Below are 54,068 nucleotides of genomic sequence, written 5' to 3'. Positions count from 1 at the left end.
AGCCGGAGCGACTGCGCCTGGCCATGAACACTGCGCTGGAACCTGCTGCGGCGGCCGTCTCCGCCCGCGCGCGTGACGTCGCCTGACGGACGTCAGTCGGCCAAATCAGACCACGACCTCGTCTCCGGACCGCTCTTCGTCTTCCTCGTCATAGCCGACAAGGCGCAAGGCTCTCGCCTTAACCCCCTTCAGCTCCGCCCAGCGCAGCAGGCCCTCCTCACGGCCGTGGGTGATCCAGATTTCTTCCGGCGCCAGTTCCTCGAAGGTCTGGATCAGTTCAGGCCAATCCGCATGGTCCGAAATGACCAGCGGCAGTTCCACACCGCGTTGGCGCGCTCGCGCCCTCACCCCCATCCAACCGGAAGCGAAGGCGGCCACAGGATCGGCGAACCGGCGCGCCCAGCGATCCTGAATGGCCGAAGGCGGCGCGATCACCACCTCTCCGCCCAAAGCGCCGGCCTTCAGCCCCGTGGCGGGCGCCAAGGATCCGAGATCGACCCCTTCGTGCTGATAGAGCCGGTTCAGACGCTCCAACGCGCCGTGCACATGAATGGTCCGATCCCACCCCGCCTCGCGCAGCAGCCGGATCACCCGCTGCGCCTTGCCCAGCGCATAGGCGCCGACCAGATGAGCGCGTTCGGGAAACTGAGTCAGCGACTGGATCAGGCGCGCGATCTCCTCTTCATCCGGCGGATGGACGAAGACCGGCAGGCCGAACGTGGCCTCCGAAATAAAGACATGACATGGGACGGGCTCGAACGGCAGGCAGGTCGGGTCTCGACGCCGCTTGTAGTCGCCTGACGCCACCATGGTCAGGCCGCCGCGCTCAACCACAGCCTGGGCCGAGCCCAGCACGTGCCCGGCAGGCGCGAACCGCACGCCCACGCCACCGATCTGCGTCGTCTCGCCATAGGCGGCGGCCTGAGTGCGTCCCGCAAAGTCAGGGCCGTAGCGCTCGGCCATGATGGCCAGAGTCTGGGCGGTCGCCAGCACCGCGCCGTGGCCCGACCGCGCATGGTCCGAATGGCCGTGGGTAATCACCGCCCGATCTACCGGCCGCACAGGGTCCACATAGAAGTCGCCGATCGGGCAATAGAGGCCCGCCGGCGCGGGTCGCAGAAGATCTTGAGGTCGGATCATCAAATCATCCGCCCGCTGGACAAGAGCGCCCCCGACGGGCGACCAAGGCGGGACAAGACACAGGACGCCTTGATGACGGATTCGTTCCTAGACACCCTATTGCCTCAGCTGGCCTCGGGCGCCGCCCATACCCATGCTCTCGGCTTCGCCTTCGCAGGACTGGACGGAGACCGCGTGCGGATACGCGTTCCCTATCGTGAGGACCTGGTCGGCGACCCTGAGACCGGCGTTCTGGCCGGCGGCCTTGTCACGACCCTGCTGGACCACGTCGGCGGTCTGGCCGTCTGGGTCGGGCTGGGCGCATTCCGCCCGGTGGCGACGCTCGACCTTCGCGTCGACTATATGCGCGCGGCGGCGCCGGGACGCGATCTCTTGGCCGAAGCCCGATGCTATCGCCTGACGCGCAATCTCGCCTTCGTCCGCGCCTGGGCTTTCGAGGACGACCCGACCGACCCCGTCGCCGCCGCCCAATCGGCCTATATGGTCAGCGCGGAAGGCGAACATCGGACCGGCGCCAATCTGAAACCGAAGACCGCCGCATGACCGCTTCCCTGCTCGACAGCCTGCCGTATGCGCGCTTCCTGAACCTCAGGACCCAGGCGAATGGCGACGAAGTGACCGTCGTCATGCCCTTCACCGACAAATTGATCGGCAATCCCATGCTGCCCGCCCTGCATGGCGGCTCGACCGCGGCCTTGTTGGAGATGACGGCCATGGCCCAGGTCTCCCTCACCTATCCGCGCCTTCGTCTGCCTCGCCCGATCAACGTCACGGTGGCCTATCTCCGTTCGGGCCGCCCGGTTGACGTCTACGCCCGCGCACGAATCAACAAGGCCGGGCGCCGCGTCGCCCATGTGGTCGCAGAAGCCTGGCAAGACGCACGACATGAGCCCATCGCCTCGCTTACCGCTCACTTCCTGCTTGACCCGGAAACCGCCGGGACGTGACCACCAGGCGAAAGCGCAACTGTAAACTTTGTAAAGAAATCTCTACCCAAAACAGTTAACATGCATTAACTCTTTCCCATCGTTCTTTTAGCGAGGGGTAAAGCCATGGATCGCAACGAAGTCATCGCTGGCGTCGCCGGTGAACTGCACGCCACTGAAAAAGCGCTGGATGACGCCATCACCCACGCCACGACCCTGGTTCAGGCCATGATCGGCGCTCGTACGGCCCTTTCCCTCTCCGCCGTCGCCGCGTCGGGTTCCCAGACCAAGGCCATGGAGGCGATCGCCGCTCTCAGCACCGCTCGCGAGGCCGTCATCGCGTGCCACGCTGAACTTGAGAAGGACCACCGTCGGTTGGGCTATGGCACCTATGCCCTTGGCCCGGTCAACAAGCCCGATGAATGGGACAGCCGCCCGATGGGCAGCCAGGAACGCCACCTGCGCGTGGCGTGAATTCTGCGTAACGATTGGAGTCGGCACTCCGATTTCCAATCGGCATGATGTAGCTTGGCCCCCATTGTCGCGAGACAAATGGGGGCTTTTCATTGCTGGAAACCATCGCCGCACTGATCGGAGCGGGCTTTATCGTCCTGGTCAGTCTTTTCGCCCTGACCAAAGGAGGGCGTCCTGAGCGCATCGGCGCTGCAACCGTCCTGGGAGGATGGTTTCTTTCAGTGTTGGCTCAAACCTACATCGGCTATGCCTCTGTTCAGTGGCCCACGCTGATCATTGACGTCATCGCCTTAGCGATCTTTATCGCGCTCGTATGGAAGTCTCCTCGCACCTGGCCCGTGTGGGCCAGCGCCTTTCAACTCTTGGCGGTCGCCAGCCATTTCATGGTTTTGATGAAGTTGCGCCCGGAGATTTCAGCCTTCTACACCGTAATCAATATGTCGGGTTACGGCATCATCATCGCGCTGGGCGTGGGAACCTTCTTCGCATGGCAGGAACGACGCGCGGTCGGCATCGCGGACGAATAGGTAGATATTCCTAATCAATTCGGATAGCCTCAGGCGCATATTTCCTCAGAATTTGCGCCCTTGCCCCTGTCCCACTCCCAGCTTTGGAAAGCGATCGACGCCTTGGCGCGACGTGAGGGCCTCTCAGCGTCGGGATTGGCGCGTCGAGCCGGGCTGGACGCGACCAGCTTCAATCCATCGAAACGACTGGGACCAGGCGACCCGCCGCGCCCGCGCTGGCCTTCGACAGAAAGCTTGATGCAGGTGCTGGCGACGAGCGGCCTGAGTCTGGGGGAGTTCGCCGGCCTCGCCGATGATTCCTCATCCCAGCCACGCCCCATTCCGCTTCTGGGCCTCGCACGCGCAGGGGATGAAGGTTTCTTCGATGACGCCGGTCTGCCCATGGCCGACGGCTGGGACCAGACCGAACTGCCGGCTCACAAGGATAGCCTTTTCAGCCTGACCATTGACGGCGACTCGATGGAGCCCGTCTATCGTCCCGGCGACCGGGTGATCGTTGATCTGGACGCGACCGAGGTCCGACGCGGCGACCGCGTGGTCGTCCGCACGATCGACGGCGAGACGCTGGCCAAGGAAATCTCCGCCCTGAACAGCCGCGAGGTGACCCTGAGTTCGACCAATCCGCTTTATGACCCACGCACCCTGCCCCGCCGTCAGCTTCTCTGGATGGCCCGCATCCTATGGGTCAGCCAATAGCGAAGGGCCGCCCCTTTCGGGAACGGCCCTTGCCTTGATCAACGTGGGGGAGAAAGCCGTCGATCAGTTCGGCGCGACATAGCGGGCGTTGACCCACCCGCCGCCGGCGATCTGCACCCACTCGCCTTGCGACCCCACGGCGGTGAAGGGCTGCCCGGCGGACAGGCTGCCTGCCTGACGATACTGGGTGCCGGGACCCGACCGGATACGCAGGTTGGACGTGGCGCGATACATGTTGGCGTTGGCCTGGGCCGCAGCGCGCGTGCGCTGCTGGTTACAGCCGATGTAGGAGCCCGCCGCAGCACCGGCCCCCGCGCCGACCACGGCGCCCAGGGCGCGCTCGTTCTTGGACACCTGGCTGCCCGCCAGACCGCCCAGCACGGCGCCGATGGCGGCGCCCGCCTGCTGACGACCGCCGGGCGCATCACAGTTGGTGACGCCGTTGGCCTGGGGCATGGCGGCGGCGGTCATGGGCACGGCGGCGGAACCCAGAGCGGCGAAAAGGGCGGTGGCGGCCAGACCCGCCTTGAAGGTCTTCGACATAAGTCTCTCCTGTCATCGAGTTGTCGATGAAGTGAGAATGCCTCGGCCAAGCTGAAGGCTCCCCGAGCCTGATCGTTATATGCCGTTCATCTTCCTTGCCGAACGCAGCGGGTCCGATGATTCGTGCGCCCAAGTGCATATGAAAAAACAGATATTGTTCATTTCCTCCCCCATTCGGGGGATGGGCAAGACCTGCAATATCGGGCGCTATGACCCTCATGGGCGCACTTGGAAAAGCAGACGTAGCGCTGGATGTGCTGTGGCGCAGCCTTTACGGCCAGCCGCTGCCGCTCTCCGGCTCTCCCGAGCTCGCCTTGCAGATCATTATGGAATGCGAGAGAAAATCATGGTCCCCAGCACAAGAACCCGACGCCATCGAAGATCGATCTGGCTGCCGTCCCCGTTTGAGGGTCTGCTCCTGACCTTGGCTGTCGTTTCACTGGCCGGCGCTGTCCTCGCCGCCTGACAGCCCGGACGAAGACGGGCCGCCGAGAACGTCGACGGCCCGAATACCCTCAGCCTTCGGCCAAGCCGCCGGCGGCGCCTTTTTTGATCAGTTCAATCGTCTGCGGCAGGCCGTAGATGGCGGCGAACGATCCGAAGCGCGGCCCCTGCGACGCGCCCAGCAACACCTCATACAAGGCGCCGAACCAGGCCCGCAGCGGGTCGAACGCGTGCTCCTTGCCCACGGCATAAACTTCGGACTGAATAGCCTCGCCGTCGGTCGTGTCGGCCGGCAAGCCCTTCAGACGTTCCGCCAGATCCAGCAGCGCCGCCTTCTCCTTGTCGTCCGGCAGGCGATAGGTCTTCGAGGGCTTCACGAAGTCCTCGTAGTAGTTCAGCGCATAGCCCATCAGCCGATCCAGAACCGGCTGGTTGTCGGGCGTGGCGTCCGGCAGATATTTGGCGAAATAGGCCCACAGCTGGTCCTTGGTCGAGGCGTTGGCCACGCCGACCAGGTTCAGCAACAAGGCGAACGACACCGGCGAGGCGCTCTCAGGCGGGTTCCCCGAGTGGATGTGCCAGACGGCGTTGTCCATCCGCTTGGCCGGTTCCTGCGTCTTGTACTGCTCGATGAAGGACAGATAGTCGTCCGTCGCGCGCGGAATGACGTTGAAGTGCAGGCTCTTGGCCGACTTCGGCGATTGGAACATGTACCAGCTCAGGCTCTCGGGCGTGCCGTAGCGCAGCCAGTCCTCCATGGTCAGGCCGTTGCCCTTGGACTTGGAGATCTTCTTCCCTTCGATGTCGAGGAAGAGCTCGTAGTTGAAGCCCTCAGGCGGGACGCCGCCGATGGCGCGGCACAGCTTGGACGACTCGCGCACGCTCTCGATCAGGTCCTTGCCCGACATCTCATAGTCGACGTCCAGCGCTGTCCAGCGCATGGCCCAGTCGGGCTTCCACTGCAGCTTCACATGACCGCCGGTGACAGGGACCTCGGTGCGACCGCCAGCCGGGTCGTCGAAGACGATCGTGCCCTTCTCGACGTTGCGCTCCAGCGTCGGCACCTGCAGCACGTGACCGGTGATCGGGCTGATCGGCAGGAAGGGCGAATAGGTGGCGCGGCGCTCCTCGCCCAGGGTCGGCAGCATGATGCCCATGACCTTGTCGAAGCGCTCCAGCATGGTCAGCAGGGCCGCGTCGAACCGACCCGACCGATAGGTCTCGGTCGAGGACATGAACTCATACTCAAAGCCGAAGCTGTCGAGGAAGGCGCGCAGGCGGGCGTTGTTGTGCGCGCCAAAGCTGTCGTGGGTGCCGAAGGGATCGCGCACCTTGGTCAGCGGCAAGTGCAGGTCTTCGCGCAGCATCTCCGGGTTGGGGATGCCCTCGGGCACCTTGCGCAGGCCGTCCATGTCGTCGCTGAAGGCGATCAGGCGCGTGGCCCAGTGATCGCCGGTCAGGGCGCGGAACGCGTTGCGCACCATGGTCGTGCGCGCCACCTCGCCGAAGGTGCCCATGTGCGGCAGGCCCGACGGGCCATAACCCGTCTCCAGGATCACCGGCTTGTTCAGCGCCTCGAAGGTGGCCAGGGCCTCGTCCGTCTTGCCCGCGTCGATCAGCAGTTTTGCGGCGTCGCGCTCCGCGTCAGACAGCCGTTTTTTGAGCACGTGGGCCAGCAGGTTGCGCGCTTGCTCAAACGGCCACGAACGGGCCTCACGGGACAGGGTTTCGAGGTTCTGTAGCATGCACCGGGCTTTGAAGCCTTGGAGGCCCGGGGTCAACAGCCGCGGCGTTTTACAGCCGCGCTTCGGCGTTCCTCGGGAGTTGCATCTGGTTCTCGAAGCTCATGGCCAGATCGCCGTCCTGATTGGTGACGGTCGTCTTGGTGCGGACGACGCCGCGGTCGGGCTGGCTCTTGGACGGGCGGATCTCGATGATCTCGCGGCGCACCGTCAGGGTGTCGCCGGGACGCACGGGCCGCACCCACCACAGGGCGTCGACATTCATGCCCAGCAGCGGCGTCTGGCCGAAATAGGCCTCATCCACGAACTGCCGCATGACGCGCGAGCAGACGTGCCAGCCGCTGGCGATCAGACCGCCGAACCGTCCCGCCTCGGCCGCCGTCTTGTCGATGTGCATGGGTTGCGGGTCGAACTCCGTCGCAAAGGCGATGATCTCGGCCTCTGTCATGGTGAAGGGTTCGCTGTCCCAGCTTTCACCGACGGTCAGGTCGTCCAGATAGCGGTCGGTCATGCACTCAAACTCCCATTGGCTGCGTCTGACATAGCGGCTGGAGCGGTTTTCGCCAGTCGACTTTCCGCCGGGCCTCGCTTGACCGCAAAGGCCGGGCATGAGCATTCCCCGCCTCATGCGGACATCCGATTTCGACTTCGACCTGCCCGAGGCGTGCATCGCCCTGCGCCCCGCCGACCCGCGTGACTCGGCGCGCCTGCTGATCGTAAAGGGCGGCGAGCTTCAGGACCGGATCATCCGCGACCTGCCGGATTTCCTGCAGCCCGGCGACGCCTTGGTCTTCAACGACACTCGCGTGATCCCCGCCCGTCTGTCGGGCGTGCGCCACCGCACCGGGCCGGAGGGCGAGCTGCTGTCGGTGCCGGTCGAGGCGACCCTGCACCACCGCGACGCGCCCGACGTCTGGAGCGCCTTCATGAAGCCCGGCAAGCGGCTGAAGGTCGGCGACCGAGTGCGTTTCGGGCGCGAGGAGGACAACGCCTGTTTCCTGGGCCAGGTCGACGCCGAGATCACCGCCAAGGGCGAGGACGGCCTCGTCACCCTGCGTTTCGATCTGGCCGGTCCTGTGCTGGACGACGCCATCCGCGAGGTCGGGGTCATGCCTTTGCCCCCCTATATCGCAGCAAAACGGGCCGAGGATGATCAGGACCTAAAGGACTATCAGACGGTCTTCGCCGAGCATGACGGCTCGGTCGCGGCGCCGACGGCGGGTCTGCACTTCACCCCTGCTCTGCTGGACGCCATCCGCGCGCGCGGCGTTACGACCCACGCCGTGACCCTGCACGTCGGGGCGGGCACCTTCCTGCCGGTCAAGGCGGACGACACGGCCGATCACAAGATGCACTCCGAGTGGGGCGAGGTCTCGGCTGAGACCGCCGCCGCCCTGAACGCCGTGCGCGCGACGGGCGGGCGTATCGTTTGCGTCGGCACCACGAGCCTGCGCCTATTGGAAAGCGCCACCGGCGAGGGTGGCGTGGTTCAGCCCTTCCACGGCGACACGGCCATCTTCATCACGCCGGGCTATCGCTTCCGCGCCTGCGACGTGCTGATGACCAACTTCCACCTGCCGAAATCCACGCTCTTCATGCTGGTCAGCGCCTTCGCCGGGCTGGAGACGATGCGGGCCGCCTACGCCCACGCCATCGACAGCGGCTACCGCTTCTATTCTTATGGCGACGGAAGCCTGCTGTTTCGGGAAGACGCCCAATGAGCCACATCGACGATCTCCCCGAAAACCTGGCCGCGACCTTCGACATCCTCGCCTCGGCGGCCAGCGAGTTGCAGGACCCCTGGTGGGTGTTCGGGGGCGCTGGCATGGCGCTGTCGGGCCTGTCGGAATGGCACGTGCCCGATGTCGACGTGATGACCAGTCCTCGCGACGCCCGGCGCCTGATCGAGGCCCTGCACGGCGAAACCGTGGAAGACCCCGGCGAGGGCCTGTTCCGATCGCAGGTCTTCGGCCAGATCCTGACCACGCCGGTCCCGGTCGAGGTCATGGCGATGATGGACGTTCGCGCGGGCGCCGACTGGACGCCGGTCATCTTCACCACCCGTCAGGCGATCGAACTGGACGGGGGAACGCTCTACATCCCCAGCGTCGCCGAGCAGATCGAGAAATGCCGCCTGTTCGGCCGTCCCAAGGACCTGCAACGCGCGGAGCGTCTCGAGACGCTCCTGCGCTGATCTCGGCTCAATACCGGAAGCGCAGCCCCACGGTATAAAGGCTCTCTTCGTAACGCACGTCGCGCGGATAGACGCCCTCGCCATAGTCGAAGAACGATCGGAACGGCTGCCCCAGGATATTGGTGGCGTCGAAGGTCACGGTGATCCGCTCGGTCGGCGACCAGCCCGCCGAGAAGTCCAGCCGCGCCACGTCGTCCACATGCTCGCCGATGACGCCGTTGCCGAACTTGGTCCGCAGATTATAGGCCAACCGCGCCGTCCACGGCCCGTTCTCATACATGCCGGTCAGGTTGTAGGAATATTTCGACACATAGGGCAGCGCCCCGTCGATATAGGTGGCGTTGGCCTGCACCCCGAACGACCGCGCCCATTCCGGCACGAACTCATAGTCGAAGAAGGTCGTGAAGGACGTCTCCACGCCCTGCAGCACGGCGTCGTTCAGGTTGACGGGCCGCGTGACGCGCAGGACGCCATAGACAGGATCGTCGATGTCCATCGTCTGATCGGCGATGAAGCCTGAAATCTCGCGTCGGAACAGCGCCAGCGTCGCCGCGCCCGCATCACCGAAGTAGCGTTCCAACGTCAGGTCATAGTTGGTCGATTCGATCGGCTTCAGGTCAGGGTTGCCGCCCGAGGCCGTCTGCCGTCCCGAGGTGTCGGCCGAGGGGCTGATGAACAGGCTGGGGTTCAACTGGCCGAACGCCGGGCGCGTCCGCGTCTGGTTCGCCGCCATGCGCAGGATCAGGTCTTCATCCAGCATGAAGCGCACGCCCAGGCTGGGCAGCAGGTCCGTGTAGCGCCCGCCCTGATCGACCGGCGTGAACACCTCTTCCTCGCCCTCAATCGAACGGCTGGTTCCGCGCACGCTGAAATCGGTGGCGACGATCCGCAGACCCAGTTCGCCTTCGATCGGAATGCGGGTATTGATGGCGAAGTCCGCCTGACCATAGGCGGTGTAGGCCCTCTCCGACGCCTCATAGGTTTGAACCGGGTTGATGGGCGGACGACCCGGCTCGAACCCGGCCAGGGCGCGCAGGGCGTCCATGTTCTGACGCAGGCCGCCATAGGTCGGCGACACCCAGGCGCGCATGTCCTGAAGATCGCTGCCGTTGAACCCGGCCGGGATCAGGTCCAGTTCGACGGGGATAGCGGTCAGCGGCAGGCCCAGGTCTTCCTGGTTCTGATACCGCTCGCCGTTCTGATAAGAGCCGTTGCGGTCGACGTAGCGCACGCCGAACTTCAACTGCGGGATCAAGCTGTTTCCCGTGTCATAGGTCAGATCGATCTTCGCCTGCCAGTCGTCGCCCGCGCCGATGAAGTGTCGGTCGAACAGGCCGCGATAGACATAATTGTTCGGGTCCGTGACGTCGAAGTCGCGGAACTCGAAGGTCGCCCCGCCGTCCTCGCGCGGCGTATCGAAGTCGATCAGCGTCACCGGCGCATGGGTGAAGGCCGTGTCGAAGCTGTAGTTCGAGAACTCATAGGTACTGTCAGTGCGCGCCAGATCAAAGGCGATCTGAAGCGGCCCGGCGTTGTAGCTGCCGCCCACGGCCGCTTGCCAGGTGTTCGTCTTGCCGGTCGAGGCGCCCTGCCAATGCTCCGGACGACGGCCGGCGATCTGGGTCAGGCTCTGGATTTCATTGCGGCCGTCGCGCAGCGTCACGTCGTCAAAACGTGTCGTCTCATGGTTCAGCGGCACGATGAACTGACGGTCCGAAATCTTGGCCCGATAGCCCTGGTAAAGGGCGTCGACATAGAATTCCCACTGGTCGTTCGGCCGCCACTGCAGCGCCAGATTGGCCGACGGACGCCAGCGGTCGCCGGTCCCGTAGAAGATGCCGACGGCGTCAGGATAACGCGCGCCCTGAACCGCCGGATCGGCCGACTGCCCGTCCACGGCGACGATGCCGCCGCTGTCCCAGCGCACGGAGTCGAGATAGCGCAGGCTGGTGTATGATAGGTTCAGTAAGGCTCCGACCTCGCCCGCGCCTGTGTTCCAGCGGTTGCTGATCAGGATGTCGCCGTTCGGATCATAGCTTTCCGACTGGGTGGCGTAGGAGCCCTTCGCCGAAGCCGACAACTCGAAACCGTCGAAGTCGAACGGCCGCCGCGATCGTACATTGATCAGACCGGCGATGCCCGATTCCAGCCGCCAGGCGGAACTGGACTTGTAGACCTCCAGCGCAGCAATGGCCGCCGCCGGGAAGTCCTGCATGGCGACCGAACGCCCCTGGTCCGTGAAGATGTCGCGGCCGTTATAGGTGGTGGCCACATCGGGCAGTCCGCGCACGATCACGCGCGACGCTTCCCCGCCGCCTCGCTCGACCTGGATGCCGGTGACCCGCGCCAGGGATTCCGAGGCGTTCACGTCCGGCAGCTTGCCGATGTCTTCGGCGACGACAGCGTCCATCACCTCGTCAGCGTTGCGTTTCAACGCCTGGGCCGAGCGCAGGCTTCCGCGTAGTCCGGTCACCACCACATCCTGCACCTGAACAGGACCGCCGGCGGCGGTCGAGGGCGGCGTGACTACAATAGAATCCTGGGACCAGGCAGGGTGAGCGACGGCGAGCGCAAGCAGGGAAACGGAACCCAGGGTTCCAGAACGGAGCAACATTAATCGGGCGACTTTCACGGTTTCGTGCGCTGCCCTAACAGCCGCGTGATCGTTCGGTTTCAAACTAACCGTCGCTATTCAAACAAAGGCGTGTGCGCCGGATTACGGCCACAGAACCGCCTTGAGACAGGAACCGGCCTAGGGCTGGCGGCCTTTCGCCGTTCGGCCTAAGACGCGCGTCCCTGCAAGGAACGCCCATGCCTTTCCCGTTTGAGATTTCCGCCGTCGAAGGCCGCGCCCGCACCGGCGTGCTGAAAACCACGCGCGGCGACATTCGCACCCCCGCCTTCATGCCCGTCGGCACCGCCGCCACGGTCAAGGCGATGACGGTGGATCAGGTCAGACAGACCGGCGCGGACATCATTCTGGGCAACACCTATCACCTGATGCTGCGGCCCGGTCCCGAGCGGATGGAGCGCCTGGGCGGCCTCCATAACTTCATGCGCTGGGACAAGCCGATCCTGACGGACTCCGGCGGCTTCCAGGTCATGAGCCTGTCGGGAATCTCCAAGCTCACCGAGGAGGCCGTTACCTTCTCCAGCCACATCGACGGGTCCAAGCACGTCCTGACGCCGGAGCGCTCGATCCAGATTCAGGCCGACCGCCTGGGCTCCGACATCATCATGCAGTTGGACGAATGCGTCGCCTGGCCCGCCGAGGAAAAGCGCGCGCGCGAAGGCATGGAGCTGTCCGCGCGCTGGGCCCAGCGCTCGAAGAACGCCTTCGGCGCGCGCGACGCGCAGGCCCTATTCGGCATCCAGCAGGGCTCGACCTATGAAAACCTGCGCCGCGTGTCCTCAGAACGCCTGCAGGAGATCGGATTCGACGGCTACGCCATCGGCGGCCTGGCCGTCGGCGAGGGCCATGAGGCCATGTGCGAGGTGCTGGACTATGCGCCCGAGTTCCTGCCGAAGGACCGCCCCCGCTATCTTATGGGCGTCGGCAAGCCGATCGATCTGGTCGAAGCGGTTTATCGCGGCGTCGACATGTTCGATTGCGTCCTGCCGACCCGCGCGGGACGCCACGGCCAGGCCTGGACCTGGGACGGCCCGCTGAATCTCAAGAACGCCCGCTTCGCCGAGGATCAGGACCCGTTGGATATGGAAGTCCCCTGCCCGGCCTCGCGGGACTATTCAAAGGCTTACCTGCACCACCTGATCCGCGCCGATGAGATTCTCGGCAAGATCCTGCTCAGCTGGCACAACATCGCCTTCTTCCAGGCGCTGACGGCCGCCATGCGCGCCGCCATCGCCGAAGGTCGGTTCGAACAGTTCCGCCGCGACTTCCGCGCGCGGCATCTCAAGGCCTAGCCGCGGCGCGGCACGAAGCCGGCCGGCGCCGCCGGCGGCGCGCAGTTGCGCTGCATCCCCACGCCTTTCAGGAAGGACCGGCGGCGCAGCCCCGCCTGAATGGCCGACTGGACATGCTTGCTGTGCGCGTCGGCGCCGGTCAGGCGGCGCACCCAGCTGCGGGCGGGAATGAAATCCGTCACGGTGCCGCGCACGGCGTCCAACGTCGCCCCAGCCGCAGCATCGGCGGCCCGCTCGCTCGCCAGCGTGCCGTCATCCGTAGGCGCGGCGTCCGTATCTGGCCCCAGCGCCTCATCCAACCGAGCTATTTCAGCGGCGATGACGGAGCAACGGGTCATGTTCCGCACGTCATAGGGATTGGATTCCGCCTGTAACAGAACGGTCGGAATTTCCTGACGCTTGAGGTTGAGATCCTCGAGCGGTGCGGTCACGGCGTCGCCCAACCCCGTTCCCACCTGATCCACCCCGTCCCGAGCGGAGGCGCCGGCGTTGCAGCCGGCAAGCAACAGGGACACGGCGATGGCGGACAAGGAAATCTGGCGCATGAGCGCGTTTAATCATGCCCGGCTCCCCAAAGCCAAGCCTGCCTCCCTCGACACCAGGTTCGAAGCCCGCCTAGGCTGGCGTCATGCGCACGCTGAACGCCCCGCTCTATAATCTGACGTGGCTGGATTTCGTGATCACCGCAATCGTACTGGCGGCGTTGCTCGCGGCCGCCTGGCGGCTCCACGGCCCCTTGAGGCGGCGTGGGATTGGAACCTCATATGTCAGTTGGCTGGACGAACGCCTGACAAAACTCGAACGCGCAGTCCGCAACAAGAACCAGCGGCCCTAGACGCGTTTTGGATTTTTAAGGGAGTGGTACGCCCCCTCGGGCTCGAACCGAGGACCCTCTGATTAAAAGTCAGGTTGGTTTTCTTTTATTTTCAACTACATAATCAAAATGTACTGTATGTATATCGACGGCGATGACATACGAGCACTCCGCCCATCCAACCGCTCAGCCAGTTTCGGCGGCACTCGCAGCCGAGCTCCTCATGGGTCTGGACACCCACGTTCGACCATCGTGTGATGGCGTGCTCGTAGATTCGGGATAAAGCCGATGCACATAAAGACTTGGTTGATCGCTGCAGCCGCTGGCGCCGCCGGAGCGCTATTAACGCTTGCTAGCCAGAACGTCCGCCTCGCGGTGATCCCCATCGGGATGTCATTTTCCGAGTGGGCTGGTTTGCTTCTCACTTCGGTTGCAATCTTGGTCACTGCCCTCGGCGTTCTGATCGCGATTGCAGCGGTCTGGGGATTTAGCGGCATCAAAGCTGGTGCGGAGGACGCTGCCGTCGAGCATGTCACGCAACAGCTGGAGAATGGCGGCGTGCTGGCGCCGCAGCTTCGCAAATCATTCGAGAATTTTCTCGAGAGACAACTCAGGGATGACCGGCTCCGGCGCTATATGGAGGAGCGAGTGAATGTCGTGATTTACCGTGGTGCCGAGTCTCGGGCCGAAGCTGCAGACGACGATAATGATGCCGAGTATGTCGACCCGGACGACCAAGGGGAAACGACCGATAATGACGCCGCAAGATGAGTAAGCTGTCGCCCAACGGAGGTGTCTGAAATGATGAGCCGCGAGTGGACCCATCTCCCCCCTGGCGATCGAGATTTGATCCTGCGCCATCAGGGTGCCGCACCCGTCAAGATTGGGGCGATTGTAAAAGACTTCAACCTGCGCCTTTTGGCGTCTACTTTACCGGCAGGCATCTCCGGAGAGATACGCCCGGACGACGCGTCGCCCGCTGGGTTCACCATTAAGGTCAACCGCCACGACTCCCATGCTCGTCAACGCTTTACAGTGGCGCATGAGCTTTCCCATTACCTCTTACATCGAGACCAAATTGGAAGAGGGATTGTGGACGATGTCTTGTATCGCTCGACGCTGACTGATCGACGAGAAGCTGAGGCAAACCGTCTCGCTGCGGACCTATTGATGCCGGATAGTTTGATTGAAGCATGGCTGGACCGCGCGTCAGCGCTGGGCGTCCAAGATATTCCCCTCTACCTTGCTGAAAGATTCGAGGTATCTGAAGCTGCTATGAGGATTCGACTCGGATTGGCTTGAAGGGGGCGACATGGCGTTGCGTGATTTCACTACCGTGGGCTATCTGCCCATGCTGACCGTAAGCAACGCAGAGATGCGCGGCCTGCAAGAATTGCCCAACGCTGATAAGGACCTGCTGCTCCCCTACTTCCAGCTTCGTCCCTGGGGTGTTTCCAACGAGCTCAGAAGCACCATAAACCGTATAACCGAAGCTTATGGGGAAAGGCCGTTCATCGCGGACATATGCGCCCCAGCACCGCCTGGAGGCCCTACCAGACCAGTCCACGATGAACTGCAGCGCTTGCGAGAACCTCACAACGGCTACGCAGCTTGGTGCGATTATTTGGAATCGCATGCCTTCATGATCCCAACTCTCCAGCTGAGAGACATTAGCCAGCTAGCCCCCCAAATCGACCGCTTGTACGGCCTTGGTCGAGGTCTGGCGGTATACCTTCCTCAAGGCGTTCATGGCCAACTCCAGAATCTCATGGAGCTGATATCCGCCGGTACGCGCCAGGGCCAGGACGTGGTCGCGATAATCGACCTTGGGCAGAGAGGCCAAGAATTGTTGCTTACTCAAGCCATCACAACCGGGCTTGTAAGAACTATAACCAATGCTGCACCGCAGATCGCGGTGGCGATATCGGCGTCGTCTTTTCCCCAAGACTTCGTTGATCGATCTTCCCAAGAGATTTTTGAACGTCGTCATTATCAAGGCGTACGCGGACAATTCCCTGGAAGCCCCCTTATTTACAGCGATCGCGGCAGTGCTCGTGCGGAGCGTCAAATGGGAGGCGGCGGCGCGCCAGCACCACGCGTAGACCTCGCCAAAGGCGAGTCATGGTCCTTCTTTAGAGATGGCTCCGGCGGGCCAAGACCTTCCGGATATGTGACCCAGTCATCAGCAGCAATGGCTTCTGATGCCTGGGACCGTCACCTCCGTATTTGGGGTTATCAGATGATAGAACGAACAGCAGGCGGGGACGTTACGGCCATCCGCTCTCCGGTAAGTTCAGCCGCTGTCCGGATCAACATTCACCTTCACCATCAGCTTTTTTATGATCATCCGTTAGACATGTACGATACGGATGACGAATGGACGGATTAGGATCAAGCCCGAGCAAAAAACAGGCTCGCATCCTCCTGCCACTCACGCCACGTCTCTCGCTGATTTGCTTCCCATTCCGCAACCGCCAACCTCTGCTGCCGGAACCGACTGAGCATTTCTAAATCCGATGGCTTTACCCGCCGTCGCCCGATCGAGTGCCAGAACGCTTGGCTCGTTGCAGCGTACCTTTTCGCGAGCAACTCAAGGGCAAGTTTCTCGACTCGATCTGCATCATTAGAAATGAGCGTTCGATCAAGTTTCTTTGTCTCTTCGAGAGTTAAAAGCGGTCGGACATCTACCTCATCCCTTAAGGTTGAAGCAGACCGAAACTCCCTTACTGACCCATCATCAAGCAGCAACCATATATCCACCTCTGAAGCGCCTATCATTTCAAGGCTTGGGAGATGCTTGGGGGCCACGGCCAAAATCGTCTGATGACAGAAGCGCTGGTACGCGGGCAGTTGTGAAGGCAGCCGTCGAAGAGTGTCTTTAACAGTCTTGATCTCAATGCCGATCATTGCCTGCCCGAAGACGGCAAGATCTGCCCGGGTGCCGGATTTGCCCATCACAAATTCCGTTGCGATCACCGCTCCGCGCGTGACTCGCTTTGACGCTAGCAGATGGTTCAAGACCACTGCTTTCGCCTTATCCTCTGCGGAAATCTGAACTTTCGCCGTCAGTGCCATCTGCCCCCCTTATGTAAGGTGATATGGCCGCTGCCAACAGGGCAATATCCTTTAGCCTGCAATGATCTGCAAGGAACGTGCAGGACCAGCAAGCATCATCCAGTGCCTACCTATGGGCTCTGCGGTATGCCTCAGATACGCAAGGATTCCGACACATAAAGCCCGCGGGCGAGGCGGGGGACTCAGCGCGTTCCTTGGGGTGGCGGGGCCAGAACGGCCCGGGGCGGCGCTGGGAGCGCCCTGGAGGCCGCATGAAGGGAAAGCGTGGCCGAGGGAACGCCCACGGCTACAGGCCGCCCAGGGCGGCTTACAGCGCGATTATTAGGGTGTTGCTGACGCAGCCGGGCTATTCCGGCCAGACGCGGCGCACGTCCAGCGTCCCCGCCAAGCTCGGCCGAAGCATCAGATCTTGGGCGGCCGACAAATCCAGCCAGTGAACGCCAGCACCAGGCGGCACCTGGCCATGACAACCCAACCCCGCCGCCGCATCTCCCCGATCGAGAGCGGGGTGGCCAGGTGGTAGGACAGCGGCCGGTTCTCATATTTCCGAAAGCCCATCTCAGGCCTTTGGCCAGCGCCACCGCTCGACCACCTCGCCGCTCATGAACCCAAAGCCGCTGATGACCACGGTCGGCGACCGCTGCCCGCATCGCTCGCATTTCAACCGCGCCCTCAGCTGCGCCAACGGAATGGACCGCGCAGAGGCTGGCCAGCGCCGAGACGCGGGACCGACCTTGTAGCCGCAGGGGCACTCCAAAGTGAGCTAGTTGCCTGACTCGATGTCATCGACGGTCGTGCCGTCGCCGTATTCGCGCATCGTCAGTGCGCCGGGGCCCCGGCCGACAGCACCAGGCGTTCGAATTGCGCCCTGCCCTTCGCGGCCGCCTCGGGCGAGATCTGCGCCAGCTCGGCGGCGATCCGCGCCTGCATGTTCAGCAGAACCGGATCCGCCCGCGCGGCCTCTCCATGTTGCCAGATCGCCATGAGCGACCCGAGCGCGACGTCCTCCTGCGACAGCTCAGGCGACGTCGACGGCCTTCCTTCTTTCGTTTGCATGGTTCAGCTCCAGACCAAGCGCCCGACCCGACGCCGCTCTACGGCGCCGGGCCTGCCTGCCTCAAGCTAAATGTTCTTGTAATGTTCCACCCCCTCGATGCGCTTGTGGATGATTCAACAAGCTGCCTTGCCTTATCGAGCCGCAGAACCATGTTCCATTAGCAGCACAACCAGCGGAGAATGAGATGCCTGTAGAGAAGGTGAACGGTAAGACTGTTCTGGAAACAGCCGCATTCGTGATGACCGGCGATACCCCCACCGCCACCTTGATGGTGCGAGGTATTCCGCTCGAGGTGATTGTCGACTCTTCGATCCCATACGGAGAAACTCGAACCGCCGTCAAAGAGCGCAATTTCGAGCTGAGGACAGGCGCTCTATCAGGCGCTCAAAACGCTTGGGCGTCGACGCGTCTACTCCTGGACGGCATTGATCATGAGATCTTCGTCATATTCACCCAGGTCGGCCAGGATCGTATGAAAGCGTACCACGTGACCTATACGATCACGGCCTAGAGACTCTGGCTGTGGGAGAAAAGAAGGTAAAGGCGAGGACGGCTGCAGCGCGGCGCGAAAAAATTCTGGCGGACCATCCTAAGTGTTGCTTCTGCGAAGGTTCGCAAGCAGCGACGACTGTCGACCACGTCCCTGCCCGTATTTGCTTTGTAGGCAAAGAGGGGCCTGAGGATTTTGAGTTTCCCGCGTGTAAGGAGTGCAACAACCTCTCCGGACTGTCCGAACTCGTTGTGGCTTTGTATATCAGGATGGCGGATTGGGATGAGCGCAATCAGTCAAAAGCCGACCTGAATAAGCTAATCTCGGCGGTCAAAAACAATGCGCCCGACTGCCTGCCGCAGTTGACGGTGCCCGCAAACAAGAAGCGCCAGCTTCTAAGAGATCGATTAGGCCGATTGCCACCGGGGATGCTGCTTGAAGATTTGCCTGCCGCAACAGCACCGCCAGCGGTGGCCCGGCACTTCGAAATCTTTTCCCGCAAGCTAATTGCTGCCGTGCATTTCAAAAACACAGGCCTAATCCTTAGTTCCGACCATGATCTTTTCTTTGCGGTTGATCAGATCGGAACGGCACGATCAAAGGAATGGCTCGATTTTGCTGTCACGCGCTTCGGACCTGGCATCGTAGCTGGGCGTCGCAATAAGGACATTAGAAACCAGTTCATTTTCAACCATGCCTATCACGACGCTCACGGTTTTTCCGGCCTGTATGCTCAGTTCGGGCTTTCCTTCAATTTCTTCTGTATCGCTGCGCCCAGAAAGCATCGCCACGAAATTCGGCTGCCAATGGAAGAATACCGTCGCCTACGGGATTTAACTCTGGTCAGGAACGCTCTCTAAACTGCACGACCTCTTCGCCGATCCATTCGTTCAAGGCCATGAACCGGCGCTGGAGCGGCACAATCTCAGCCTCATAGAAGATCTGTGACGCTTCCTTCACCGAGCCGAACCCCCCGGCGTTGGACGGCACCACGCCCAGCAGCTGCGGCGGCACCCGGTGAACGGCCAGGATGTCGTCGCGCGTGACGTTCTTGATGTCGGAGAAGTTGTCCTTCGCCGCCGCCTCCGACGGGTGCAGCAGCTGGATCCCCTTCTCCTTGCCCCCAGCGCTGTGAACGAACAGGTTTTTGAAATTTCCCGGCCCCTTGGCCCCGCGTAGCGAGGCGCGGATCGCGTCCGCGTCCTTGTCGCTCAACGGGTCAGTCACATACATGATGAAGCCCGAGTGCGAGCCGTTCAGGTAATAGCGCCGGCGATACAGCGTCGCCGCCTCGCTCAGCAGCGCCGACTGCAGCGCCGACAGATATTCCGGCTCGCCATAGATCTCCTGATCGATCCCGGTCCGGCGTCCATGGAACACCTGGCCGGGCTCGAATGCATGCTCGACCGCCCAGCTCGGCGTGAAGAAGAACTCTCCGTCGACCAGCCCGCGCCGGGTGTATTTGGCCAGCGATCGACGCAGCGGCATCGGCCGCCCCAGGCGGTTGTTCACCCGCTCGACGTAGTAGTTGGCCAGCACCTGGTCATCCAGCGCCAGGCCCTCGAACGTCTCCAGCGACAACAGCGGATGCGGGATGAAGTCGCGCACCAGCTGATTGACCTTGTAGAACATGGCCGAGCCGTGATGGCTGGCCACCTTCGCCGCCCGGCTCAATCCCTCCATAGGGATCGGCGGCTCATACCATTTGCCGTTGCTCCAGCAGGCCAGGTGATCGGCCAGCCCGGCCCGGCCCCCCAGGACCGGCTCCGGATCTCCAAAGCTGAAGACCATGGGCGCGGCCGTCTCGGCCGTCGCTTCAGTCATCATCGTCACCGAAAATCTCCACGCTGGATTGGCTGGTCACGCCCATAGCGGCTTCCAGCGGTTCGTTATCGAGGGCCTGCATCAGCGCCCATGCCAGGTCGCCGTGGCCGCTGGCCTTGGTGCGGGGCGCCTCATAGGTCAGGTGGCGGCCCTTGCTGGTCAGGGTGCGCCGGATCGACATCAGGGCGTTGGTCAGATCCTGCCAGTTGGCCGGATACTCCAGCCGCTTGCGGCTGATGACGTTCAGCGCCTTGTGCACCAGGCGCGTCTTGACCATCGGGTCATAGAGGTGACCTCGAGCCATGGGGAAAAACTTGGACACCAGCTGCAGGACCGCATTGCCCAGGCCGGTGCGATCGATGTCGATCTTGGTGACGTTGTAACGCAGCGTCATCGCCTCGATCATCAGGGCCTGTTCGGTGAAGTCGGATCCCCGGAACTGTTCCTTCCAGATCACCCTGAACTTGCCCTTCCCGGGCGTCTCAGGCGGCGCGACCAGGACCAGGGCCGCGTTGTCCGCGTTCTCCCCGTCCCCGTTCGGGTCGTAACTCAGCCAGACCTCGCCCTCATACGGCCGCCCAAAACCCAGCAGCTGCATCTCGAAGTCGATGTCGGTCCATTCCAGCTCGTCCACCTGGCACGGCCGAAGCGACGCCATCGGGAAGATCGACATGGAATCGTCGACGAACTGGCACATGTAGAGGTTGGCCCACGCGGCCGCGCTCTTTCGCCGTTTCAGATCGGCCAGATCAAACAGGGTGCAGCCGCTGGCCGCCGCGTCCTCGATCGTGACGATCTGACGCCAGATCCCGTCCTCGCACAGGCGGCCGTCTTTCAGCGCCTTCCAGCTGACGTCGAACTCGACCTTATCCTTTTTCGCCCGCTCCTTGTTCCAGGCTGCGCCGGTCCAGAACGGATAGGCCTCGTCGTTCACCGATGTCGGCGTCGAGATGTAGGTGATCCGGTACTGCTTGTGCGACGCCATGCCCGAGGCGACGTCTTCCAGGCGGGTGAACCCATGCACCCACATGAATTCATCGAAGTAGAGCGAGCCGTGATAGCTCTGCGCCGTCCGGCTGTTCGTGCCCAGGAAGTATAGGGTCGGCTGCGTCTGCGGCAGGCCGGTTTCCGGGTGATCGCCCCGGTCAATGACCAGGTCCTCGCCCTTCAGCTCGACGCCGATCGTCAGGCGCACGAACTCGATGATGTAGGACTTGAACTGGCAGGCCTGCTTTTTCGAGGCCGACAGGAAGATCTGGTTGTCGCCGGTGTCCAGCGCCTCCATCAGCGCTTCGCGGGCGAAGTACCAGGTCGCGCCGATCTGGCGCGACTTCAGGATCATCCGGGCCTTGTGGGTCCGGGCGCCGTACCAGACGCGCTGGTAGTCGAAGAGCTCGTCCTGGAACCGCTGACGCAGGATCTCGACCTGGTCGGCCGTGATCAGGTTCTGCCTGGCCTTCTTGCGATCCTTGCCCTTGCTGTTCCGATTGGCGACGTTGTCGTTCAGGTGGCCGGTGTGACCGCCCTCGCTCTCGAACTTCCGGACGCGCGCGATCGTGACCAGCTGGCGCCCTAGAAGGTCAATCTCCTTGAAGTCCCGCCCGTCCTTCAGCTCTTTCAGGATCAGGGTGATCAGGCGCGCTTCCAGCACGCCCTCGACACGGGCGATGGAGGACGCCACCTCCCAGCCGTCTCGGCTCTTCCAGCTGGCCAGCGTCCCTTCCGGCACGCCCAGCCACTCGCTGATGTCCGTCAGCCGCCAGAACGACCAATAGAGAAACTTCGCGGCCCGGCGCGGGTCCAGGTTCTTGCTGACCGGAAAGCCGACGACGCCCGATTCCAGCATCATCGCGCCCAGGTCGGTGGCGGGCGCGTCGGTGTCTGGCGGCAAGGCCGTATCGGTTCTGGGGCGGCGGCGGGTCATCGGCGCGGACGCTACTCACGCCCCCGCCCGCCCTCGCGCCCGCCGTGTTGTCAGACCCTCTCTGACAACAGCAGCGCCTTGAGCGGACCGGCCCCTCGGGACTGATCTGGCGCCTGTTCAATCGGCCCGCCCCAGATCGAGGGACTGGCCTCATCCCAGATCAGGCGAGCGACCCAGCCCCATGGCCGACAAGACCCAAACGTCCCGTTTTTTCCGCGTCGCTGTCGAAGGCGCCACGACCGACGGCCGCGTCATCGAAGCGGCCTGGATCGATGAGATGGCCCGGAACTACAACCCGAAGACCTTCGGCGCCCTGGTCAACATCGAGCACATCAAGGGCTATTCCGGCGAGGCCCCGTTCAACAACTACGGCAAGGTCCTGGCGCTCGAGGCCCGCGACCACGAGCTGGAGCTGAACGGCAAGACGGAGAAGCGCCGGGCGCTCTACGCCAAGATCGAGGCCAACGACCAGCTGATCGCCCTGAACCGAAAGGGCCAGAAACTCTACACCTCGATCGAGGTGAACACGAATTTCGCGGGCAAGGGTCAAGCCTATTGCATGGGCGTGGCCGTGACCGACAATCCGGCCTCGCTCGGCACGGAGATGCTCGCCTTCTCGGCCAAGGCCGCGACCAATCCTCTGACCTGCCGCAAGCAGAACCCCGGCAACCTCTTCACCGCGACCGAAGAACCTGTTGAGCTGGTCTTCGAAGACGCCGGTTCAGGCGCGACCAGCTTCAGCATGGACGCCTTCCTGGACCTCGCTGCAGTGAAGTTCGGCTTCAAACAGGCCGCTCCGCAGAACCCGGCCACGCCCCAGGATGCGTCGCCGTCGACGTCGGATCAGGGGCAGGCTTTCGCGGCGGGTTTCGCCGAGCTGTCCCAAGGCATCAGGGCCATGGCCGACCAGTTCACCGGCGAACTGTCCGCCATCCGCGCTGACCAAGGTCAGCTGCAGTCGGAGCTGGCCGCGCTGACGTCGGACCTCTCGAACACCCCCGGCCCGAACTACACGGCCCGCCCGCCCGCCACGGGCGGCGAGACCGCCATCCAGACCGACTTCTGACCACGCCGGTTCGCCTGCGCCCCACCTGCCCCTGACCTTCTGGAACTCCCATGCAGAACGATACCCGCGTCAAATACAACGCCTACGCCGCCCGCGTCGGCCTCCTGAACGGCGTCGCCACGACCTCGGCGGCTTTCACGGTCGCGCCGACCGTGCAGCAGAAGCTGGAATCCAAGCTTCTGGAATCCTCGGCCTTCATGAAGCGGATCAACGTCGTTCCGGTCCGCGACATGGAAGGCGCCAAGCTCGGCCTGGGCAACACCGGCCCGATCGCCAGCCGCACCAACACGGCGGCGGGCAACAAGCGCAAGACCCGCGCGACCCACACGCTCGATAAGCGCGGCTATAAGTGCTACAAGACGAACTTCGACACGCACCTGCGCTACGAGACGCTGGACAGCTGGTCGGAGTTCCCGGACTTCGAAACCCGCGTCCGCGATCACTGGACCCAGCAGCAGGGCCTGGACCGCCTGATCATCGGCTGGAACGGCACCCACGCCGCCGAAGAATCCGACATCGAGGAGTTCCCCCTCCTCCAGGACATGAACATCGGGTGGCTGCAGATCCTGCGCGAAGAAGCGCCGCACCAGGTCATCCCCGGCATCAACACCGCCCCTGAGGGCCAGGACCCGGTGTATCGCCCTGTCCGCGTCGGCCCGGGCGGCGACTTCGCCAACATGGACGCCCTGGTGATGGCCGCCATCATGTTGATGGAGCCTCAGTATCGCGAAGACACCGGTCTGGAAGCGATCTGCGGCCGCGAACTGCTGCACGACAAGTATTTCCCCGTCGTGAACCAGGAGCACAAGCCCAGCGAGACCCTGGCCGCCCAGACCGTGGTGGCGCAGAAGCGCATGGGCAATCTGCCCGCCAACACCCAGCCCTATTTCCCGGCGCGATCGACCCTGATCACCCGTCCCGATAACCTGTCGATCTACTGGCAGAAGGGCGGCCGCCGTCGCCATCTCAAGGACAACCCTGAGATGGATCAGGTCGAGAACTACGAGTCCTCGAACGACGCCTATGTCGTCGAACGCATCGGCGCGGCCGCCTTGGTCGAGAACATCGAGTTCGGCGATTGGAGCCAGCCGGAAGCGCCCGAAGGCAACGGCTGATAGCCATGCGCCACGTCGATCCCTTCCAGCGGCATCGCCAGCGCGTCCTGGCCGCCACCGCCTCGGGTGTAGCCGCATCGATCGGCTACCCCGTTGCGGGCGCGCGCCTGGCCGCCAACGACGCCGGTCCGCCCAGCGCGGCCGGGGCCGAATACAAGCGTCAGCTGGCGCAGTTGCTGCACGACCGCCAGCGCCTGAAGCAGATCCAGTCTCGCACGACCAAGATCCAGCTGAAGCGCGAACTCCTCCCGGCCTATGACGCCTGGATCGAGGGCGTGCTGGACGCGGCCAAGAACGGCCAGCCGGGCGTTCAGGACGAAGTCCTGGTCACGGCCATGATCTGGCGGATCGACGTCGGCGATTACGCCGCCGCCCTGCCCCTGATCGCCTACTGCCTGAAGTGGGGCCTGCAGCTGCCGGGCCACTTCAAGCGGACGCTGGCCGCCTTCGCCGTGGAAGAGATCGCCGAGGCCGCCGTCCGCGCCCTGGCGCCCTCGGCCGAACGCCCGTCGACGGACCTGGTCAAGGCCACGACCGAGGCCCTGGCCGGGATCGAGCGCCTGACCCACGACAGCGACATGCCGGATGAAGTCCGCGCCACCCTGCACAAGGCCATCGCCATGGCCATTCTGGCGGGCGGCGAGGAAGACGGTCCGGATCGCCGCCTGCGCGAAAGCCAGGCGCTGAAACGCTACCAGCTCGCCCTGGATCTCGATCCCCGCTCCGGCGTGAAGGGCGACATCAGCCGCCTGCAGCGCAGCTTGAACAAAGAACCGCCTTCCGGCTCGGCCGGCGCGTCCTCGGACGCCGCCGCCGCCGAGGGCTGACGGCCTGCCCCCCCGGCGCTCGGGGCGGGGACGGAAAGTCCGACGGCGGTTCGCCGCCCGACGGTCGATCCGTCCCCCCACCCCGTAGCCTCACCCCCGTGAAATGGCGGGCATTTCCTGACGGAGCTGACCCATGACCTCAAGCAGCCCAAAGGGCGATAGGTCGTACAAATGACAGATCCGATCTGGCCGAACGACCCCTCGCTTGATCCGGCTCCTCCCGCTCCCTCGCCTGAAGGCCAGGTCAAGGCCGACGGCTGGTGGCCGGACATCGACCTGGCCCATCTGCGCGACACCGTTCGCCTGAACCAGACCAAGATCCCGGCCGCCCGCCTCCGCGAGGCCGTCCAGATCGCCATTCTCGACATCGCGGACGAACTGTCCGCCTGGCGCGCCGACCATGCGGCCTTCGCCGACCTGGCCGCCGTCCCCGCCCTGCAGATCGACGGCGAAAGCGCCCTGGTCATTCGCTGGCGCAGGGCGGTCACCGCCTGCGTGGCGGCCGACCTCGGCGAGCGGCTGCTCGGCCAGGCCTCGACGGCGGCCGGTCACGAGCGCGCCGCCGAGCTCCTGCCCGAAGCCGACCTTCACAGGCGCAACGTCGTCCACGCCGTCCGTCTGTTCCTGGGCAAGACCCGCGTCGTGGCCGAGCTGATCTGATGGCCGCCTATCAGGCCATCTCCGAACCCGGCGACACCGTCGACCGCCTGGTCTGGCGTGAAATCCGCAAAGGCCCGGCCGCCGTCGAACGGGTGCTCGAGGCCAAGCCCGGCTTGGCCGATCTCGGCACGATCCTGCCGCTCGGTACGGCCGTCACCATTCCGGACGGCGCCACGGCCGCCTCCGCCAAACCTCAAGTTCAACTCTGGGACTGACCATGACCTTTCCGCATCTTCAGCCCGCGCCGAGCGTGAACTGGGCCAAGGTCTCCTTCCTGTTCGGCGCGGCCGTCACCATCGCCGCCTGGATCGTCATCGGCGCCCAGATTCAGCAGCGCGTCCAGGTCCTCGAGGAACGCACCGCCCCCTTGGCCAGCGGCGATCTGATCCGTGTCCAGACCGACGTGGCCTGGATCCGACAACGTCTCGAGCAGGAGCGCGGCCAATGAGCCGCCCCCTGCCCGAGGCGCAATGGTTCTGGCGACGCCTGTTTACTTGGACCGTGACCGGCTGGGTCCTCTTCCACCTTCACGGCCTGATCCAGCGCATGCCCGAGGGCGATCTTCGCACGATCGCCACGCGTCTGATCCTGCTCCTGGGCGCCTTGGTCGCCTTCTACCTGATCGGCCCGACCGCCGAACACATCATCGCGCTCGTGCGCGCCTGGCGAGGAGAAAAAGCCAATGACCGTTAAGTCCGTCCGCTACCTGGTCGTCCACTGTGCCGCCACGCCTCCCGCCCGCGACATCGGCGTGAAAGAGATTCGCGCCATGCACCTGCAGCGCGGCTTCCGCGATGTCGGCTACCACTACGTCATTCGCCGCGACGGCCGGATCGACAAGGGCCGCCCCGACAACGTCGCCGGCGCCCACGTCAGCGGCTTCAACAGCATTTCCCTGGGCGTCTGCCTGGTCGGCGGCGTCGACGCCAAGGGCAAGCCGGAAGACAATTTCACGCCTGCCCAATACGCCGCCCTGGCCCAACTGCTGCGCCAGCTGACGTCGTCTCACCCGGCCGCCCAGATCCTGGGCCATCGCGATCTGTCTCCGGACAAGAACGGCGACGGCAAGATCACGCCGAACGAGTGGCTGAAGGCCTGCCCCTGTTTCGACGTCCGCACCTGGTGGGCTCGGGAGCAAGCCGCCTGATGTTTCGCCGCACCCTCAACTTCGACAGTCCCTTCGGCGTGGCGCTTCTCGTGGGGCTGGCCATCCTGCTCCTCATCCTCGGCCTCGGCGCGGTCGGCCTGCGCTTCGACCCCTTCGACCTGACGGCGAAACGGGCGGACCGGGCCGAAGCCGCCGCCCACGCCTCGGCGGACGACGCTGGCGCGCGCCGGATTGAGGCGGCCGGGGCCGCTGACACCGTCCAGCGGATCGACCGCATCACCGTCCAGATCCGCGCCGCCGACGCCATCGCCCATCAGACCGCCCTATCCGCCCAGGAAGCCCCCGATGCGAACTCGCCTGTTGATCCTGCTCGCCTTGACCGTCTGCAGCTTGCCGATCGTCAGCTGTGCGAGCTACGGCCCGCCCTCTGTCCCGACCCCGCCGCCCCAGCGGGACATGCCGGACCTGGCCCTGCGGGCCTGCGCCCTGGCCCGCCTTCCTGACCAGGCCACGGCCGCCGATCTCGAGAGCGCGTTCACCGCGCGCGGCGTCGCTTTGGTCGCCTGTGACGCTGCGCGCCAGCTGGCCGTCGACGTCCATACAGGCCAGCGTCTGGATCAGGAGGTCTGGCTGCGTCAGTCCGCGGATCGCCGCCTGCCCTGGTGGCGAAAGGTCCTCCCATGAGCTTCTGGAAGCCCGACAGCCTGAAAGAGGCCCTGACCAAGGCGCTCGACCCCTCCCATCACATCACCGACAACCCCGATCGCCTGCAGATCGAGGTGATCGAGGGCTCGGTCCACGCCCTGGCCACGCCTGGGCTGGGCTTCCGCTACCAGTATGAGATCGCCGTCGGCGTCCTGGACTACACCGGAACGCTGGACGAGATCATGATCCCCCTCCTGATCTGGCTCCAGCGCTGGGAGAAGTCACAGCTCCTGGACCACTCCAAGGCCGCCCGGGGCGTGAAGTTCGAGCGCCAACTGCTCGATGCCGAGGCCGCGAACATCCTGTTCACCGTCCAGCTCACGGAAGCGGTGGCTTTCGAGCTGCGCGAGGACGGCGGCTTTGACGCTGTCCACCGAAAGGACTCGCCCATGGCCGACACCGGCCGGGCCGCCCTTCTGCACCGCATCTACGCCAACGGCGAGTTGGTGGCCGAATGCGGCGTTCACCCGGTGACGGGCTGATCCATGGCGGCCGCGCGTGAAGACGCCCTGATCCTGTTTGAGGAGTCTGCAGGCGCCATCCTGCAGAGCCTCGAGCCACGCGAGCGCCAGCAACTGCTCCGGCGCATGGTCCATGCCCTTCGCCGCTCTCAGGTGCGGCGCATGACTGCCCAGACGGATCCCGACGGCGCACCCTGGCCGAAGCGGAAACCCCGCAAGGAACGCCAGCCTGTCACCCGGCCGATCCGCTTCCTCTACAACAAGGGCGGCCAGACCCGCGTGGCCGAGATGCGAAGCTGGCGGCGCGACGGCCCCATGGTCATCGGCTACGACAAGGAGGCGGGCGGCATCCGCACCTTCCGGCGCGACCGCATCGCTCGTCATATTCCCCCCGAAGGCGGATCCGTGGATCCCGGCGCCCTGGACGGTTCGCTCTGGAACGAGCGCGGCAAGCTGAAGGCCGTCGGCCGAAAGATGTTCCTCAAGCTGAAGACCGGCCGGAACCTGAAGGCTGGCGCGGACACCGGCGCCGCATGGGTGTCGATCATCAGCCGGGCCCAGCGACTGGCGAGCGTCCACCATTACGGCCTGCGCGATCGCGTCGCGAAGAACGGCCCCGAGGTCGATTATCCGCAGCGTCAACTGCTCGGCTACAGCCAGGCCGACAAGGAGGCCCTGCTGGACATGCTTCTGCAGCACGTCGCTCAGTCTCGCTGACATCGGCCGCCCTGACGTGCGCGCTCCCCAGCCGAGCGCCCCCTCGATGTTGTGAGACGGTCTCTGACAACAGCGCCCCGTCGCGCCTCCTACGGCGCGGCGGCGACATGGCGCCATGTCCACCTTCACCGGCCAGTCTACCGGCTCGACCGCCGTCGACCTTTCGAAGCTGCCCTTCCCGGCCGTCATCGAAGTCCTGTCGTTCGAGACGATCGTGGCCGCCTGCAAGGCCCGGCTGATCGAACTCATGCCGGAGCTGGAGCCGGTGCTGGCCATCCCCAGCGAACCCCTGGTTCTGGTGATCGAGATCTTCGCCTATCGGGAGACGTTGCTGCGCGCGCGGGTGAACGATGCGGCGCGCGACGTGACCCTGGCCTACGCCACCGGCGCCATGCTCGATCACCTGGTCGCCCTGTTGGGCGTCAAGCGTCTGGTGATCGAGGCCGCTCGCCCCGAGACCAACACCCCAGCCGTGATGGAAAGCGACGATTCCTTACGTCGCCGCGCCCTCCTGGCGCCCGAAGCCTATTCCGTCGCAGGTCCGGCCGGAGCCTACGTCTCCCACGCGCTCGGCGCTGACGGCGACGTCCTGGACGCCTCAGCGACGACGCCATCGCCGGGCGTCGTCCTGGTCACGATCCTGTCGCGCCAGAACGACGGCGTCCCCTCGGTCGAGCTGCTGGACAAGGTCTTCTCCGTCGTGGCGGCCGACGACGTCCGCCCCCTCACTGACCATGTTCAGATCCAGGCGGCGCAGATCGTCCCCTTCGATATCAAGGCCGCCGTCTCGACCTTCGCCGGGCCGGACTCGGCCGTCGTCATGGACGAGGCGCGCCGTCGCCTGAACGACTACCTCGATCGCTCCTACAGGCTCGGTCGCGACGTCACCCGCTCCGGCATCATCGCCGCCCTGCACACCGACGGGGTTCAGAACGTCCGTCTGACCGCGCCCGCCGCCGATGTCGTCATCTCGGCGGTCGAAGCCGCCCGCTGCGCCTCGATCGCCGTCACCCATGCGGGCCTGGACGAATGACGCCGCCCACCCGCACGCTGGCTCCCCTAGCCGTTCCCAGCGCCTGGCCGGTCGAGCGCGCGCTCGATGTCCTGACGCTTCGCATCGACGGGATCGACGTTCCCTTCCGCGACCTTTGGAACGCCGACGCCTGCCCGGCGTCCTTCCTCCCCTGGCTGGCTTTCGCCCTGTCGATCGACGCCTGGAACTCTGACTGGCCGGAACGGACCAAGCGCGCCTTCGTCAAGGACGCCATCGCCGTACAGCGCCAGAAGGGCACGGCCGCCGCGATCGAGCGCGTGGTGAAAGCCTTCGGGGCTCAGATCAAGGTCCGCCCCTGGTTCCAACAGGATCCGCCCGGCCAGCCCCACACCTTCGACCTGGTATTGACCGTCAACGGCGAAGGCGGGGCGGCCGCCACCGCGCGCCTGGTCGATGACGTCATCGCCGAGGTCAGCCGGACCAAGAGCGCGCGCGACCATTTCAACTTCACCCAAGGCTTCCAGGCGACCGGCGCCATCGCCGTCGTCGGCGCGGCGCGCGTCGCCGCCTACCGCCGCCTCTCCCTCGAAGCCGCCTGACGGACGACCATGGCCCTTACTGTCACCATCACCAACGCCGGGCGCGCTGAACTGATCAACGCCCAGAACACCGGCACGAACGCCGCCGTCATCAACAGCATCGGCGTCAGCTCGGTCCACGCCGCTGGCGATCTGAAGCTGCTCACCGCCCTGCCGAACGAGCGTAAGCGGCTCAACACCATCGGCGGCGAAGTCGTGGCGGACGACGTCATCCATGTAACGATCAACGACACCACGGCCGACACCTACACCCTGCGCGCCTTCGGGCTCTACTTCGACTCCGGGACCCTGTTTGCGGTCTGCACCTCCGTGGATCCGATCATGGAGAAGGCGGCGGCCGCCATGCTCCTGCAGGCGGTCGACATCACCCTGACCACCCTGGACACCGCCAGCATTGAGTTTGGCGGAACCGGCTTCACCAATCCGCCCGCCACGACCGAGCGGATGGGCGTGGTCGAACTGGCCACGGTTGACGAAACGATCGCCGGGACCGACGCCGTCCGCGCCGTGACCCCTTACGGCCTGGCTCGAGCCCTGGTCTCCTGGGCCCAGAACTTCGCCGCCAAGGTCCACGGCCACGTCATCGCGGATATCGCCGGGCTTTCGGACAGTCTGGCCAGCAAGGCCAATCGAAACCACGTCCATGGCGCCGATGATGTGAACTCCGGCGTCTTCCACATCGACCGGATCCCCAAGCTGGCGATCTCCTGGATCAACGGCTTGGCCGACCAGCTGGCGGGCCTGGCGGCCAAGGATCACAAGCACACGGCTTCGGACATTACCTCCGGACAGCTCCACCTCGACCGCCTGCCCGCCATTCCACAAAGCAAGGTCTCCGGCCTGGTCGACGCGATCGCGACGCTCACCACGGCGGTGGCCGCCAAGGCTGAAGCCGCCTTGAGCGTGGTGATGAGGGGATCGCTCGGCTCCGTCGACCTCAACACGGTCCTGACGCCGGGCGGCTATCGCCAGGCCGCGAATGCCAACGCCCAACTCCAGCTGAACTACCCGATCACCAATGACGGCGGTTCGCTCCTAGTGGTGAACCCGTCCACGGATACCGGCTATCAGACCTATCATAGCCGCACGACGAATAGGATGTGGACGAGGCCGTTCCTGGCGGGGAACTTCTATCCCTGGGCCGAACACTGGACGTCAGCCAACTTGCCCGATCCGGCGCAGGTAGGTTCGTTCAACACCTTCACCACCTACCAGGCCATCGAGACGTCGAACGCCCTGCCCCTGCGCTTGTCGTCTTCGGCAGCCAGCGGAACCCAACTTCAACTGAATAACAGCAACGGCGGCGCGGTTCAGCGATACTTCGGGATCACGCCGGATGGCGAGCTCGTCTTCGGCGCGTCGCTGACCGCCGCGAACAATCGGTTGATCTATCACTCGGGCAACCTCAACCCGGCGTCCTTCGCCCCTTCCAACCACATCCACGACGGCCTGATCGTCCGTCAGACCTATGCCCCCGGCACGGACCTGAACTCCCTGACCAGCAGCGGGATCATCGGCGTCCACGCCAATCCGGCGGCTAACCTGAACTTCCCGGTCATCTCGGCGGGGGCGCTGGAAGTCTTCGCCTCTGCCGCCACTCGCGTCTACCAGCGCTACACGACCAGTTCGACGACGGCGCCCGACGTCTACGAGCGGACTCTCCTGGGCACGACCTGGTCGCCCTGGCGCAAAGTCGTCATGGACGACCTGGCCTCGACCTATGGTGCGCGCGGTCTGATCGAGATGGCGACCGACGCCGAGGCCATCACCGGGACCGATCAGGAGCGGGCGATCAATCCCTACATCCTGAAGCGCCGGGTCGACGCTCGCGCCGCCTCGAACGCCGAGACGTTGGCAGGCTCGCTGACCGACAAGTTCATCACGCCGTCCTCGCTGTGGGCATTCGCCAAGTCCATCGGCCTGAACGGCTACGCCCAGGTTCCCGGCACGCCTCTGGTCATCCAGTGGGGCCGCCAGACCGGCGCCATGAGCGAGGGGCAACGGACGGTGATGCTGCCCATCGCCTTCGGCGGCGGTTGCGTCGCCATGCTGGCTATTCCTTGGAACAGCAGCCCGACCGCCGACTACTACATGCAGATCGTGGGGCGTTACCTGGACCGCCTGGTTTTCATGCTCAACAGCGCTTCCGGGTCGTCCGGCTCCGCACAAGGTTTCGATTGGCTGGCGATCGGCTTCGCAACCGGGACGCCCAACCCCGCCTATAGCTCTGGCGGTGGGGGCGGCGGAGGCGGCGGAGGCCTGCCGCCTGGCGGCGGCGGCGAAGACCCCATCATTCGACCTGAGGTCTGATCATGAGCATTGTCTTCTGCCCCACCGAACGCTTGTTCATCGACCCCGATCTGTGGCCCCACGATCTTCCAGAAATCCCCGTCCCGGTTTCCTCCGAAGATCACGCCCGTATCTTGGACGAGCTGTCGACCGGCCGCATCCTGGCGACCGACGAAGCTGGCCTGCCCATCACCGTCGAGGCGCCCCCGCCCTCGGTCGAAGCTCTGGCGAACTTGGCCCGCCGCCGCCGCGATGCGGAGATCGCCCAGGTCCGCTGGCTGATCGAACGCCACCGCGACGAACAGGCTCTGCAGATCTCGACCACCCTGACGCCCGAGGACTATCGTCTCGTCCAGGAACGCATCGGCAGCCCCAGCGCAGCAACGCCGTTCGGCGGCGACCCTTGCGATGTCCGTTCCGGCTATCGCGGCGGCTTCGGTCAGAGCGGCGCCAACGCCGCCCAGGTGGAGGCCCTGTGTCTGGCCATGGGCGTGCCGGCGGGCGTGCTTCCGACCTATCAGTTCGGCTCGACCCAGGTGTTCGCCCTGACCGGCGGCAACCCTGACCTGCAGGAAGAAACCACCGACACCTATTCGATCGGCGCCGTCATACAGTCGCCGTTCACCACGCCGCTTCTGGAACGGATCTCGACGTCGCTTGACTGGTATTCGATCGAAGTCACCGGCGCAGTCGGCAACCTGCCGATCATCCAGACCATCGAGAATTGCTTCAATCTCAACGGCACGAACCCGACCTATGATGTGAACAACTACTATTGTCAGGTCATGGGCAAGCGTAACCCGACCACGGGCTTCCTGTTCGAGCCGGGGCAGCCCGCGCTGAACCTCGGCGCCTTCAAGGTCAGCGGCGTGGACCTGCAGATCGACTGGACGTTCGATTTGGCCGACATCGGTCTGCCCGCCTCGGCCGGCAGCCTGTCCCTGGGCACCGTGGTCAGCTACGTCGACAAGTTCGAAATCCAGAACCTGCCGGGCGGCCCGTCCTACAACTACGCTGGCAGCCGCGGCACCGCCGTCGAGGACGGCGCTGGCGTGGCTCACCCCGACTGGAAGGCCAACACGACCCTCTCCTACTCCAGGGACTGGATGAACGTCAGCCTGCGGTGGCGTCATACCGCCGCGATGATCAGCGCGGAACAGGTGCGCAACGCGGCCAGCACGACGCGGGGCGTCGATTCCTATGACGTCTTCGATCTGAACGGGCGCTTCACGCTGCCGCACGACCTCAGCGTGCGGGTGGGCGTCGCCAACCTGTTCAACAAAGAGCCGCCCCAGGTCGGCAATTTCGCCGGCAGCTTCGACGGCCAGAACTACGATACGCTCGGCCGTTACTATTCAATCGCCGTAACCAAGAGCTTCTAAACGGCTGGGACGCCGGGGAAGGAAAGCGTCAAGCCTCTTCCTTCCTCGGCGCCCGCTTTGATGAGCCCCTGCGCACATCCCGTCCCTGTGTCCATTCCAAATTGAAAGCTTCAGTTTCCATCACCGAAAGGCGGGAACTGATTATTCGGAACGATCATCTTGGCCGGTTCGGCCTTTGGTCTGTCGCCCTTATCAATACGCGCATGAACAGCGGAATTCAGAACATGAAATTCACCAGTCTTACGGCCCTCACCCTCGCGCTCTCGTGTTTTGCCGGCACAACGGGCCGGACGGCTGAACTGCCGGAGATGCAGCAGTCCGCCATCATCGGAACCGTCGAACGCGATCGTGAGCAACTCGGAGCAACGGCCCTGGCCATCTGGGGTTTCGCCGAGGTCGGCTATCAGGAGACCCAGAGTTCAGCCCGCCTGCAACAGGATTTGACTGCCGCTGGCTTCACAATCACCGAGGGAATAGCTGGCCAGCCGACCGCCTTCCTCGCCAGCTTCAAGAACGGCGATGGCCCGGTAGTCGCCCTTCTGGCTGAATTCGACGCCCTGCCAGGCCTGTCCCAAGCGGTGTCGCCGGTCGAACAGTCCCTGCATGCGATCGCCGGCCATGGCTGCGGCCACAATCTGTTCGGCGCAGCCTCCTCCTATGCCGCCATCGCCGTCCGCCAGTGGATGGTCGACAATAACATCAAGGGCGAATTGCGCGTCTATGGCACGCCGGCCGAAGAAGGCGGCTCGGCCAAGGCGTTCATGGTCCGCGACGGCCTGTTTCGCGACGTCGATGTCGCGCTCCATTGGCACCCTGCGACGGTCAACAGCGCCAGCCAAGGAACGACTAAGGCCAATATCAGCGGCAAGTTTCGATTCTACGGCACGTCATCCCACGCCTCCGGCGCGCCGGATCGCGGGCGCTCGGCTCTGGACGCCGTAGAGGCGATGAACGCCATGGCCAATATGATGCGCGAACACATCCCGGACGGCACCCGCATCCACTATGTGATCACCGATGGCGGCGAAGCGCCCAACGTGGTGCCCAACTATGCAGAATCCTACTACTATGTCCGTCATGGTGATCCTGAGGTCGTTCTGTCCGTCATCGAACGGCTGAAGAAGGCTGCCGAGGGCGCCGCTCTTGGAACCGAAACCCGATACGAGTTCCAGCAGATCGGCGGCGTCTACAGCATGATGCCCAACGGCGCCCTGATGAGCGTCATGGACCGCAATCTACATCGCGTTGGCGGAATCACCTGGACGCCGGAAGAAACGGCTTTCGCGGCTGAGCTCCAGAAGACTTTGACCAGCCGCCCCCCCCTGTCGGGCGTCGGTGAAATCCAGCCCGCCAAACTGAGTTTCGATGGAGCGGGGGGATCGACCGACGTGTCAGACGTCAGTTGGGTCGTTCCCACCGTCGGCCTGGCGACCGCTACATTCGTGCCCGGCTCTGCCGGACATAGCTGGCAGAACACCGCCGCCGCAGGCTCCAGCATCGGGGTCAAGGGCGCGGTCGTCGCCGCCAAGGCCCTGGCCCTGACAGCGGCGGAACTCTTCGTCAGCCCTGAAACGATCGCCGCGGCGACGGCCGAGCTTCATGAACGTCGCGGCGCGGACTTCGTCTATCGTCCCCTGGTCGGTGACGGCCCTCCACAACTGAACTATCGCGGCGGCAGCGAATGACACTGCTCTCGAGACGGTGGAAACATAATTGACGTCCCGACTGACGCCTCATGCTGCCGGCGCGCAGACGGCGGCATGAACCAAGGCGGCTTTCCCGAGGCGCGCTAGCTTACCCGTGACGACATCGGGGAGATTCAGATATTGCGCTGAAGCTGACGAAGCAGCTTCAGCGCCCCATGCTTGTTCCGTCGTCTCTGAACCAGGACATTTGGCTGCAATTAACGGTCCGAACTTGATCACCCAGCGCCGCTGCTGTCACCCCGGCTACGATCGAGCTCCATAAAAGCCATGACGCGGACTTCGTCTATCGCACCCTGGTCGGTGACAGTCCTCCGCAGCTATCGTAGCGGTGGTGAATGACGCAAACGCCGAAACGATGAGAGCACAATTGACGTCCCAACTGACGCCTCACGCCGCTGCAGTCGCACAGACGGCGGCGGCATTGATGAACCAGCGTCGCTTTTCAGAGGCGCGCAGACTTCTGGCGCCGCTGGCGCGTGACTGCGCCGGTCAGGCCGACCTGCACTTCCTACTGGGGGCCGCCTGTGCGGGCGCGAGCGAGCCCGCTGCCGCCGAATCCGCCCTGTCGGACGCCCTCGCAATAGACCCGGAACATCAGCGCGCCGCCGTTGATCTGGCGCGACTGCTATCGGCACAGGGCCGCCATGCGGAGCTCCTGGACCGGACGGCTCGGGCTGCCGCCGTCGATCGCCCCCATGAAGCCCTGCTCGGAGAACGGGCGCGAGCCTTGGCGGCGATGGGCCAGGGTGATGAAGCCGTCGCCGTTCGACGCCGCGCTGCCGCGCTGAATCCCGGCAAGGGCCATCTCCTGCACAACCTCGCTGCGACCCAAGGCGACGTGGGCCTCAACATCGACGCCGAGAGCAGCGCGCGCGCCGCCCTGCGCCTGGGCGACAAGCCAGAGACATGGCTAGTTCTGGCGCGTGCCCTCCAGGGCCAGAACCGTTTTGACGAAGCAGAAACAGCCTTCTCCGAGGCGACGGCACGTCGTCCGATGTATTTCGCCGCCCTGCATGATCACGCTCAACTCGTCTGGATGCGCACCGGCGATCTGGATGAGGCGACAACGGTCCTGAATCGCATGACCCAGCAAGGCGTCGAAGGAAGACCGGCGCGCCTCATAAAGGCCCAGCTAATGCAGGCCGCAGGGGATGCTGAAGGCGCCTACGCCTCTCTGGCCGACGATATTCGGTCCGATGACATCGCCGCCCTGGTGATGGGCGCGCAGCTAGCGCTGGCCATAGATCCCGGCGCGGCGCTGCAGCACGCCCTTCGCGCCACAGCGCTCGCACCTCAGGATCGCGCTGCAGAACGCATCCTGATCAATGCGAACCTGGCGCTGGGGCGGGCCAGCGAAGCTCTTGAAGCCCTCGCTGAGCCTTTACGGCGAGCGCCCTTTGATCAAGGCTTCATCGCAGCTCAGTGGACGGCGTGGCGTCTGCTGGACGATCCCCGCGCCGCCGCGCTCTATGACTATCAGAACGTTGTGAGCGCTGGGATGATCGACGCCCCGCCGGGCTGGATATCGCTCTCGGCCTATCTGCAAGATCTCCGAACAGCCCTCCTGCGCCTGCATGGCCTGACGGCCCATCCCCTGGGACAATCCCTGCGTCATGGGGCCCAGACCAGCGCCAATCTGCTACGCAGCGACGATCCGACGATCCGAGCCTTCCCAGCCGCCATCGATGCAGCTGTGCGGCGTCACCTGTCCTTCATAGGATCAGGTGACGACATCCTGCGCTCGCGCAACACCGGTGAGTATCGCATCCAGTCGATGTGGTCCGTCCGCTTGGCTCCCCACGGCTTCCACACCAACCATGTTCATCCCGAAGGCTGGTTGTCCTCGGCATGCTATATCGAAACACCCGACGACGAAGAGGCGGGCGAGCATGACGGATGGCTGAAGTTCGGCGAACCCGGACCGACCTCGCCTTCTCTGGCCGCCCAACGCCATATCAAACCCGAACCGGGCCTGCTGGTGCTCTTTCCTTCCTATATGTGGCATGGCACCTCGCCCTTTCGTCGCGGCGCCCGAATGTCCATCGCCTTCGACCTCGTGCCTGCGTGACGTCGTTCACCTCTCACTGGGCCGCAGCGGCGCCCGTCACCACGCAGACCCACAATCCAGTAGCGGCCACGGCCAAGGCAAGAATGAGCGTGTCGATATTGTCGCTCCCCCTGCCAATAACCAAGCCTGGAGGCGCGCCGGCATCCAGAGCTTCAGGCGGCGGCTGACTAGGCGTCCGATGGTTCGAACAAACGCGCCAAGTCGACCCGGCGAGCCAGCAGGTTTTCCAACGTATAGCCGTCCAGCACCTTCATGAAGGCGGCCAGGGCCTGATGCAGCGCGCCCGTCAGGCCGCAGGCGGGCGCGATGATGCAGTTTCCGCAATCGACCAGATCGAAGCCGTCCTCGGTGTGGCGCACCACGGCCCCGACGTTGATTTCGGCTGGCGGGCGCGCCAGCCTCACTCCGCCGAATCGACCGCGCACGCTGACCAGATAGCCCGCGTTCACCAGGTCGCTGACCACCTTCATCAGGTGGTTCTGGGAGATGTCGTAGGCCTGGGCGATCTCGGCGATCGAGCACAGCCGATCCTCGCGTGCGCCCAGGTAGAGCAGCACCCGCATGGCGTAATCCGTATAGCGCGTCAGGCGCATTCAACCTCTCTGGAGCCGCTTACGGCGGGGCTCTCGATAAGCGCGTCATCGCGCCGCAGGAAATTATATGCATCCTCATTGCATGTTTCAAATGCTGGCTATAGATGCATTACTAATGCATCAATGGAGCAAGGGCGATGAACGGCCGCTCGCATAGTCTACCGCCGGCCCCGGCCGCCCGAGCCGCTTCAGCGCCGATCCCCTATCGCTCGACGCCGGTGTTTGACGCCTCGTCCCTGCCCGCCGCCCTGCGGGCCGATCACAGCCTCAAGGCGGGAACCTGGGGCCTGATCCAGGTGCTGGAGGGCGAGGTCCGCCTGACCTATCGCGACCCGCACATGACCACTGTGCTCCGTCCGGGAACGCCGGGCCGTATCGAACCGCAACAGATCCATTTCGTCGAACCGTTGGGGCCAATGAAGATGCGCGTCGATTTCTACAACGAGCCGCCCGGCGATTAGACGCCGGCCCCCCTTTCCTTCCCCCACTTAGTATCGCCTAGGAGTTTCCTGATGGCTCAAGCCCTCAGCGAGCGCACGATCGCGCTTGTCAAAGCCACTGTTCCCGCGCTCGAGGCGCATGGTCTCGACATCGTCTACGAAATGTACTCGCGGATGTTCCAGAATCCCGAGATCCGCGACCTGTTCAACCATTCGCACCACGGCGACGCCGGTTCCCAGCCGCGCGCCCTGACCGGCGCCATCCTGGCCTACGCCGCCAATATCGATAACCTGGGCGCCCTGGCCGCGGCGGTCGAGCGCATCGCCCAGAAGCACGTCGGTCTGCAGATCCTGCCCGATCACTACCCTCACGTCGGCGCGGCCCTGCTGGGCGCCATCGCCCATGTTCTGGGCGAAGCCGCGACAGAAGAGATCATAACCGCCTGGGGCGAGGCCTACTGGTTCCTGGCCAACATCCTGATCACCCGCGAAGCGGCCATCTACGAGGACCTGGCGGCGGCCAAGGGCGGCTGGAACGGCTGGCGCGCCTTCGAAGTAGTCGAGGTGCGCCCCGAAAGCGCAGTCATCACCTCCTTCGTGCTGAAGCCCAAGGACGGCGGCCCGATCCTGCGTCACCGACCGGGCCAGTATCTGACCTTCTGGTTCGACATCCCCGGTCATGCGCCGATCAAGCGCAACTACTCCATCTCCTGCGCCCCGAACGACGAGACCTATCGCATCTCGGTCAAGCGCGAGGACAAGGGCCTGGCCTCGGGCTGGCTGCACGACAACGCCCGCGTCGGCATGGTGCTGAAGGTCGGGGCGCCTGCGGGCGACTTCTTCCTGCCCGAGACGCCGCAGCGCCCGGTCGTGCTGCTGTCCGGCGGGGTCGGCCTGACGCCCATGGTGTCGATGCTTGAGACCCTGGTCGCAGAGAAAGCGGATACGGAGGTCCACTATGTCCACGGCGCCTATGACGCCGGGGTTCACGCCATGGGGCCGCACATCCGCGCCCTGACGGCGGCCCATCCGCGCGCGCGCAGCACCGTCTTCTATGAAGCGCCCGCCAATGACGCCGACGGCCATGACCATGCAGGGCGCATCTCCGGCGCCTGGTTGAGCCAGCAAACGCCGATCCAGGAGGCCGACTACTATCTGTGCGGCCCCCGCCCCTTCCTGCGCGCCCTGGTGTCGGACCTTCGGGAGGCCGGAGTTCCGGCAGATCGCATCCACTATGAATTCTTCGGCCCGGCGGACGAAATCCTCGCGGCCTAGCCGTCGCAGAACCTGAATGGAGCCGGCATGGCCCGCTACAGATCGTCGACAGACGCAACAGCACGTTACGCCAGCGTCGCCTTCGTTGCGACCTTGTGGCTGGGCCTGCTGATCGGCGTTTCATTCCTGGCCACGCCGGTGAAGTTCCAGGCGCCGTCGCTGACCCTGGCGACGGCGCTGGAGGTCGGCCAGGCGACCTTCGCCCTGTTCACACGTGTGGAATGGGGCCTGGTCGTTCTGCTGGCCCTGGCTGTCGCATGGGTCGGGCGAACGAGCGCCCAGCTTGGCCTCTGGATCTGCGTGGGCCTGCTGGCGCTTGTCCTTGCAGCGCAGTCTCTATGGCTTCTGCCGATACTCGACGCGCGGATCGCCTTCATCACCGCCGGCGAAACACCGCCGCCCTCTGAGCACCACTGGCTCTACGTGGCCCTGGAGACAGGCAAGCTTCTGATCCTCGCCTTCATGTCATGGCGAAGCTTCAGGAGACTGGGTCGGATGCAACGATCGATACGATAAGTCCAAACTGCAGGCCACCTAAAGAAGATGGCAGAGAATGGCATTGAATTTAGGCGACCTTTTTCTTCTCACCTGCGCCTGCGGGACAGTTTTGATCCAGATCAATTTCACCAGCGCAGAACATAGCCATAGGCGTACGAGCGTGGCGCGCGCCGGCAAAAGCATGCTGGCCGCCGGCCGCATAGAAGGGGTTTCGGGGATCATCGCATGACATTGGACCTGACCATTGGCGAGCGTCGCCTGGCGCTCGTCGTCTTGAGCGCCCTGACTCTATTCGGGATCGCCCTGGCGGCCGGCGGCGGACGCACGGGCGACCCCGTCGCGCTCCACGGATTGATCATCGCTGCTTTCGGCCTGATGCTGGTTTTTCCGGTCATCGCCCAATATCTGTCGAAAGAACCATCGGCCGAGGCGCAGAGCGGCTACTATGACGCCCCGACCAAGGCGGGCATCGTCCTGGCCATGTTCTGGGCGGTCGTCGGCATGGGCGTCGGCGCCTGGGTGTCGGCGCTGTTGGCTTGGCCCGAGCTGACCTTCGTCGATTCCGCATGGGCCAGCTTCGGGCGCCTTCGTCCTGTGCATACGTCCGGCGTCATCTTCGGCTTCGGCGGCAACGCCCTGATCGCCACCTCCTTCCACGTGCTGCAGCGCACGTCGCGCGCGCGCCTGCCCGATCAGTTCAGCCCCTGGTTCGTGCTGCTGGGCTACAACTTCTTCTGCATCCTGGCCGCCAGCGGCTATCTGATGGGCATCACCCAGTCCAAGGAATACGCCGAACCCGAGTGGTACGCCGACATCCTGCTGACCCTGGTGTGGGTCGTCTATTTCGCCATCTACATCCGCACGCTGATGCGCCGAAAAGAGCCGCACATCTATGTGGCCAACTGGTACTACATGGCCTTCATCCTGGTCGTGGCGGTGCTGCACATCGTCAATAATCTCGCCGTGCCGGTCTCCCTGTTCGGGGCCAAGAGCTATTCCCTGTTCTCGGGGGTCCAGGATGCGATGACCCAGTGGTGGTACGGCCACAACGCCGTGGCCTTCTTCCTGACGGCCGGCTTCCTGGGGATGATGTACTACTACCTGCCCAAGCGGGCCGAGCGGCCGATCTTCTCCTACCGGCTGTCGATCATCAGCTTCTGGGGCATCACCTTCATGTATATGTGGGCGGGCTCGCACCACCTGCATTACACCGCGCTGCCCCATTGGGTGCAGACCCTGGGCATGACCTTCTCGGTCGTCCTTCTGGTGCCGTCCTGGGCCTCGGCGGGCAACGCCCTGGCCACGCTGAACGGCGCCTGGACCAAGGTGCGCGACGACGCCACCTTGCGCTTCATGATGGTGGCGGCGGTCTTCTACGGCCTGTCGACCTTCGAGGGCTCCTTCATGGCCATCCGCGCCGTGAACTCCCTGTCGCACTATACGGACTGGACCGTGGGCCACGTCCACGCCGGGGCCCTGGGCTGGGTGGCGATGATCACCTTCGGGTCGTTCTATGCCCTGGTGCCGTGGATGTGGAAGCAGACGCGGATGTATTCGGCCAAGCTGGTCGAGGTCCACTTCTGGCTCGCCCTGGCCGGGACCGTTGTTTACGTCTTCGCCATGTGGAACTCGGGCGTCATCCAGGGCCTGATGTGGCGCACCTATGACGACAACGGCGGCCTGGCCTACTCCTTCATCGAGAGCATGGTCGCCATGCATCCCTACTATGTGGCGCGCACGATCGGCGGACTGCTGTTCCTCAGCGGGGCGCTGGTGGGATCGTACAATATCGCGATGACGATCCGGCAGGCGCGCTTACAGCGCCACGCCTCGGCTGATCCCTCGCCGGATCTGTCCCCTGTCCTTCAACCGGCCTCTGCGGCCACCCAGCCTGGAGAGTGAGCGTGGGCGGTTTTCATCGGAAACTCGAACGCAACGCCATCGGCTTCGTCCTGGCCATCATCGGCGTATCCGCCATCGGCGGCTTGGTCGAGATCGCCCCCCTCTTCACCATCAATGAAACGGTGGAAGAGGCCCCGGACATGCGGGTTTATACGCCGCTGGAACTGGTCGGTCGCGACATCTTCATCCGCGAGGGCTGCTACGCCTGCCACTCGCAGATGATCCGCACCCTGCGCGACGAGGTCGAGCGCTACGGCCCCTACTCCCTGGCCGTGGAGTCGCAATACGACCACCCCATGCTGTGGGGCTCCAAGCGTACCGGGCCGGATCTGGCGCGCGTCGGCGGCAAATACTCGGACGCCTGGCATACCGCACACCTGAAGAACCCGCGCGACGTGGTGCAGGAATCGGTCATGCCCCGCTATGGCTGGCTGCAGGAGAACAACCTGCGCACCAACGATCTCTCGCGACGCCTCAAGGCCCAGCGCGCGGTGGGCGTCCCCTATGACGACGCCATGATCGCCAACGCGGCGGCGGACGCCTACGGCCAGGCCAACCCTGACAGCGCCGCCTCCAACGACGTACGCGATCGTTACGGGGCCGCGACCAATATCCGAGCCTTTGACGGCGACGCCGAACGGCTGACCGAAATGGACGCCATCGTGGCCTATCTGCAGGTGCTGGGACGGTTGACCGACGCCGCTCACGCCCCCGTCAAGACGGCCGACGCGTCCACGGCTGCGGGCGGATAGGCCATGCACATCGACCATCAGGCGCTGGTCGCCTTCGCCAAGAGCTGGGGGCTTTTCTACCTCATCGCCATGGCGGTCGGCGTGCTGATTTACGCCCTTTGGCCGTCGAACCGGAAGCGGTTCGACCGCGCCAAACGCGCCATCCTGGAAGACGACGACCGGCCGGAAGACTGAGACAATGGACGAGCAGGAATTTGATCCCGTCAGCGGTCGCAAGACCACGGGACATGAATGGAACGGCATCAAGGAACTGGATACGCCGATACCACGCGTCGTCCTGTTCTTCCTGGCCGCCGGCACGCTGTTTTCGCTGATCTGGTGGGTGCTGATGCCCGCTTGGCCGCTGGGCGTCACCTACACCAAGGGCCTGCTGGGGCTGGATCAGCGCGAGGTCGTCACGCGCGAGGTCGCAACAGCCGCCGCCGAACGCGCCGTCTGGACGGACCGCTTGGCCACGGCCGACTTCGCCGAGATCACGTCCGATCCCGAGATGATGGCCTATGTCCGTCAGACCGGCGGCGTCCTGTTCACCGACAACTGCGCCGTCTGTCACGGCGTCGGCGGTGCGGGCGGGCCGGGCTATCCGGCCCTGACGGCGGGCGCTTGGCTGTGGGGCGGCGCGCCGGACCAACTGGCCGAGACCATCCGCGTGGGCGTCAACGCCCAGCACCGCGAGACCCGGGTATCGGAAATGCTGGCCTTCGGCGACATGAAGATCCTGTCCCACGATCAGATCATGGGCGTCGCCGGCCATGTGCGCGCCCTGTCGGGCCAGAAACCTGAATATGTCGACGCCGCCGCCCTGACCGCAGGACGCCAGACCTTCGCCGACCAGTGCGCCGTCTGTCACGGCGCCGATGGACGCGGCGACGCCAAAGTCGGCGCGCCGAACCTGACCGACCGCCAGTGGCTATATGGCGGCGACACCCAGTCGATCGTCACCTCCATCCAGAGCGGCCGTCATGGCCAAATGCCCGCCTGGGAGGGCCGCCTGTCGCCCGCCGAGATCCGCATGATGGCGGTCTGTGTGGCCGATCTGGCCAAGGACAAGCGATGACAGCCGCCTTGCGCCCGCCCCGATCGAACCTGCGCTGGCCGCTGATCGCCGTCCTGCTGGTCGTGGTGCTGGGCGCCATCGTGATCGGCGCCAACATCCATCTGGTCCGGGCGGCCGTCGGCTCTCAGCCCGAATGCGTGCCTCACGCCAAGACGACGGGCGGCGCGTCGTTCCGCGCGGCCAAGTCCGCCTGCTGACCGAAAGGGATTCTCACATGACGAACATCGACGGCATCGAGACGCCCGCCCTGCCTCTCAGCGCCCAACGCCAGCGGAACCTCCCCGCCAGCACGGCCTTGGGCTGGCTGGCTGCCGGTTGGCGCGACCTGTGGCGCAATCCCCTGCCCAGCCTGGCCTATGGGTTGATGGTCTTCATCGTCTCCATCCTGGTGGTCTGGGGGCTGTTTCGCTTGAAACTGGACTACATCCTCCTGCCCGCGCTGGCGGGCTTCATGGTGGTCGGACCGCTGATCGCCATCGGCCTGTACCAGAAGAGCCGCGACCTGGAGGAAGGTCGCCCGACCAATCTGAAGCGCATGATCCTGGTCAAGCCCGAAGGCGGCGCCCAGGTCTGGTTCGCCGGCGCCATGCTGTGCCTGCTGGTGCTGCTGTGGATGCGCGCAGCCGTCATCATCTACGCCCTCTTCTTCGGCCTGCGGCCCTTCCCCGGCTTCGAGGACGTGCTGACCATGCTGACGCACACCTCGCAGGGATGGTGGATGCTGGCGACAGGCGCCTCGGTCGGCGGACTGTTCGCGGCCTTCGGCTTCGCCATCGGCTGCTTCGGCATTCCCCGATTGATGGACGACCGCACCGACGCCCTGACCGCCATGGGCAGCAGTATGGCCATCGTCTCGGCCAACCTACCGGTCATGTTGACCTGGGCCGCTGTCGTATCGGTGTTGACGGCCCTGGCCGTAGCGACGGGTCTGGTCGGTTTGATCGTGATCTTCCCCCTGCTGGGTCATGCCGCCTGGCACAGCTATCGGGCGATGCGATGAGTTTCGCAGCTCGCGAGGAAATCCGTCTCGCCAGCCGGGATCTCGGCGATGGCCTGCGCCAGACCGAGCTGACCGTGCCAGGCATTCGATGCGCGGGCTGCATCGGCAAGATCGAGAAGGGCCTGCTGGAGACCGCCGAAGTACGGCAGGCCCGGGTCAACCTGTCGACCAAGCGGGTCCGCGTCGCCTGGAGCGGAGACTCCACGCCCGACCTGATCCAGGCGCTCGACCGTCTGGGTTTCACCGCGCATCTGACCGAGCCGGAAGCCGAACGCAAAGACCCCGAGCTGACGCGGCTGATCCGCGCCCTGGCGGTGGCGGGCTTCACCTCCATGAACATCATGCTGCTGTCCGTCTCGGTGTGGTCCGGGGCCGACGCACAGACGCGCCACGCCTTCCATGCCATCTCGGCCGTCCTGGCCCTGCCATGCCTGATCTATTCGGGCCAGATCTTCTTCCGCTCGGCCTGGTCCGCCCTGAGGCGCGGGCGCACCAACATGGACGTGCCGATTTCGGTAGGGGTGCTTCTGGCTTTCGCCATGAGCGTCTACGACACCCTGCACAACGGCCCGCACGCCTATTTCGACGCCGTCACCTCCCTGATCTTCTTCCTGCTCATCGGGCGGACGCTCGACCATCTGATGCGCGAGAAGGCCCGCACCGCCGTCAGCGGCCTGGCGCGAATGGCGCCGCGCGGCGCAACAGTCGTCGCGGCGGACGGCGCCCGGGAGCATCGCCCCATCGAAGAGATCGAACCGGGGATGTGCATCGCCGTGGCCGCCGGCGACCGCGTCCCCGTCGATGGCGTGGTCGAATCCGGCGCCTCGGATCTGGATTGCGCCGTCGTGACCGGCGAAAGCGCGCCGCGACGGATCGAACCGGGCGCCACAGTCCAGGCGGGCGTATTGAACCTGACCGGCCCCCTGATTCTCACCGCCAGCGCGAGGGCCGAGGACTCCTTCCTGGCGGAAATGACCCGCCTGATGGCTGCGGCCGAGGACGGGCGCGCGAGCTATCGTCGCATCGCCGATCGGGCGGCCGCCCTCTATTCGCCCGTCGTCCACAGCGTCGCCTTCCTGACCTTTCTCGGCTGGATGGCGGTCGCCGGCGACTGGCGCCAGGCGATCACCGTCGCGATCGCCGTTCTGATCATCACCTGTCCCTGCGCCATGGGTCTGGCCGCGCCCATCGTTCAGGTCATGGCCGCACGCCGCCTGTTCGAGAACGGCGTCATGGTCAAGGACGGCGCCGGTCTCGAACGCCTGGCGCGGATTGATGTCGTCGCCTTCGACAAGACCGGCACCCTGACTCTCGGACGTCCCCGCCTCGTCAACGCCGCGAGCCTGCCCCCCGAGCACCTGGCGATCGCGGCCGCCTTGGCCCAGGGCTCCAACCACCCCGTTTCGCGCGCCGTCGTCGCCGCCTCGTCCTACCCTGCGCCTCTGCTGTCGGATGTTCGCGAAGACGCGGGCCTGGGCGTCGAGGGCCTGATCGACGACCGAGTATGGCGCCTCGGCCGCGCCGACTGGGCCCTGGCGGCGGATCAGGATCAGGCGATCGAAGGCACGGTATTGAGTTGCGACGGGCGGTTGTCCGCCGCCCTGATCTTCGAGGACGCCCTGCGGCCGGACGCCGCCGAAGCCATCCGTCGACTGCGCGCCAAGGGTCTGGACATCCTCATCCTCTCCGGGGACCAGACTCCCGTAGTGGAAGCGACCGCCAAGGCCCTGGGCGTCGAGACCTTCTCGGCCCGCCTCCTGCCCGCCGAGAAGGTCGAGCGGCTGAACGCCCTGGCCGCTGAGGGACGGCGCGTCCTCATGGTCGGTGATGGGCTGAATGACGCCCCCGCCCTGTCGGCGGCCCACGTCTCCATGGCGCCCGGCGACGCCGCCGACATCGGGCGCAATGCAGCGGACTTCGTCTTCCTGAACCCCAGTCTGAATTCCGTCGAACTGGCGCTGGGTGTCGCCAGGGAAACCGAAAAACTCGTCAGGCAGAACTTCGCCCTGTCGATCCTTTACAACGCCATCGCCTTGCCGATCGCCATCCTTGGACACGTGACGCCCCTGGTCGCGGCCCTCGCCATGTCGCTGTCTTCAATCGTCGTGGTGGGGAACGCCCTGCGCCTCAAGGCCGGGCGTCGAGACGCCGTAAAGTCGCGGATCAACGCTCCGGCCCGGCGGACCAGCCCCACGAAGGCCGTGGCATGAGCAGTCTGATCTTTCTGGTTCCCTTGGCCCTCATACTTGGCGGAGCCGCCTTGTGGGCCTTCCTCTGGTCCTTCAGGGCGGGTCAGTACGACGACATGGATGGGGCCGCAGAGCGTATCTTCCTGGATGATCCTGAATAGGTCGGCAGCGCCATCCAGAGACCCCGTCCCCGTCATCGCGGAGATGAATTAACCGTCGAAGCCTCGCCTCGCTTAAAGATACATGATAAATGCATCTTTAAGCGAGGCGCGACCGCCAATGATGGAATCCGTTCCCCCAGACCCCCGCAGTCCCGGTGCGGCCGTCGGCGTAACCGAGCCGATGATCCATGCCCTTGTCCACGGCTTCTACGATGCGGTCCGCGCCGACCCCATGCTGGGGCCGATCTTCGACCGTGAAATCGGCGACGGCTGGGACGCTCACCTGGAGACCATGTGCGACTTCTGGTCGTCTGTGGTGCTGATGAGCGGGCGCTTCAAGGGCGCGCCGATGGTGGTCCACGCCCGGATTTCGGATATCGACGGCGTCCATTTCACCCGCTGGCTTCAACTGTTCCGCCAGACGGCTCGCACTCTGGCTCCGCCGGACGCTGCGGCCCTGTTCATTAGCCGGTCCGAAGCCATCGCCCGGCGCTTGCAGATCGGAATCGCAGCTCATCGCGACACGTCGGATGACCAGACATCCGTCTGTTCGCTCGCGAAAGGCCTGACGCGAACCCTTCCCCCCGCCCCCTCCCTCTCGCCACAAGGTGATGCCCATGCTCCGCTTTCTAATGATGCCGGCCAACATGGTGTGCAACCGGATCGGCCTGACCAATGAACACGAGCGGGGCATGATGCGGATGCTGGTCAATATGGCCCTGTGTTCGGCCATCGCCGTCGTCGCCTTCTTCGTGGGCTGGAAGCTCCTGGCGTGACGGCGGCGGAACAGCCGATGCTGGCCGTCACCTTCGTCCAGGCCGATGGAACCCGCCAGATCGTACGAGTCCAGGCCGGCGCCTCGCTGATGGAGGCTGCGGTGCGCGCCCGCGTGCCCGGCATAGAGGCCAAATGCAGGGGCGGCTGCGCCTGTGTCACCTGCCACGTCTATATCGAGCCGCACTGGCGCTCAGAGCTCGGTACGCCCAGCGCCATGGAAGAATCCATGCTCGACTTCACCGACGCAGTCGATGCGCGATCCCGCCTGTCGTGCCAGGCGCGCGTCACCCGCGCGCGCCATGGCCTGATCGTCCAGGTTCCCGCCGAACAGCGAGTGCTCGGCCTGTAGGACGTCGCCGTTCGAGGCGCGACGGAACCGCCAAGGGCTGCTCGCTTGCAATTATATCGTATTACGACATATTTGATCCCATAGGAGAACGACGATGTCCGCACCGCCTGACGACGTAACCATCCGAGTGATCAATGAAGGCGCCGGCTGGCGTCTGGAATGTCGCCCCCGCTTCGAGGCCCAGATGTTCCGTTCCGGGCGGGCGGCCGAGGCTGCGGCGCGTTCGATCGCCGCACGCTTCGCCCTGTCGGGCCTCGGGGTTCAGATGGCCGTAGAGGATCAAGGTCACGCCATTCTGGGGACCACCACCTTCTTCCCCCTACCGGTCCCCGACACCGCTCGAGGAGGCCTGTGATGAAATCCGTGCTCGTGTTCGCGGCGTCAGGCATGCTGGCGCTGCTGATCGGCATCTTTCTGATGGTAAGCGGCAGTCTGACGTCGAATATGGTCAAGGCCGTCATTGGCGTGGCCTTCATCCTGTCCGGCCTGTCGGCGATCGGCTGGTCCGTCATCAAGAGAAACAAGAACCTGTAGCCTGTATGGTCGCCGCCTGATGTCGCATCCCTCCACCGAACTGACCCAGGCGGATTTCGAATCCCTGGCCCGGTTCCGTTTCACCATCAGGCGGTACCTGGCCTTCGCCGAACAGGGAGCCAAGGCGGCAGGCCTGACATCCCAGCAACATCAGGCCTTGCTGGCGATCAAGGCGCAAAGTTTCACCAGTGAGATGACGGTCGGTGACCTGGCCAACCGCTTGCTGCTACGCCCCCACAGCACGGCCGAACTGGTCAACCGCCTGGTCGCGGCAGACTTGATCACACGCGACATCGCCGTCCATGACCGGCGCAAGGTTCATGTGCGCCTGACGGCCAGGGGCGAGGCCGTTCTGGCGACGCTTTCGGCGCGCAACCTGCGTGAACTCCAAACCGTGACACCGGCGTTCGAGGCGCTGCTCCTGCAGTTGTCCGACCTGGTGGAGGACTTTGTCGGCCCAAACGATTGCGACACCGGCGCCTAGACGGCTCGGCTCAGACGCCGGTGATCGCCCCATCGGCGCGGCTGACGCCGACGCGCTTCAACGTCGTCACCTCGAACGGCTTGGCGAAGATGGTCGAGACCTGCATCAGGGCCGCCTCGGCCCGGTCTTCGGTCAGGGTCAGCAGGATGAAGCCCTTGGCCGACTGATCGCAGAAGCGCACCTCGTCATTGGCCTGCATCAGCGCCGCGCCCAAAGGGAAGCCGCCGATGGCGTCGCCGATCGAGGGGCTGGAGACCGCGCTGGTCCCGAACTCCACCGCCCGGCGCGCGCCGTCCGCGTCCTTCAGCTCATTGACCCAGAAGGCGTGGCTGTCGCCGGCCAGGACGATGGGCTGCACCCCCGCCTCGGCGAAGGCGGCGTAGAGCCGTTCGCGCCCGGCCGGATAGCCGTCCCAGGCGTCGAGGTTGAACGGCAGGCCCATCTTGAACAGGAACAGGGCCTGTTCGAACTGGTCGCGATAGGCCTCGGGGATCTGGGCCATCAGGCCCTGAACCTGGGCCTCGGTCAGGGTGCGCGACACGTCGGGTCCGGCGACACGCGCCATGACGACCTGATTGCCCAGCACCTGCCACGGACGGCCCTTGGCCTTGGAGGCGGCCAGTTCGCGCTTCAGCCAGTCGCGCTGCTCGGCGCCCATCAGATCGCGAGCCGGATCGTTCAGCTTGGCGCGGAAGGCGTCCAGGTCCAGCACCGCCTCGCCGTCCGGTCCGTCCTTGGCGGTCAGATCCTTGTCATAGGCCAGCGGCTCGGTGCGGCCGGTCAGGCGGGTCTCGACCATCATCAGGCTGGCCAGATCGCCGAAGTGGAAGCTGCGATGGATCGCCTCCTTCAACGCGCCGGGCGCGGCTTCGCGGATCGGCATCCACTCATAATAGGCCTTCAGCGCCGCCGCCTTGCGCTGGGCGAAGTCGCCTTCGGTCTCGGGCTGGTGGTTCTCGGCGCCGTGCAGCCAGGCGTCGTTGGCCGTCTCGTGATCGTCCCAGACGCAGATGAAGGGCGCGCGGGCGTGGGCGGCTTGGAGGTCGGCGTCGCGCTTGTACTGGGCGTGGCGCAGCCGATAGTCGGCCAGGGAGACGATCTCGTGCGCCGGCTCGGGCACGCGGCCCAGCGTCGGCCCGGTCGCCATGCCGTAGGCGTCCGAATCCGCCCCGTATTCGTAGATGTAGTCGCCCAGATGAACCACGGCGTCGAGGGTCGGCAGGGCGGCGATCGCCTCATAGGCGTTGAACAGACCGCCGGGGTGCAGTTGGCACGACACCACCGCCAGATTGACCGGCGTGACGCCCTCCGCCGCCAGGGTGCGGGTGCGGCCCACAGGCGAGCGTGTGTCGCCCACAGCGAAGTCGTAGCGATAGTCGCGGCCGGGGCGCAGGCCCGCCGCGTCGATCTTGACCGTATAGTCGCGTTCAGGCCCCGTCTCGAACCGACCCGAGGCGACGATGCGGTCGCCCTCCCGGTCCAACACGCGCCAGACGACCGAGACCGGCCCGGCCTGGCCGTCCGCCGGAGTCACGCGCGTCCACAGGATCACCCGGTCGATCGCCGGATCGCCCGAGGCCACGCCATGGACGAAGGCGACAGCGACGCCTTCGCCCGACGGGACCGTGGCGCAGCCCGCCGCCGCGCCCGCGCCGAACAGGCCCAGAAGGCCGCGACGGTTCATGGTCATGGCTCTGGTCCTCAGTAGCGCAGGGTGAAGGCGACGCCGTAGCTGGCGCCTCGTCCGGCGATGAAGGTCGGCAGGCCCAGCGCATCGCCCGTATTGCCCGCATCCTTGATGTATTCCTCGTCCAGCAGGTTGTCGCCGAAGGCCTCGACGCCCCAGTTCCCCGACGACGGGGCGTAGCGCACCCGCAGGTTCAGCAGGCCGTAGCCGTCCTGATATTCGTCCTGCACGGTGTCGGCGACGAAGTTGCCGGTCTGCAGCTCCGGGCGGTCGTTGTCGTCGTCGAAGAAGACCTTGGACTGCCAGGTGTAGGTCGGCTGGATCTCGATGGTCCCGGTCTCGACCGGCAGGCGCCAGGTCGCGCCGATCGAGGCCATGTGATCCGGCGACAGGCGGAAGCGATTGCCGTCGCGCGCGCCGCCGTCGAAGCGCGAGTGGTTGTAGCCGTAGGTGCCGAACAGATCAAAGGTCGGCGTCGCGGCGAAGGCGACCTGGCCTTCAAACCCATAGGCGTTGGCCTTGCCCGCATTGACGGTGACGAAGCGCGTGCCGTCCTGTTCGGTCGTCTGGAAGTTGTCGTAGGCGTAGTGGAACACCGCCCCGTCCAGACGCAGGCGGCGATCCATCAGCGCCGCCTTGTAGCCGACCTCGAAGCTGTCGACGGTCTCGGCGGGGATGACTTCAAAGGTCGGGGCGCCCAGCGGCACGGACGGGCCGCGCACCTCCAGCACCTCTGGCCGACGGCCGCGCGCATAGTTGGCGTACAGGCTGGCGTCGTCCGACAGGGCGTAGCGCGCCGTCAGACGCCAGGTGAAGCCGTCGTCCTCGTGATCCGCCTGGATCAGGTCGCCGTTATTGGCGGTCGGCTGAGCCGTCAGCGCGAACAGAGGCAAGCCCGAGGCCAGCGGCAGGTCGGCCGCGCCCGGCGTCGCCAGCCCCGTCAGGATGGCCGTGATCTGCTGCTGCAGCCGCTGAGCGCCGGCCAAGTCTCCAGCCTGAGCCAGTTGCTGGGCCTGAACGCCGAGGGTCTGCACCGCCACCAGGCCGCCGGCGATGGAACGGCCGTTCAGCACCGCCGCGGAATAGCCCGTAGTCTTGTCGTCGCGCGTCCAGCGCACCCCGCCCGAGAACTCCAACCGATCGGTCGCCTTGAAGGTCAGATCGCCGAACAGATCATAGGAGGTCAGATCAGCCCGGTTCGTCGCCGTCTCGATGTGAGCGGGCTTCAGATTGCCGACGATGCCGGGGATCAGCGGATGCGCCGCGGCGGGCAGCATGGACTGCAGGATGCCGCCCATCAGCAGCGGCGTCGGCGCAGCGTAGACCATCTTCAATCGCTGGTCGCCCAACGGCGTCGCCAGTTGCAGCAGAGCCAGACGCTCGTCGAACTGGGTCGGCATCCGCTGGAAGCCTTCCTCGTTGAAATAGCCTGCGCCGACGAAGCCAGAGAAGCGGCCGCCGTTGTCGAAGTTCAGGCGGAACTCCTGGCTCCACTGCTCGCCATAGGCGTGCTCGGCCGCCGTCAGCAGCGGCAACGACGTGCCGTCCGGGTCGAACACCTCGGTCGAGTCGAACTGGCGATAAGCCGTGGTCGAGTTCAGCGTCAGCGACGGCGACAAGTCCCACTTCACCAGGCCCGTCACGCCCCAGACCTCGCGATCCAGCCCCAGGCCGACGCCGCCGTCGAAATCGGCGCCCGGCGTCAGGGCCGCGCCGTCCCACGGCGCACGACCGCCCAGGGACGCGCCCGTCGTCGGATCGAAGGGGTCATAGGCGATCGACTTGAACGAGGTGCCGCTGGCCGAGTCCTTCTGATAGTTGGCGATCAGATCGGCGCGCAGATTGTCGGTCGGCGCCCAGGCGCCCGACAGGCGCAGCGCCTTGGTCTCGATCGAGTTGTAGTCCTCGCCGACCAGCAGGTTCTCGACCGTGCCGCCGCGCGTCTTCATCCGCGCCGCCAGGCGCAGGGCGCCGGTCTCGCCCACGGGCGCGTTCACGAAACCCTCGACCGCGCGATATTCCAGGTCGCCCGCCTCGATGCGAGCGCCGGCGTCGAACTGGCCCGGACGGGCGCGGTTCTGCACCAGATTGACCGCGCCGATCAGGGCGCCGCGGCCATAGAGGGTCGACTGCGGCCCCTTGGCCACCTCGATCCGCTCCATGTCGAACAGCTCGACATAGGAGCCGCGCGACTTGGAGATCGACACCCCGTCCTGGAACACCGACACGCGCGGCTCGGCGGTGGCGGCGCCCGAGTCCGAGGTGATGCCGCGCATCACGAAGCCCGGATTGTTCGGCGACTGGTTCTGCACCAGGAAGCCCGGCACGAAGGCCGACAGCTGGTCGAACTCCTGCACGCCCAGATCTTCCAGAAAGTCGCCGCTGTAGGCCGTCAGGGCGAACGGCACCTCGATCGGGTCCTGAGCGCGCAACTGGGCCGTCACCACGATGTCGTCCACGGCGGTCGTCGCCTCGCCCGGCGAAACGCTCTGGGCGTGGACGGCGCCGGCCGCCATCAGACCTGCTACGGCGGCGCCCGCCAGGAATCCACGCTTGAGGCTGATCGGCTTCATGGTCTTACCCCCTGAGAAAGCGGATCAGACCTAGAGATGCTGAATGTCGCGTGCGCGACGAGCCGGTCACAGCCGAATGAAGCTGCGGCGGCGAACAGGCGAAACTTCCTCGCACCACCCCCTATTTTCCGGCCGCAACCTCATCCTTGCCCCCCGGAAACCGCGGCGGCCCCTCAAGGCTCGCCCGTCTCACCCGGCGGAGTAGCTGGTCTTGGTCAGAGTGTAGAAGTCTGCGGCGGCGAAGCCCTGTTCGCGGGGGCCGTAGCTGGACTTCTTCGTGCCGCCGAAGGGGACGTGGTAATCGAC

63 protein-coding genes and 1 pseudogene (1 of these 64 running past the window's edge) are annotated in these 54,068 nt (G+C 65.0%); 50 read left to right on the top strand and 14 right to left on the bottom strand.

Going from position 1 to position 54,068, the window contains the following annotated elements:
• Nucleotides 1-86, top strand: the 3' end of a protein-coding gene (locus ACWGL1_RS12605) for a response regulator (protein ID WP_452112187.1). It extends 1,510 nt beyond the left edge of the window; only the last 86 of its 1,596 coding nucleotides appear in the window; its start codon lies off the left edge, out of view; its stop codon occupies nt 84-86.
• A gap of 19 nt (nt 87-105) precedes the next feature.
• On the opposite strand, the gene ACWGL1_RS12600 is transcribed toward ACWGL1_RS12605, so the two are convergent.
• A complete protein-coding gene (locus ACWGL1_RS12600; protein WP_452112186.1) occupies nt 106-1,140 on the bottom strand; it encodes a ligase-associated DNA damage response exonuclease in 1,035 nt (344 codons plus the stop codon).
• 72 nt (nt 1,141-1,212) lie between these two features.
• Between ACWGL1_RS12600 and ACWGL1_RS12595 the strand changes: the two genes are divergently transcribed.
• From ACWGL1_RS12595 to ACWGL1_RS12575, 5 genes are all read left to right on the top strand, one after another.
• Nucleotides 1,213-1,683: a PaaI family thioesterase gene (locus tag ACWGL1_RS12595; RefSeq protein ID WP_343829690.1), complete on the top strand. Its 471-nt coding sequence runs from the start codon at nt 1,213-1,215 to the stop codon at nt 1,681-1,683.
• Nucleotides 1,680-2,087 carry a PaaI family thioesterase gene (locus ACWGL1_RS12590; protein ID WP_338574756.1) on the top strand — a complete coding sequence of 136 codons (408 nt, stop codon included), beginning with the start codon at nt 1,680-1,682 and terminating at the stop codon, nt 2,085-2,087. The genes ACWGL1_RS12595 and ACWGL1_RS12590 overlap by 4 nt, the downstream gene beginning before the upstream one ends.
• Before the next feature lie 105 nt (nt 2,088-2,192).
• Nucleotides 2,193-2,540 (top strand): hypothetical protein, encoded by a 348-nt coding sequence (locus ACWGL1_RS12585; RefSeq protein WP_291774908.1) that lies wholly within the window; start codon nt 2,193-2,195, stop codon nt 2,538-2,540.
• A gap of 92 nt (nt 2,541-2,632) precedes the next feature.
• A complete protein-coding gene (locus ACWGL1_RS12580) occupies nt 2,633-3,067 on the top strand; it encodes a hypothetical protein (RefSeq protein WP_291774905.1) in 435 nt (144 codons plus the stop codon).
• A gap of 237 nt (nt 3,068-3,304) precedes the next feature.
• The gene (locus ACWGL1_RS12575) at nt 3,305-3,763 is read left to right on the top strand and encodes a S24 family peptidase (RefSeq protein ID WP_452112185.1); all 459 of its coding nucleotides are present in this window, start codon (nt 3,305-3,307) and stop codon (nt 3,761-3,763) included.
• A 63-nt stretch (nt 3,764-3,826) separates the two neighbouring features.
• Here the strand turns inward: ACWGL1_RS12575 and ACWGL1_RS12570 are convergent, their stop codons facing one another.
• The 3 genes from ACWGL1_RS12570 to ACWGL1_RS12560 all read right to left on the bottom strand — a co-directional run bounded on the left by ACWGL1_RS12570 (nt 3,827) and on the right by ACWGL1_RS12560 (nt 7,003).
• Nucleotides 3,827-4,306, bottom strand: a complete 480-nt coding sequence (locus tag ACWGL1_RS12570) for an SH3 domain-containing protein (RefSeq protein WP_291774899.1) — start codon at nt 4,304-4,306, stop codon at nt 3,827-3,829.
• Nucleotides 4,307-4,821: 515 nt separating this feature from the next.
• Nucleotides 4,822-6,495 (bottom strand): lysine--tRNA ligase, encoded by a 1,674-nt coding sequence (locus tag ACWGL1_RS12565; protein ID WP_452112184.1) that lies wholly within the window; start codon nt 6,493-6,495, stop codon nt 4,822-4,824.
• A gap of 49 nt (nt 6,496-6,544) precedes the next feature.
• Entirely contained in the window at nt 6,545-7,003 is a 459-nt protein-coding gene (locus ACWGL1_RS12560; RefSeq protein ID WP_291774893.1) for a MaoC family dehydratase, read from the bottom strand.
• Nucleotides 7,004-7,118: 115 nt separating this feature from the next.
• Between ACWGL1_RS12560 and queA the strand changes: the two genes are divergently transcribed.
• Nucleotides 7,119-8,213 carry a tRNA preQ1(34) S-adenosylmethionine ribosyltransferase-isomerase QueA gene (gene queA, locus ACWGL1_RS12555; RefSeq protein WP_452112270.1) on the top strand — a complete coding sequence of 365 codons (1,095 nt, stop codon included), beginning with the start codon at nt 7,119-7,121 and terminating at the stop codon, nt 8,211-8,213.
• The gene (locus tag ACWGL1_RS12550; RefSeq protein WP_338574746.1) at nt 8,210-8,686 is read left to right on the top strand and encodes a hypothetical protein; all 477 of its coding nucleotides are present in this window, start codon (nt 8,210-8,212) and stop codon (nt 8,684-8,686) included. The genes queA and ACWGL1_RS12550 overlap by 4 nt, the downstream gene beginning before the upstream one ends.
• Before the next feature lie 7 nt (nt 8,687-8,693).
• Here ACWGL1_RS12550 and ACWGL1_RS12545 read toward each other — a convergent pair whose 3' ends face one another.
• Nucleotides 8,694-11,159: a TonB-dependent receptor gene (locus ACWGL1_RS12545; protein WP_452112183.1), complete on the bottom strand. Its 2,466-nt coding sequence runs from the start codon at nt 11,157-11,159 to the stop codon at nt 8,694-8,696.
• Between the two features lie 338 nt (nt 11,160-11,497).
• On the opposite strand from ACWGL1_RS12545, the gene tgt reads away from it, so the two are divergent.
• The gene (gene tgt / locus ACWGL1_RS12540; protein WP_452112182.1) at nt 11,498-12,610 is read left to right on the top strand and encodes a tRNA guanosine(34) transglycosylase Tgt; all 1,113 of its coding nucleotides are present in this window, start codon (nt 11,498-11,500) and stop codon (nt 12,608-12,610) included.
• Here tgt and ACWGL1_RS12535 read toward each other — a convergent pair.
• Nucleotides 12,607-13,155 (bottom strand): hypothetical protein, encoded by a 549-nt coding sequence (locus ACWGL1_RS12535; protein ID WP_338574738.1) that lies wholly within the window; start codon nt 13,153-13,155, stop codon nt 12,607-12,609. The two genes, tgt and ACWGL1_RS12535, sit on opposite strands and share 4 nt — an antisense overlap.
• Nucleotides 13,156-13,238: 83 nt before the next feature.
• On the opposite strand from ACWGL1_RS12535, the gene ACWGL1_RS12530 reads away from it, so the two are divergent.
• The 4 genes from ACWGL1_RS12530 to ACWGL1_RS12515 all read left to right on the top strand — a co-directional run bounded on the left by ACWGL1_RS12530 (nt 13,239) and on the right by ACWGL1_RS12515 (nt 15,813).
• Complete coding sequence (locus ACWGL1_RS12530; protein ID WP_291774877.1) at nt 13,239-13,445, top strand: hypothetical protein; 207 nt, start codon at nt 13,239-13,241, stop codon at nt 13,443-13,445.
• 267 nt (nt 13,446-13,712) lie between these two features.
• Complete coding sequence (locus tag ACWGL1_RS12525; RefSeq protein WP_452112181.1) at nt 13,713-14,195, top strand: hypothetical protein; 483 nt, start codon at nt 13,713-13,715, stop codon at nt 14,193-14,195.
• Nucleotides 14,196-14,225: 30 nt separating this feature from the next.
• A complete protein-coding gene (locus ACWGL1_RS12520; protein WP_452112180.1) occupies nt 14,226-14,726 on the top strand; it encodes an ImmA/IrrE family metallo-endopeptidase in 501 nt (166 codons plus the stop codon).
• Nucleotides 14,727-14,736: 10 nt separating this feature from the next.
• On the top strand, nt 14,737-15,813 hold the full coding sequence (locus tag ACWGL1_RS12515; protein ID WP_452112179.1) for a beta family protein: 1,077 nt from the start codon (nt 14,737-14,739) through the stop codon (nt 15,811-15,813).
• A 2-nt stretch (nt 15,814-15,815) separates the two neighbouring features.
• Here the strand turns inward: ACWGL1_RS12515 and ACWGL1_RS12510 are convergent, their stop codons facing one another.
• Complete coding sequence (locus ACWGL1_RS12510; RefSeq protein WP_452112178.1) at nt 15,816-16,499, bottom strand: sce7726 family protein; 684 nt, start codon at nt 16,497-16,499, stop codon at nt 15,816-15,818.
• Between the two features lie 819 nt (nt 16,500-17,318).
• Nucleotides 17,319-17,555 (bottom strand): hypothetical protein, encoded by a 237-nt coding sequence (locus ACWGL1_RS12505; RefSeq protein ID WP_452112177.1) that lies wholly within the window; start codon nt 17,553-17,555, stop codon nt 17,319-17,321.
• 185 nt (nt 17,556-17,740) lie between these two features.
• Here ACWGL1_RS12505 and ACWGL1_RS12500 point away from each other — a divergent pair, with 185 nt between their 5' ends.
• Nucleotides 17,741-18,067, top strand: a complete 327-nt coding sequence (locus ACWGL1_RS12500; RefSeq protein WP_452112176.1) for a hypothetical protein — start codon at nt 17,741-17,743, stop codon at nt 18,065-18,067.
• A gap of 11 nt (nt 18,068-18,078) precedes the next feature.
• Nucleotides 18,079-18,906 (top strand): HNH endonuclease, encoded by an 828-nt coding sequence (locus ACWGL1_RS12495; protein WP_452112175.1) that lies wholly within the window; start codon nt 18,079-18,081, stop codon nt 18,904-18,906.
• Here ACWGL1_RS12495 and ACWGL1_RS12490 read toward each other — a convergent pair.
• Nucleotides 18,890-19,873 (bottom strand): phage portal protein, encoded by a 984-nt coding sequence (locus tag ACWGL1_RS12490; RefSeq protein WP_452112269.1) that lies wholly within the window; start codon nt 19,871-19,873, stop codon nt 18,890-18,892. The genes ACWGL1_RS12495 and ACWGL1_RS12490 overlap by 17 nt on opposite strands.
• Nucleotides 19,863-21,794: a terminase large subunit domain-containing protein gene (locus ACWGL1_RS12485; protein ID WP_452112174.1), complete on the bottom strand. Its 1,932-nt coding sequence runs from the start codon at nt 21,792-21,794 to the stop codon at nt 19,863-19,865. The genes ACWGL1_RS12490 and ACWGL1_RS12485 overlap by 11 nt, the downstream gene beginning before the upstream one ends.
• Nucleotides 21,795-21,975: 181 nt before the next feature.
• Here ACWGL1_RS12485 and ACWGL1_RS12480 point away from each other — a divergent pair, with 181 nt between their 5' ends.
• From ACWGL1_RS12480 to ACWGL1_RS12395, 18 genes and pseudogenes are all read left to right on the top strand, one after another.
• Entirely contained in the window at nt 21,976-22,860 is an 885-nt protein-coding gene (locus ACWGL1_RS12480; protein ID WP_452112173.1) for a GPO family capsid scaffolding protein, read from the top strand.
• A 50-nt stretch (nt 22,861-22,910) separates the two neighbouring features.
• Nucleotides 22,911-23,975 (top strand): phage major capsid protein, P2 family, encoded by a 1,065-nt coding sequence (locus tag ACWGL1_RS12475; RefSeq protein WP_452112172.1) that lies wholly within the window; start codon nt 22,911-22,913, stop codon nt 23,973-23,975.
• 5 nt (nt 23,976-23,980) lie between these two features.
• Nucleotides 23,981-24,802, top strand: coding sequence for a phage terminase small subunit (gene gpM, locus ACWGL1_RS12470; RefSeq protein WP_452112171.1), 822 nt, complete (start codon nt 23,981-23,983; stop codon nt 24,800-24,802).
• Between the two features lie 171 nt (nt 24,803-24,973).
• Nucleotides 24,974-25,462: a head completion/stabilization protein gene (locus ACWGL1_RS12465; protein WP_452112170.1), complete on the top strand. Its 489-nt coding sequence runs from the start codon at nt 24,974-24,976 to the stop codon at nt 25,460-25,462.
• The gene (locus ACWGL1_RS12460) at nt 25,462-25,677 is read left to right on the top strand and encodes a tail protein X (RefSeq protein ID WP_452112169.1); all 216 of its coding nucleotides are present in this window, start codon (nt 25,462-25,464) and stop codon (nt 25,675-25,677) included. The genes ACWGL1_RS12465 and ACWGL1_RS12460 overlap by 1 nt, the downstream gene beginning before the upstream one ends.
• Nucleotides 25,678-25,679: 2 nt before the next feature.
• Nucleotides 25,680-25,910, top strand: a complete 231-nt coding sequence (locus ACWGL1_RS12455) for a hypothetical protein (RefSeq protein ID WP_452112168.1) — start codon at nt 25,680-25,682, stop codon at nt 25,908-25,910.
• Complete coding sequence (locus ACWGL1_RS12450; protein ID WP_452112167.1) at nt 25,907-26,155, top strand: hypothetical protein; 249 nt, start codon at nt 25,907-25,909, stop codon at nt 26,153-26,155. The genes ACWGL1_RS12455 and ACWGL1_RS12450 overlap by 4 nt, the downstream gene beginning before the upstream one ends.
• Entirely contained in the window at nt 26,145-26,609 is a 465-nt protein-coding gene (locus tag ACWGL1_RS12445) for an N-acetylmuramoyl-L-alanine amidase (protein ID WP_452112166.1), read from the top strand. Before ACWGL1_RS12450 ends, ACWGL1_RS12445 begins: the two co-directional genes overlap by 11 nt.
• Entirely contained in the window at nt 26,609-27,073 is a 465-nt protein-coding gene (locus ACWGL1_RS12440; RefSeq protein WP_452112165.1) for a hypothetical protein, read from the top strand. The genes ACWGL1_RS12445 and ACWGL1_RS12440 overlap by 1 nt, the downstream gene beginning before the upstream one ends.
• Nucleotides 27,074-27,250: 177 nt before the next feature.
• On the top strand, nt 27,251-27,757 hold the full coding sequence (locus tag ACWGL1_RS12435) for a phage tail protein (RefSeq protein ID WP_452112164.1): 507 nt from the start codon (nt 27,251-27,253) through the stop codon (nt 27,755-27,757).
• A gap of 3 nt (nt 27,758-27,760) precedes the next feature.
• A complete protein-coding gene (locus ACWGL1_RS12430) occupies nt 27,761-28,453 on the top strand; it encodes a phage virion morphogenesis protein (RefSeq protein ID WP_452112163.1) in 693 nt (230 codons plus the stop codon).
• A gap of 115 nt (nt 28,454-28,568) precedes the next feature.
• On the top strand, nt 28,569-29,486 hold the full coding sequence (locus ACWGL1_RS12425) for a baseplate assembly protein (RefSeq protein WP_452112162.1): 918 nt from the start codon (nt 28,569-28,571) through the stop codon (nt 29,484-29,486).
• Nucleotides 29,483-30,046, top strand: a complete 564-nt coding sequence (locus ACWGL1_RS12420; protein ID WP_452112161.1) for a phage tail protein I — start codon at nt 29,483-29,485, stop codon at nt 30,044-30,046. Before ACWGL1_RS12425 ends, ACWGL1_RS12420 begins: the two co-directional genes overlap by 4 nt.
• A gap of 9 nt (nt 30,047-30,055) precedes the next feature.
• The gene (locus tag ACWGL1_RS12415) at nt 30,056-32,356 is read left to right on the top strand and encodes a gp53-like domain-containing protein (protein ID WP_452112160.1); all 2,301 of its coding nucleotides are present in this window, start codon (nt 30,056-30,058) and stop codon (nt 32,354-32,356) included.
• A 2-nt stretch (nt 32,357-32,358) separates the two neighbouring features.
• Entirely contained in the window at nt 32,359-33,717 is a 1,359-nt protein-coding gene (locus ACWGL1_RS12410; RefSeq protein ID WP_452112159.1) for a TonB-dependent receptor domain-containing protein, read from the top strand.
• A gap of 101 nt (nt 33,718-33,818) precedes the next feature.
• Nucleotides 33,819-35,402: an amidohydrolase gene (locus ACWGL1_RS12405; RefSeq protein WP_338576181.1), complete on the top strand. Its 1,584-nt coding sequence runs from the start codon at nt 33,819-33,821 to the stop codon at nt 35,400-35,402.
• 376 nt (nt 35,403-35,778) lie between these two features.
• A pseudogene (locus ACWGL1_RS12400) lies at nt 35,779-36,063 on the top strand (tetratricopeptide repeat protein); the annotation flags it as partial.
• Nucleotides 36,064-36,159: 96 nt separating this feature from the next.
• Nucleotides 36,160-37,491, top strand: a complete 1,332-nt coding sequence (locus ACWGL1_RS12395) for a putative 2OG-Fe(II) oxygenase (protein ID WP_452112268.1) — start codon at nt 36,160-36,162, stop codon at nt 37,489-37,491.
• A 167-nt stretch (nt 37,492-37,658) separates the two neighbouring features.
• Here ACWGL1_RS12395 and ACWGL1_RS12390 read toward each other — a convergent pair whose 3' ends face one another.
• Nucleotides 37,659-38,084 (bottom strand): RrF2 family transcriptional regulator, encoded by a 426-nt coding sequence (locus ACWGL1_RS12390; protein WP_291783162.1) that lies wholly within the window; start codon nt 38,082-38,084, stop codon nt 37,659-37,661.
• Between the two features lie 137 nt (nt 38,085-38,221).
• Between ACWGL1_RS12390 and ACWGL1_RS12385 the strand changes: the two genes are divergently transcribed.
• The 17 genes from ACWGL1_RS12385 (at nt 38,222) to ACWGL1_RS12305 (ending at nt 49,502) form a co-directional block, all read left to right on the top strand.
• Nucleotides 38,222-38,545 (top strand): DUF1971 domain-containing protein, encoded by a 324-nt coding sequence (locus ACWGL1_RS12385; protein WP_452112158.1) that lies wholly within the window; start codon nt 38,222-38,224, stop codon nt 38,543-38,545.
• 51 nt (nt 38,546-38,596) lie between these two features.
• Nucleotides 38,597-39,799 carry an NO-inducible flavohemoprotein gene (gene hmpA / locus ACWGL1_RS12380; RefSeq protein WP_452112157.1) on the top strand — a complete coding sequence of 401 codons (1,203 nt, stop codon included), beginning with the start codon at nt 38,597-38,599 and terminating at the stop codon, nt 39,797-39,799.
• Nucleotides 39,800-39,826: 27 nt separating this feature from the next.
• Nucleotides 39,827-40,315, top strand: a complete 489-nt coding sequence (locus tag ACWGL1_RS12375; RefSeq protein WP_452112156.1) for a DUF4149 domain-containing protein — start codon at nt 39,827-39,829, stop codon at nt 40,313-40,315.
• Between the two features lie 207 nt (nt 40,316-40,522).
• Nucleotides 40,523-42,199, top strand: coding sequence for a cytochrome-c oxidase, cbb3-type subunit I (ccoN, locus tag ACWGL1_RS12370; RefSeq protein ID WP_452112155.1), 1,677 nt, complete (start codon nt 40,523-40,525; stop codon nt 42,197-42,199).
• Between the two features lie 2 nt (nt 42,200-42,201).
• A complete protein-coding gene (gene ccoO, locus ACWGL1_RS12365) occupies nt 42,202-42,951 on the top strand; it encodes a cytochrome-c oxidase, cbb3-type subunit II (protein WP_366936279.1) in 750 nt (249 codons plus the stop codon).
• Between the two features lie 3 nt (nt 42,952-42,954).
• A complete protein-coding gene (locus ACWGL1_RS12360) occupies nt 42,955-43,125 on the top strand; it encodes a cbb3-type cytochrome c oxidase subunit 3 (protein ID WP_291783180.1) in 171 nt (56 codons plus the stop codon).
• Between the two features lie 4 nt (nt 43,126-43,129).
• A complete protein-coding gene (gene ccoP, locus ACWGL1_RS12355) occupies nt 43,130-44,008 on the top strand; it encodes a cytochrome-c oxidase, cbb3-type subunit III (protein WP_452112154.1) in 879 nt (292 codons plus the stop codon).
• Complete coding sequence (locus ACWGL1_RS12350; protein WP_338576197.1) at nt 44,005-44,205, top strand: hypothetical protein; 201 nt, start codon at nt 44,005-44,007, stop codon at nt 44,203-44,205. Before ccoP ends, ACWGL1_RS12350 begins: the two co-directional genes overlap by 4 nt.
• Before the next feature lie 17 nt (nt 44,206-44,222).
• Nucleotides 44,223-45,008 (top strand): DUF2189 domain-containing protein, encoded by a 786-nt coding sequence (locus tag ACWGL1_RS12345; RefSeq protein WP_338576200.1) that lies wholly within the window; start codon nt 44,223-44,225, stop codon nt 45,006-45,008.
• Nucleotides 45,005-47,218 carry a cation-translocating P-type ATPase gene (locus ACWGL1_RS12340; protein WP_452112153.1) on the top strand — a complete coding sequence of 738 codons (2,214 nt, stop codon included), beginning with the start codon at nt 45,005-45,007 and terminating at the stop codon, nt 47,216-47,218. The genes ACWGL1_RS12345 and ACWGL1_RS12340 overlap by 4 nt, the downstream gene beginning before the upstream one ends.
• The gene (gene ccoS, locus ACWGL1_RS12335; protein ID WP_138141819.1) at nt 47,215-47,358 is read left to right on the top strand and encodes a cbb3-type cytochrome oxidase assembly protein CcoS; all 144 of its coding nucleotides are present in this window, start codon (nt 47,215-47,217) and stop codon (nt 47,356-47,358) included. The genes ACWGL1_RS12340 and ccoS overlap by 4 nt, the downstream gene beginning before the upstream one ends.
• A gap of 118 nt (nt 47,359-47,476) precedes the next feature.
• A complete protein-coding gene (locus tag ACWGL1_RS12330; protein WP_291783198.1) occupies nt 47,477-48,037 on the top strand; it encodes a group III truncated hemoglobin in 561 nt (186 codons plus the stop codon).
• Entirely contained in the window at nt 48,006-48,134 is a 129-nt protein-coding gene (locus ACWGL1_RS12325; protein ID WP_291783201.1) for a hypothetical protein, read from the top strand. The genes ACWGL1_RS12330 and ACWGL1_RS12325 overlap by 32 nt, the downstream gene beginning before the upstream one ends.
• Complete coding sequence (locus tag ACWGL1_RS12320; protein ID WP_366936280.1) at nt 48,131-48,484, top strand: 2Fe-2S iron-sulfur cluster-binding protein; 354 nt, start codon at nt 48,131-48,133, stop codon at nt 48,482-48,484. Before ACWGL1_RS12325 ends, ACWGL1_RS12320 begins: the two co-directional genes overlap by 4 nt.
• A gap of 94 nt (nt 48,485-48,578) precedes the next feature.
• Nucleotides 48,579-48,839 carry a hypothetical protein gene (locus ACWGL1_RS12315; RefSeq protein ID WP_291783203.1) on the top strand — a complete coding sequence of 87 codons (261 nt, stop codon included), beginning with the start codon at nt 48,579-48,581 and terminating at the stop codon, nt 48,837-48,839.
• Nucleotides 48,839-49,018 (top strand): hypothetical protein, encoded by a 180-nt coding sequence (locus ACWGL1_RS12310; protein ID WP_291783206.1) that lies wholly within the window; start codon nt 48,839-48,841, stop codon nt 49,016-49,018. The genes ACWGL1_RS12315 and ACWGL1_RS12310 overlap by 1 nt, the downstream gene beginning before the upstream one ends.
• A gap of 19 nt (nt 49,019-49,037) precedes the next feature.
• A complete protein-coding gene (locus ACWGL1_RS12305; protein ID WP_291783208.1) occupies nt 49,038-49,502 on the top strand; it encodes a MarR family winged helix-turn-helix transcriptional regulator in 465 nt (154 codons plus the stop codon).
• A 10-nt stretch (nt 49,503-49,512) separates the two neighbouring features.
• Here the strand turns inward: ACWGL1_RS12305 and ACWGL1_RS12300 are convergent, their stop codons facing one another.
• The 3 genes from ACWGL1_RS12300 to ACWGL1_RS12290 all read right to left on the bottom strand — a co-directional run.
• Nucleotides 49,513-51,192, bottom strand: a complete 1,680-nt coding sequence (locus ACWGL1_RS12300) for an alkaline phosphatase D family protein (protein WP_452112152.1) — start codon at nt 51,190-51,192, stop codon at nt 49,513-49,515.
• A gap of 11 nt (nt 51,193-51,203) precedes the next feature.
• Complete coding sequence (locus ACWGL1_RS12295; protein ID WP_452112151.1) at nt 51,204-53,762, bottom strand: TonB-dependent receptor; 2,559 nt, start codon at nt 53,760-53,762, stop codon at nt 51,204-51,206.
• A 189-nt stretch (nt 53,763-53,951) separates the two neighbouring features.
• A partial coding sequence (locus ACWGL1_RS12290; protein WP_452112150.1) for a hypothetical protein occupies nt 53,952-54,068 on the bottom strand: 117 nt, incomplete at its 5' end.

Source organism: Brevundimonas sp. NPDC055812 (assembly GCF_053616535.1).
This window is presented reverse-complemented; position numbering and strand designations above follow the sequence as displayed.

Coding starts and splice junctions, on each gene's coding strand:
- ACWGL1_RS12490 (WP_452112269.1), bottom strand. CDS start 19,873: ATGATGACTGAAGCGACGGCCGAGACGGCCGCGCCCATGGTCTTCAGC.
- ACWGL1_RS12590 (WP_338574756.1), top strand. CDS start 1,680: ATGACCGCTTCCCTGCTCGACAGCCTGCCGTATGCGCGCTTCCTGAAC.
- gpM (WP_452112171.1), top strand. CDS start 23,981: ATGCGCCACGTCGATCCCTTCCAGCGGCATCGCCAGCGCGTCCTGGCC.
- tgt (WP_452112182.1), top strand. CDS start 11,498: ATGCCTTTCCCGTTTGAGATTTCCGCCGTCGAAGGCCGCGCCCGCACC.
- ACWGL1_RS12565 (WP_452112184.1), bottom strand. CDS start 6,495: ATGCTACAGAACCTCGAAACCCTGTCCCGTGAGGCCCGTTCGTGGCCG.
- ACWGL1_RS12575 (WP_452112185.1), top strand. CDS start 3,305: ATGCAGGTGCTGGCGACGAGCGGCCTGAGTCTGGGGGAGTTCGCCGGC.
- ACWGL1_RS12360 (WP_291783180.1), top strand. CDS start 42,955: ATGCACATCGACCATCAGGCGCTGGTCGCCTTCGCCAAGAGCTGGGGG.
- ACWGL1_RS12595 (WP_343829690.1), top strand. CDS start 1,213: ATGACGGATTCGTTCCTAGACACCCTATTGCCTCAGCTGGCCTCGGGC.
- queA (WP_452112270.1), top strand. CDS start 7,119: ATGCGGACATCCGATTTCGACTTCGACCTGCCCGAGGCGTGCATCGCC.
- ACWGL1_RS12570 (WP_291774899.1), bottom strand. CDS start 4,306: ATGTCGAAGACCTTCAAGGCGGGTCTGGCCGCCACCGCCCTTTTCGCC.
- ACWGL1_RS12550 (WP_338574746.1), top strand. CDS start 8,210: ATGAGCCACATCGACGATCTCCCCGAAAACCTGGCCGCGACCTTCGAC.
- ACWGL1_RS12310 (WP_291783206.1), top strand. CDS start 48,839: ATGAAATCCGTGCTCGTGTTCGCGGCGTCAGGCATGCTGGCGCTGCTG.
- ACWGL1_RS12475 (WP_452112172.1), top strand. CDS start 22,911: ATGCAGAACGATACCCGCGTCAAATACAACGCCTACGCCGCCCGCGTC.
- ACWGL1_RS12325 (WP_291783201.1), top strand. CDS start 48,006: ATGGTGTGCAACCGGATCGGCCTGACCAATGAACACGAGCGGGGCATG.
- ACWGL1_RS12395 (WP_452112268.1), top strand. CDS start 36,160: ATGGGCCAGGGTGATGAAGCCGTCGCCGTTCGACGCCGCGCTGCCGCG.
- ACWGL1_RS12315 (WP_291783203.1), top strand. CDS start 48,579: ATGTCCGCACCGCCTGACGACGTAACCATCCGAGTGATCAATGAAGGC.
- ACWGL1_RS12520 (WP_452112180.1), top strand. CDS start 14,226: ATGATGAGCCGCGAGTGGACCCATCTCCCCCCTGGCGATCGAGATTTG.
- ACWGL1_RS12425 (WP_452112162.1), top strand. CDS start 28,569: ATGTCCACCTTCACCGGCCAGTCTACCGGCTCGACCGCCGTCGACCTT.
- ACWGL1_RS12525 (WP_452112181.1), top strand. CDS start 13,713: ATGCACATAAAGACTTGGTTGATCGCTGCAGCCGCTGGCGCCGCCGGA.
- ACWGL1_RS12330 (WP_291783198.1), top strand. CDS start 47,477: ATGATGGAATCCGTTCCCCCAGACCCCCGCAGTCCCGGTGCGGCCGTC.
- ACWGL1_RS12560 (WP_291774893.1), bottom strand. CDS start 7,003: ATGACCGACCGCTATCTGGACGACCTGACCGTCGGTGAAAGCTGGGAC.
- ACWGL1_RS12510 (WP_452112178.1), bottom strand. CDS start 16,499: ATGGCACTGACGGCGAAAGTTCAGATTTCCGCAGAGGATAAGGCGAAA.
- ACWGL1_RS12385 (WP_452112158.1), top strand. CDS start 38,222: ATGAACGGCCGCTCGCATAGTCTACCGCCGGCCCCGGCCGCCCGAGCC.
- ACWGL1_RS12440 (WP_452112165.1), top strand. CDS start 26,609: ATGTTTCGCCGCACCCTCAACTTCGACAGTCCCTTCGGCGTGGCGCTT.
- ACWGL1_RS12465 (WP_452112170.1), top strand. CDS start 24,974: ATGACAGATCCGATCTGGCCGAACGACCCCTCGCTTGATCCGGCTCCT.
- ACWGL1_RS12600 (WP_452112186.1), bottom strand. CDS start 1,140: ATGATCCGACCTCAAGATCTTCTGCGACCCGCGCCGGCGGGCCTCTAT.
- ACWGL1_RS12340 (WP_452112153.1), top strand. CDS start 45,005: ATGAGTTTCGCAGCTCGCGAGGAAATCCGTCTCGCCAGCCGGGATCTC.
- ACWGL1_RS12445 (WP_452112166.1), top strand. CDS start 26,145: ATGACCGTTAAGTCCGTCCGCTACCTGGTCGTCCACTGTGCCGCCACG.
- ACWGL1_RS12305 (WP_291783208.1), top strand. CDS start 49,038: ATGTCGCATCCCTCCACCGAACTGACCCAGGCGGATTTCGAATCCCTG.
- ACWGL1_RS12375 (WP_452112156.1), top strand. CDS start 39,827: ATGGCCCGCTACAGATCGTCGACAGACGCAACAGCACGTTACGCCAGC.
- ACWGL1_RS12450 (WP_452112167.1), top strand. CDS start 25,907: ATGAGCCGCCCCCTGCCCGAGGCGCAATGGTTCTGGCGACGCCTGTTT.
- ACWGL1_RS12485 (WP_452112174.1), bottom strand. CDS start 21,794: ATGACCCGCCGCCGCCCCAGAACCGATACGGCCTTGCCGCCAGACACC.
- ACWGL1_RS12505 (WP_452112177.1), bottom strand. CDS start 17,555: ATGCAAACGAAAGAAGGAAGGCCGTCGACGTCGCCTGAGCTGTCGCAG.
- ccoN (WP_452112155.1), top strand. CDS start 40,523: ATGACATTGGACCTGACCATTGGCGAGCGTCGCCTGGCGCTCGTCGTC.
- ACWGL1_RS12350 (WP_338576197.1), top strand. CDS start 44,005: ATGACAGCCGCCTTGCGCCCGCCCCGATCGAACCTGCGCTGGCCGCTG.
- ACWGL1_RS12345 (WP_338576200.1), top strand. CDS start 44,223: ATGACGAACATCGACGGCATCGAGACGCCCGCCCTGCCTCTCAGCGCC.
- ACWGL1_RS12455 (WP_452112168.1), top strand. CDS start 25,680: ATGACCTTTCCGCATCTTCAGCCCGCGCCGAGCGTGAACTGGGCCAAG.
- ACWGL1_RS12530 (WP_291774877.1), top strand. CDS start 13,239: ATGCGCACGCTGAACGCCCCGCTCTATAATCTGACGTGGCTGGATTTC.
- ccoS (WP_138141819.1), top strand. CDS start 47,215: ATGAGCAGTCTGATCTTTCTGGTTCCCTTGGCCCTCATACTTGGCGGA.
- ACWGL1_RS12390 (WP_291783162.1), bottom strand. CDS start 38,084: ATGCGCCTGACGCGCTATACGGATTACGCCATGCGGGTGCTGCTCTAC.
- ACWGL1_RS12480 (WP_452112173.1), top strand. CDS start 21,976: ATGGCCGACAAGACCCAAACGTCCCGTTTTTTCCGCGTCGCTGTCGAA.
- ACWGL1_RS12300 (WP_452112152.1), bottom strand. CDS start 51,192: ATGACCATGAACCGTCGCGGCCTTCTGGGCCTGTTCGGCGCGGGCGCG.
- ACWGL1_RS12410 (WP_452112159.1), top strand. CDS start 32,359: ATGAGCATTGTCTTCTGCCCCACCGAACGCTTGTTCATCGACCCCGAT.
- ACWGL1_RS12460 (WP_452112169.1), top strand. CDS start 25,462: ATGGCCGCCTATCAGGCCATCTCCGAACCCGGCGACACCGTCGACCGC.
- ACWGL1_RS12430 (WP_452112163.1), top strand. CDS start 27,761: ATGGCGGCCGCGCGTGAAGACGCCCTGATCCTGTTTGAGGAGTCTGCA.
- ACWGL1_RS12500 (WP_452112176.1), top strand. CDS start 17,741: ATGCCTGTAGAGAAGGTGAACGGTAAGACTGTTCTGGAAACAGCCGCA.
- ACWGL1_RS12515 (WP_452112179.1), top strand. CDS start 14,737: ATGGCGTTGCGTGATTTCACTACCGTGGGCTATCTGCCCATGCTGACC.
- hmpA (WP_452112157.1), top strand. CDS start 38,597: ATGGCTCAAGCCCTCAGCGAGCGCACGATCGCGCTTGTCAAAGCCACT.
- ccoP (WP_452112154.1), top strand. CDS start 43,130: ATGGACGAGCAGGAATTTGATCCCGTCAGCGGTCGCAAGACCACGGGA.
- ACWGL1_RS12535 (WP_338574738.1), bottom strand. CDS start 13,155: ATGCGCCAGATTTCCTTGTCCGCCATCGCCGTGTCCCTGTTGCTTGCC.
- ACWGL1_RS12585 (WP_291774908.1), top strand. CDS start 2,193: ATGGATCGCAACGAAGTCATCGCTGGCGTCGCCGGTGAACTGCACGCC.
- ACWGL1_RS12420 (WP_452112161.1), top strand. CDS start 29,483: ATGACGCCGCCCACCCGCACGCTGGCTCCCCTAGCCGTTCCCAGCGCC.
- ACWGL1_RS12415 (WP_452112160.1), top strand. CDS start 30,056: ATGGCCCTTACTGTCACCATCACCAACGCCGGGCGCGCTGAACTGATC.
- ACWGL1_RS12295 (WP_452112151.1), bottom strand. CDS start 53,762: ATGAAGCCGATCAGCCTCAAGCGTGGATTCCTGGCGGGCGCCGCCGTA.
- ACWGL1_RS12435 (WP_452112164.1), top strand. CDS start 27,251: ATGAGCTTCTGGAAGCCCGACAGCCTGAAAGAGGCCCTGACCAAGGCG.